The following is a 57,671-nucleotide window of genomic DNA, read 5'->3' on the forward strand; positions in this document are numbered from 1 at the left end:
GCTGATTATTAGATGCCTTAAGTACAGGAAAATCGAAATGTTGATTAATAATTTGTGGATGAAAGAAGATTGCTGTGCACTGAAGAGATACTTCCGATTCCAATAAAAATGTATCTGTCTCATTCAGGCAGAGGGCAGACGGAGCTACGATGATTTGCTTACGATTATTAAGAGTAAGTATTCCAGTACCAGACACAACAAAAATCATTTTATAATGATCCCGCTTATTTGCACCATCTGAGAAGCAATTCTCATTTGTATGGCAGATAGGAAGCTGATAACCTGGATAATATTTTCTACCCTCTGTAAAGTATGTACTCATATGACACCCCCCTGAGCAATGATATCTATAATTATATCACTGCTCAGGAAAAAAACATAGAATTTCCTATTATTTACCAAGTATTTTTAACTCTTCACACAGCTTTAATCCAAAAGCTACTGATGCATCTGGATTTCTTCCTGTAATAATATTACCGGATACAACAACTTCTTTATCAACATATATAGCACCATTCTTGGTTAATTCCTTGATACCGTCACTCCAGGGGAACATGGTTGCTTTTTTATCCTTGAGAATACCGGCTCTTGCCAAAACTGGAGGTGCTGCACAGATTGCTGCTATGATCTTTTTTTCCTTATTTGCATCTTTTATTAGGTTCCTGAGATCTTTGTCATCCCACAGACTACTGATTACTCCTGTGCCACCAACGATAACAATCGCATCATAATCCTTTGCTTTTGCATTGGATATCATAATATCAGTGGTACAGGTTGAGCCATTTAACCCAAGCGCTTTTGATGTAGTGCTTGCTACAGTTATATTAGCTCCGTTTACCTCAAGCAACGTTTTAGGAAGGTAGAACTCTACATCCTCAAAATCCTTAGGAGCTACTACCATAAGCACGTTTTTAGGGAACTTTCTGATTTTCAAAGCATCACAGATAGCCAGTCCAAAGCTTTTGGATGCAGCTGGATTCTTACCTGTCACTATATTTCCATCGGTAACAGTCTCCTCATTAACATATATGGCACCTCTTGTGGTGAGTTCCTTTATTCCGTCCTCCCAAGGAAACATGGTAACTGTTTTACCCTTCAATATACCGGCCTTAGCGAGAGTTGGGGGAGCTGCACACATAGCTGCTACTATTTTGTTTTGAGAATTAAATTGCTGAAGCAGTGTTCTCAGTTCTTCGTTATCCCATAAACTACCTATAACGCCTGTTCCTCCTGGTAAAACGATGGCATCGTAGTCCTCAGCCTTTGCAGTACTGATTTTGATATCTGGTGTTATTTTAAATCCATTAAGACCAATTGCTGTATCAGTTGTTGTGCTGGCTATTGTTACCTTTGCACCGTTAGCCTTTAAGATAGCCATAGGTTCAACAACTTCACAGTCTTCAAAATCCTTTGGTGCAATCACCATGAGTACCTTTTTTTGTGCGGATGTTTCCTTTGCACTGACGGTATTGATTGGACCAGATACAAAAGCTCCAAGCACCATAGATAAACTCATTGCTAAACAAATCATTTTTTTTAATACTTTCATGATTTCAATTACCTCCTTTTGATATCCATAGTTTAGCAAATATGAATTTGATCTGTAATAGCGAATTGTCAGTGCTTTTCGGTGTATTAACAGGAAAAATAAACTTCATGAAGGATACATTAGAAGTTTCTATCATTGAGTGCCTGGATGCAATCTTTAAAAAACTGGAAGCACAAACAGATAAGATGAATTTTAAATTTATTGGAGGAGAAAAAAGTGTCTTAATAGATAAAATTGAATATATAGAGAGTCAAAAGCATAGGGTGGTTTCTATATACTTGAACCAGAAGTAACGGAATATAGCATTTATGCGAAATTAGATGATATTGAAGTGCTGTTAAAGGAAAATAAATTTCTGCGTATCCATAAAAGCTATCTTGTAAATATGAGGCATATTATAAAAGCAAATAACTATAAGGTGGCTTTGACTTCCGGACAAGAACTATCAATCCCTAAATTAAGATATCGGGCTGTTAAGGAAGCTCTTTCAAAAATAGGGGACTGACAGTTTGCTAATCTGCCTATCCCCTATTTTTTATATTACTACAACCATATTGAATATCGTACCTAATCAATTCTAGCTATTTTATAGCACATTTTGCTTTGTTTATTTTGGGGCCTGTATGATCAATATTATATTGTTCTTCTCCCCATGCATACAGCTCATTTAGCGTAGGTAGTAAGGCTTTCCCTCTTTCTGTTAATGAGTATTCTACTTTAGGCGGAACTGAATTATGCTGAAATCTATGAACCAGACGATGTTCTTCAAGCTCTCGCAATGATTTTGTCAACATTATATTGGTTATTCCAGTTACACTTCTTTTCAATTCGTTATATCTTGTTGTCTCTTTGCCGAAAAGATACCACATTATCGGAAGTTTCCATTTCTGCCCTATGATATCAAGGGCATAGATAATCGGACATTTAATTTCATATATATTTTCAGCAGGTAATCCTGGAGCATATTGAATCTGTTTATCTGACATAGCAAATCTCCCTAATAGTTTAAATTATATACTAAGGCAGAAAAAGTTGCGTACTACTATTTATTTTTCCATCTAGTATAATCATTATAGCAGTTTAATAAAAAAAAGGAAGGTACTATAATGAAAATTATTGCGATTAATGGTAGTCCACGAAAAAATTCTAATACGGCGGTACTTTTAGAGCATGCATTAGAAGGAGCATCATTACAAGGAGCGGAAACTGAACTTATCAATCTTTATGATTTAGATTATAAAGGCTGTATGAGTTGCTTTGCCTGTAAATTAAAGGGCGGTAAGAGCTATGGTAAATGTGCATACAAAGATGAACTATCTCCTGTTTTAGAAAAAGTTTTAGCAGCTGACGCCCTTTTGCTCGGTTCGCCTATATACTTTCATGCAGTAACTGGCGAAATGCGTTCCTTTTTGGAACGATTGATGTTTCCAATTTTAACTTATACAGAAGATTATAAAGGATTATTAAAGAAAAAAATTCCAGTTGGTTTTATCTATAATATGAATGTCACAAAAGAATACATGATAGAAGCAAACTATCTTCAAGTTTTAAGATTTGCAGAGAATAGTTTAGAAAGTCTTTTTGGTTCCTGTGAATCTTTGGCCGTAAATGATACGTTACAGTTTAAAGACTATTCTAAATATGTTGTTACTGTCTTTGATGAAAATAAAAAGAAAAAGGTAAAAGAAGAGCAATTTCCGATTGATTGTGAAAGTGCTTTTCAGCTCGGTTCACGATTAATTCAAAGGGTAATTTTCCATTAACAACTATAGGTAAAAATAGAGTCTTAGAATTTACTGATAGCGAGGGAAACGATATCGAAATTACTTGTCCGATATAACAATACTAATGAATAGAATTCTTTAAAAGTGAAATATGGGAACTTTAAACGAGTTCCCATAAAATATACCATATTATCAACACTGTTCTTTAACAAAGCCAAAATTTATAAAGCTGATGGATGGAGACGAGTAATAAATTACTCGGAGTAATTTATTACTCATCTCCATCTGTCAGCTTTTATTATAAGCTCAGAAAGATTGCATTTTAGAATCGGGGCAACATATTGACTTAGAATTGATAAAAGAGGAAATAAGTTTCTGCCTCCTTATCCGGAAAGAATTCAAGTCACTTTTTCTGACATATATCGGTATGGACGAATTATTATAGCATACGATTTCAGACGAATCTTTTAATACTTTTAAATTCATTGCATAACCTACTGGATACATAAATGCGCATGATTATTATTGAATCAGGTAAGATAATGGCTGAATTCGTATTGTTTATGTATTATAATTATAACATATTATCAAAAAAATTATGTAAGAAAAGAGGAGTGTTAGATGGGAAAGATAATCTTCATAGATGTAGATGGAACACTGGTAGATTATGAGGCAAACCTACCAGATTTAGCAGTTGAAGCAATTAGAAGAGCCAGAAAAAATGGTCATAAAGTTTATATCAGTACAGGAAGAAGCAAGGCTGAGGTCTATAAAAATATATGGGATATCGGTCTGGACGGAATGATAGGAGGTAATGGCAGTTTCGTAGAGGACAAAGGTAAGGTGATTATGCATCAGACAATAACCGAAGAGCAATGCAGACGAATCGTCGACTGGCTGCATGAAAAGAAGATTGAATTTTATTTAGAAAGCAACAATGGATTATTTGCCAGTGAAAAATTTGAACTGGCAGCAGATAAGACAATGAAAGAATATGCCAGACGAAAAGGAAATGATCAATCAGAAGTGGTAACGGTTCGCACAATTTACCCGGGAATGATCTTTGATGGAGAACTCTATAGGAAAGATCTGAATAAAGTCAGTTATATCCTTAATACTTATAAGGATTATTTGGATACGAAAGAGCAATTTCCAGATATGGAGAATGGAACCTGGGGTGGAAAAGGGGAAGAAGCGCTTTTTGGTGATCTGGGAGTCAAGGATATTACAAAAGCAAATGCCATAGAATATCTTTTGAAATATTTAGGCGCGGACAGGAAAGATACTATAGCATTTGGTGATGCAAAAGTTGACGTCCCGATGTTAGAGTACTGCGAAATTGGTGTTGCTATGGGAAGTGGTGGGGAAGAGATAAAAAAGATGGCAGATATGGTTACGGATGACGTGGATAAAGATGGGTTGTATAAAGCTTTTGTACGGTTGAATTTAATTTAGGAAGAAGGTCTAAAGTGATGAAAGAAGGGGGTGTTCTTATGAATTTTATTTTTGTATTGATTTTATTATCCTTAGCAGCAATTGCAATTACATTTATTTTAAATCTATTGTTCAAAAAAATAAGATATATAAAATATATACCCGCAATTGTATTGTTTCCTTTTATGTTATACAATTTCATTACCATGTATAGTGCAACAAACGAGGGCTTTGAATCATTAGGCAAATTTGTAATGGGAATCTTATTGCTGACTGCATTCGCAAGTTCTCTTATTACTTCGATTGTTATTGATATAATTAATAGAAATATCAGTCGAAAGAAATAATTGGTGATTTCACGATAGTGTAACGATAATAAAAATACAATGGAAGTGAAATATGACGATATTCGAAAAAATCAAACAAGAAATCATGACGGACCCAATGAACGAAGCCTATACAAAAATGGGAATCCCGCCATTATTTAAAGCTTCCGTAGATGCACGCATTGCCATAGTTGGACAAGCTCCGGGACGTAAAGCAGAAGCAACTCAATTGTTTTGGAATGATTTAAGTGGTGACCGATTAAGAGAGTGGATGGGGATATCCCGCGAGATATTTTATAATACGGATCGTATCGCTCATTTGCCGATGGATTTCTATTATCCGGGAAAAGCGAAATCCGGTGATGCCCCGCCTAGAAAGGGCTTTGCAGAAAAATGGCATCCACGTTTACTGAATGAGATGCCAAATATTGAAATCATAATTTTAATTGGCAGCTATGCGCAGAAATATTATCTGGATAAAAGACGCGAGAAAAGTTTAACTGAAACAGTGAGAAATTATCAGAAATATCTGCCGGAATATTTTCCATTGGTCCATCCATCACCTTTAAATCTTGGCTGGCTGAAGCAAAATCCATGGTTTGAACATGATGTTTTACCTGTTCTAAAAGAAATTGTGGATATGAACTTATAGGGAATGATAATTATTTTTACCAAGTAAGCTATACAAAATCCTCTGCATTCCAGATACGTCAGAAACAGACACTGATTCTTCAAACCCCCAAAAAGTCGTATTCAATCTTGTAAAGCGGCAGAAAAATTATATTAGAAAAAGTAACAGAAGCAAATGGCATAGATTTAGAGGCTAGACCTATGATAGCAGATTAAGCAAGGCACTTTACGTCAAAGTTTATATTGTAGAGTGTCTTGCTTATTTTTACATAGTTTCATCCACAGCTACCATTTACCGGACATCAAATCATATTCCAATTGATTTGCGTTTGGGACAAGAATTGTATAGATATTTAGCTGGATATTTTCTTTATGGACGAAACATCCTCTGTTATACAGCTTATTCTATGCTAATAGAAACGACTGAACATGGTGGTAACTTTACTATGATAACATTTCCAGAGAAACTCACTGTATAATCTGTTATCTTCACTCTATCTGGATTATCAAAGTCATTGTGTGCATGGATTTCATTTGTCAATATTCTCGCACTGGCATTATCCCCAGAAAAATGGCTGATAACACAAGATACCTCCGCTTCTTCATAAGGGGAGCAGTTAGCGAGCGTGATGGTCATCACTCCATTTTTTATGGAGGCAGAGCTGGAAATCAAAGGTGCGTTTTTCCTGTCACTCATGGTTTCATTGTCTGTATAACAGTATACCGCCTCACCACCTTGATGCTCCTTGTAGAGGTCAAAAACGTGATAGGTTGGTGTTTTTATCATCTTTTCACCATCTGTAAGGATTAGTGATTGCAGTACATTTACCACCTGTGCGAGATTTGCCATAACAACTCGCTTACTGTGTCGGTTAAATATATTCAATGAAATTGCTGCAACCATGGCATCACGCATTGTGTTCTGCTGATAAAGGAAGCCCGGATTGGTACCTGGTTCCACCTCATGCCAGCATCCCCACTCATCTACAACCAGGCCGATATGATTATCGGGATCATATCGGTTCATGATCTCTGTATGTCTGGTTAAGAGGATATACAGAAATGCAGCACTGGAGATGGTCTCGTAATAAGCCTCATCATCAAATTTAGTTGCGGATTCCATTGCTGGCCAGAATGGCATTGTATAATAATGGAGAGCTATGCCGCTGGTCATATTTGAATCCAGATTTTTCATCATCGCCTCCATCCAGTTATAATCTGCCGAACTCGGACCACATGCAATTTTAAATAATTCGTTTCCTGAATAGTTTTTACAAAAGCTCTGATACCTACGGTATACATCGGCATAATACTCAGGACGCATATTGCCGCCACAACCCCAGTTCTCATTTCCGATGCCAAGATACTTGAGCTTCCATGGTTTTTCCCTATTATTAGCTTTTCGCAATTCAGCCAAGGGTGAGAGGCCATCGAAGGTCATATATTCTATCCATTCAGCAAGTTCCTGTACAGTACCACTTCCCACGTTTCCAGCGATATAGGGCTCACAGCCTACCTGCTCACATAACTCCATGAATTCATGTGTTCCAAAAGAATTATCTTCTGTTACACCACCCCAGTTTGTATTTACCATCTTTTTACGTGATTTTTTTTCGCCGATTCCATCCCTCCAATGATATTCTTCTGCAAAGCATCCTCCCGGCCAGCGGAGAACTGGTAATTTTATGTTTCGGAATGCGTCTACAACATCAGTTCGGATCCCATTTACATTTGGAATAGCAGAAGCTTCCCCTACATAGATTCCATTATAAATGCAGCGCCCAAGATGTTCCGAGAAGTGTCCGTAAATTTCCGGGTGGATAAATGCTATTTTGTCTTTGGCGTTAATTAACATAGAAATATTTTTCATGCTGCCAACTCCTTTCAAAATGATAGTTATATTTTTGCATATTGACATACCGGTTTCAATAACATATCATATGTTTGAACTGACAAATCCTACGATTTGAAATGGAGCAGAAATACTATGGAATTACATACAATTGGGATTAATATCAGACATGGTGGGAATTTCTGCATTGACAGACCCCATGGGTCAGGAGATTACCTTTTGATTGTTTTGAAAACAAATGCCTTTCTGACGATAAACGGACAGGAAATCATGGTTTCCCCAGACAGCTGTATTCTATATAAGAAAGATTCCAAACAGCTTTATCGTACATGTGGTAAAACCTATGTCAATCACTATATTCATTTTGATTGTTTTGAGGAAGATTTCATTACTCAAAAAGGAATTCCTTTTGACACACCGTTCTTTCTTCCGAATCCAATAGAAATTGAAGATTTATTAAAAATGATCAGTCGTGAAAAGATATCCTCCTCTATAAGCAAGGCGGAAAACATCGATCTGCTCCTTAAATTATTGCTGCTAAAAATCAGTGACAGTGTTTCAGATTCAAATGTGCAATCCGATAATACCCAGCATCGTGAGGAATTGACGGCCTTGCGAGCTGAAATATATAGTAATGCTGGCCAATATACTTCCATCAAAGAATTGGCAAAAAAAATGAATCAGAGTATATCTCACTTTCAAATGATCTATCATACACAGTTTGGTATTAGCTGCTACGACGATTTACTCACAGCGAAGGTCATGAGTGCGCAACATTATTTAAGCAGCACAGCTCTTTCAATAAAGGAAATTGCACTCCTTTGTGGCTATGAACATGACACTTGTTTTATGCGCATTTTCAAGAAGCGAACTGGCCTTACCCCTACACAATTTAGAACTAAACTAAAGCATCACTAGATCTGATTCTCCAATAGTTTTGGTTATATTTTACACCTTATGGTTATAATATACAGGAGTACTAAAGGAGGAGAATCTAAAATGTTATATGAATCAAATAAGAAAGAAAAAATGAAGCATATTCTGATCTATTATATGATTCCCTTCACAGCAGGTTTTCTCTTACTTCAGTTTATTGTATATTATCCGTTTGTTTCAAATGGCAAATCATTTATATGGAACTTTGACGGCATAAACCAGCATTATCCTGCATTGGTATATTACGGCAGGTTTCTTAAAAATCTATTTGCCGGTAAGGAAGTGCCCCTGGTGGATTTTAATATAGGGATGGGGTTTGATACCCTGACAACACTTAATTATTATGCCATAGGTGATCCGCTGGCTTTGCTTTCGGTATTCGGCAAAGAAGGAAATTTCGAAGGATTATACCGTTTCTTAATTATACTCAGGCTTTATTTGTCTGGCATCAGTTATCTGTCGTATTGTATCTATAGAAAACAAAGCAGTTACCCTTCTGTACTGGGGGCTTTTATCTATGTATTTTGCGGTTATGTTTTTTATGCCGGGACAAGGCACCCCTATTTCACTAATCCGCTTATCTATCTGCCTCTGCTTTTTCTTGGAATTGAACTCATATTACAAAAGAAAAGACCATATTTGTTTATACTGATGACGTTCATTAGTGCTGTAAGTAATTTTTACTTCTTCTATATGATGACAATAATCATTTTTATATATGCAGTTTACAGGTTTTTTTGCACATATGATAAAAACAGTAACGATCCCATGTGGATATTATTTCTAAAAACCGCATTCCGAACCAGTTTATTTTATCTTATAGGGATTATTATGTCTGCTATGATTTTATTTCCCGTACTTGCGGCGTTTTTTAATAACGGCAGGTTTGACGCAGGATATGATGTTAATCTGCTTTATTATACTCCGGGATATTATGTTACGTTTGCGAATTCCTTTATAGCCCCTACTATAACGCCGGGCTTTTGGACTCTTTGTACCTTTGCTGCCATTGTTCCAGCCGCTGTCCTGGTAGCCTTTCGAAACAGTAAATACCGGCGGTTGAGGGTTGTTTTTCTGATTGGTACCGTTAGTCTGCTGATTCCTTTTATCGGATATCTTATGAACGGATTTTCCTATGTAAGTAACCGCTGGGAGTTTGGCTACAGCTTTATGATTGCATTTTTATTTACTTCGGTTTATGAAGATCTGTTCCGCTTAAATAAAACAGATAAGCTGCTGCTGGTGGCAGGAACCGTTTTATATGGTGTTTTGGGATTTTTTAACCCCAGTATATATATTTTATATGCTTTCCTTATGCTGGGTTTAACAATTGCCAGCATCCTTATTTTTAACCGGTTTACAAAGAATGTTTATCTGCAGAGAACAGTGATATTTACACTGGTATTCATTAATCTGGGGCTCAATGGTTATATGACCAATTCTGGGCGATTTGGTAACTATACAGGTGAATTTATTGATTTGGGAAAGGTTGACAAGACAATTGAGAACTCGGCAGTCAGTATGATAGACAATATATCGGACAGTTCCTTTTACCGGGTGGAGGTATACGGTGATAAACAGTATAATGAAGGTATGCATCTTGGCTTTCGGGATGTCAGTGGTTATTTCAGTATAATGGATAAGAGGCTTTCAGAATATATGGCGGGACTGGAATTAGTAAGCCAGAAAGCATCCTACCGTTTTGATAATTTGGACTACCGGTCTGGTCTTAGTACACTTGCAGGTGTTAAATATCTGGTTACTTCTGCTAAAGAGATGGTTCCCTATGGATATCAATTGATAAAAGAAGAAAGTACGGAAAGCAAGACCTACTATTTGTATGAAAACCAGTTTTCACTGCCTTTGGGTTATGGGTATCAGAGTTATGTAGCCAGGGAGGTTTATGAGACTTTGAATCCGCTGCAAAAGCAGGAGATTATGCTCAGAACAGCCGTTTTGGAAGAGCCGGAGGAATCAACTTTAATGCTCCAAAAGGATGCGTATGAAGGCGGTAATCCTTCCGCCGCCGGATTTAAGTCGGAAGTACTGCCTGTAACCATACGGTATGGCAAAGGAATCACTCGTAAGGGAGATTATATCAACGTATCAAAGGCCGGTACAAAAATTACTGTTTATTTTCAGGGAATGGAGAATTCCGAAACGTATCTCCGGCTTGAGAATTTTAATATAAATAATACAAAATATTATGCCATGAATCTTCGGGTAAAAGGCGAAAATGAAATTGTTAAAACTGTCTATTCCAGGTCTGACAGGAACAATGCGTATTTTGGGAAAGAGGATTATATTATAAATCTCGGCTATCAGAGTACCCCAATGAAATCGTGTGAAATTATCTTTACCAAACCCGGCATATTTCATTTAAGTGATATACAGGTTTATACAATGCCAATGGCTGAATATGAAGAACAGATAAAAGCGAGAGATAAAACTGTACTGGAGAATATACAGGTCACCAACAACCGGATTACCGGAGTGTATAACAGTAGTGAGGATAGTTTATTGTGTCTGTCGATACCCTACAGCAAAGGTTGGAAGGCATATGTAAACGGAGAAAAGACCGAGCTGGTTCCGGCAAACGTGATGTACATGGCTTTACCGGTAAAAGCCGGAGAACATGAAATTGACTTATACTATGAAACTCCTTTTCTTAAAACCGGAATCGCGGTGTCGGCTGCGGGAGTATTTCTGTTTCTTTGCTTCGTGCTCTATTACAGGATTAAAAAAACAAATAAGGGATAACATTGTTATTAGGATAAATTATTTTGGTTCTCATTTCTTGATTTAAGGAGAGGAAGAGTTTGGACAGAATATCAGTTATTGTACCTTGTTTTAATGAAGAGAAAGTAATGCACTTGTTTTATACGGAATTGAAACTTGTCATGAAAAGGATGATTACAACTGAATTTGAAATTATATTTATTGATGACGGTTCAAAGGATAAAACCTTACAGCTTATAAAAGCTCTAAAAGAGAAAGATAACAGAATAAGGTATATATCATTTTCTAAGAATTTTGGAAAAGAAGCTGCTATTTTTGCCGGTTTGGAAAACAGTACCGGTAATTATGCAGTGATTATGGATGCGGATCTTCAGGACCCGCCTCATCTGCTTGCCAAAATGTATGAGTGTCTGCAAAAAGAGGATTACGACTCGGTAGCTGCCAGAAGAGTAACAAGGAAGGGGGAGCCGAAGCTGCGCTCCTTTTTTGCCAGGCGGTTTTATCATCTTATGAGTCATATCTCCAAGGCAGATGTTGTTGACGGTGCCAGAGATTTCAGGCTTATGAAAAGGCAGATGGTGGACGCCATTGTTAATATGAGGGAGTACAATCGATTCTCCAAAGGAATCTTCGGATGGGTGGGTTTTAAAACCAAATGGCTGGATTATGAGAATGTAGAGCGTGCGGCAGGTGAAACCAAATGGTCCTTTCGAAAACTGCTGTTTTATTCTTTTGACGGAATTGTCGCGTTTTCTACCATACCCCTGGGAATTGCATCCTTTTCCGGACTTTTTCTGTGTATCGTTGCTTTTATCGGTATAATAGTCGTGCTAATCCGGCATTTTGCAGGTGTAAAATCCGCCTACGGCTGGTCATCCACAGCTTGTATCATACTGTTTCTCAGCGGATTTCAACTATTCTGCATGGGGGTATTAGGTCAATACGTAGCCAAAACCTACCTGGAGGTTAAGAATCGTCCAATCTACATTGTGAAAGAACAGGGGTAGATTACCGCTTCATATAAAATTTCGGCTACGGTCCTGTCAAATCAGGGCTTACAAAGAATGATTATTTATGAAAAAATCAGGGCTTACCTCTAAATTTAGGCAGTCCCTGATTTTTTAATAAAGATAACTCATTTCATTCTTATATTATTTTAAATATGTCCCACTATTACCGACTTTTCCCGGTGCCGGATTACCTGGCAGATCCAGGACATAAATTCTCATATTGCCTTTTCCTGATCTGGGTATGGTTAATTTGCCATCTGTTATAACCTTTACATCTCCTGTAATTGCATCCTTATAGGTACCATTAGGGATTCCCGAGAACGCTGCACCGTCTGTAATGGATACCAGAACAAAGCTATCCACCCCGGTGCTCGTATCAGTATAACGTCTCTTAAAAGCCATCTCTCCCGAAACACCTTCCGTCGAATACTGCCCTTTTCTAAGTGCTGGGATGTTACGCCTGATTTTATTCAATCTCTGGATATGCAGGGAAAGGGGATGATTTAAGGTTGCTGCCATTGTCCCTGTTGCATTTGTATATTCGCCATAATCCGTCACAGTTACGGAGCCTTCGATATTGTCCCCGAAATAAGCCCTGCCTGTCTCACTTAAAGGCTTTGTTGGACCGGCATCTATCACTGCGCCTTTCATGAATTCTATTTCACTTCCGTAATAAATACTAGGAATTCCCCGGAAAGTATACATAAGGTTCAGATTTTCTGCCCAGGTATCCTGGGAGCCTGCAAACCTTTGGTTTTCCGGCGCACCATCCGGTGCATAATCATGGGAATCCACATAGGTTACATTCCAGGTAGCATCACTGTAATATTGGTCCCCATCTACACCCACACGGAATGCATCCCTGGCATTGTTAAAGTTCCAATGCATGGGAAAATCTATTACACCCAGTCCGGAAGATATACTTTTATCCGGTGTGTGATAAGTATTGCCGTTCAACAAATGATTTCTGCTGACAGGCTGGGTACTCACATTCTGGTTATCATTCCAGTGCTGAAAAACACTATTCATATTTGTAACAGTATCGCCCCAAGGGTAAGCTGAGGTTTCTGCCCAGGTGTAAAAGGGTGTGGAAATTGCAGGAATATTGCTATTCCATACCTGCCGGTACCTGGTGGCTACTTCTCCGAACACAAAGAAATCTTCGCCTCCTGCCGCTTTAAAAGCCGGGATAAAGTCTTTATTGAAGGTTAGTCTGGATATGTGTTTAACCGTATCCACCCGGAAGGCATCGACTCCCATAGTTATGTAGCGGTTGTAGGCATTTATTAAATAATCCGATACGGCTGGATTCTCTGTGTTTAAATCCACACAATCCCCTGCTATCTGGCCGGTTTGGACCGTATAACCCTCCCAGCTTAAGCTTTTTTCATGATGATAGATATTTTCTGTATCCAGGGAATCTTCTTTCATAGCGTTTATTCTGGCCTGATATTGCTGCGCCGGAGTTAAGGTCTCATAATTAGCGGGAAGTTTTCCTTCATCAATTCTGATAATTGCATCAGCAGTATCTTCCTGTGTTTCATCTTTTGTAAACAGCGGATACAGATTTTCCTCCCCAAAATTTCCTGTGTGATTCAATACCATATCCTGAATAATTTTTAACCCCTTCTCATGTGCCGCATTAATTAAATCCTGATAGGTTACACCGTCTGATTCATATCTTGGGTCGATCTCATTGAAATTAACGGCATGGTAACCGTGATAATCATAGCCGCTCATATTTTTCACGACCGGAGTAATCCAGATTGCTGAAAATCCAAGAGCCTTTATGTAGTCAAGTTTTTCAATAAGGCCTTTAAAATCACCTCTCCAGGCTGCATCGTTACTGTTCTTCATGGCTGCCACTTCATCCCAGCAATGCACATTATTACTGGAATCCCCATCATAGAACCGGGTTATCATAACAAAATAAATAGTTTCATCCCTGAAATCAATTCCTTTTTCCGGTGTTGGTGTAATGGTTGGGGTTATTGTCGGCGTAACTGTTGGTGTTGGCGTAATGGTTGGAGTTATTGTCGGCGTAACGGTAGGTGTTGGCGTATTGGTCGGGGTTGGCGTAACGGTCGCTTCCGGGTTCTTCTCGTACCATTGATTATCCTTATACCACCATTCACCGGCTGTCCGGGATAAATCGGCTGTCTGCTTCCCGTTATAATTAAATATCAGATGAACCAGTGAAGCATTGGAAAAAGTATATTTGTACCAACCATTCCCCTCCGGCGCCATATCCGTCCCCGGCCAGGTTATCGTATTGCCGGAGGGCTGGATATTCCAATAATATATCTTTGCTCCGTCCCAGGGACTTTTAAAATGTACCGTAACGGACTCTGATGTACTATCCGGATTATACTGGTACCACTGGTTGTTCTTATACCACCATTCTCCGGAAGTCCTGTATAAGTTTGCTGTCTGTGAGCCATTCTGGTTGATGATCAGATTAACGCTTTGCGTATTGCTGAAGGTGTAACCAAACCAATTATCGCTTTCAGACTTCATTTGTACTCCCGGCCATGTAACCGGCATGTTGTTTTCCCCGTTCAAATTCCAATAATAGATATTTGGTGCGGTATAAGTTCCTTTATAATGCACCGTAACCGAGGATACTGTTTCTGCCTGCATCTTTTGTAATGTGCCAGGTGTTATCATTCCTGTTACCAAGATTACAATCAGCAGCACATAGCCAGTCAGCTTTTTCCAGAAACCTTTCTTCATTCTTTTTATACCTCCTGCCTTTTTAGAGGCTGTATCTTCTGGCATAGATTGACCCTGACCTGAATATATGCCTTGTGAATCAGCCCTTTTATTTATTGACAGCCTGTTGATGCTTAACATTTTACCGACTATATCCCACAGGCCATTCAACCGATAGAATAAAACAGTGAAAAAGTTTGTCTTATTAATTATTTTGTTAATATTGACTGGTTTTGATATATAGATTAATATAATTATATCATTTTATACTGAAAATTCTTGCAATATCCTATGAATTATTTGTACAATACTATCATTTGGAAGAATAGAAACAGCTACGAAAATTTTAGCTTCGAAGGAACTTTTACTGCATAGATGGGGGGATCTTATGGAGATTAATAATTATGCTTTTTACAAAGAGAAAAAAAGCCATGGCAACAGCACATATCCTTTCACTATCTATAAGGTACGGATGCCGGAAACTTTTTCTCAATTTCCACTGCATTACCATGGGGAGGTAGAACTGATTCATGTAAGTGAAGGCAAAGGGGTGATTACCGTCAATTTAAAACCATATGTCGTAACAGCGGGGACCATAGCTTTCATATCACCAGGAATTCTGCATTCCATGGAGCAATTACAAGGGCAACCCTTTGTATACAGGAATATCATATTTGATTTAAAAATGGTGCTTTCCTATATCTCTGATGAAAGCACTCTAAATACCCTGCTTCCCCTTATGGCAAATAAAATATATTTCCCGGTAATTATTGATATGCAGAATTCCCTGAATACTCTTCTTACAGCTTACATCAATACGATGCAGCAAATCCATGATGCCAGGCTTCCGGGATATGAGCTGGCTATAAAAGCTCAGATTATGCTTATGATATACCTGCTAACATCGAACAACCTGCTCCTTACGGATAAATATTATTTAAAATCCTCTGTCGGTAAGTTAAAAAAGGTTCTGACTTACATTAGCGGACATTATGAGGAATCCATATCCATACAGGATGCTGCAACAGTTTACGGAAGCAGTGCCTCAAATTTTATGCGTTTTTTTAAAAATACAACAGGTTCTTCTTTTATACAATATTTAAATGACTACCGCTTGAATATAGCGCAAGAAAAACTTCTGACAACTTCCTGTTCCATCTTAGATATAGCAGTTAATACTGGTTTCAACAATCTCTCTTATTTCAACCGTATGTTTAAAAGTAAATTTAAAGAATCCCCCTCAAGCTATCGAAAAAAACACCGGATAATACAATAAGCAATGTGCCGGGCATTTTGCCTGTGGACAGGTATGACAATCAGTTGAATATAAAAGAAATATGCGGGATGCTTTAAATTCAAGCACAGTCAAAAATTAAGATTTACCTTGTCGGATAGCCACCGCAAGAATTGCCGCAAGAATCACCGCAAGAACCATCACAAGAACCACCGCAAGAACCACAAAAATAAAGCGCCAATACGTGTGATATATCACTCCGTTTATTGGCTCAGTATCTTTGTGCAATTGCAGTCTTGATTACTATGATAAACAGGAGAGAACCATTTTGTTTTCATCCATTTATGTCAGCACTATGATTTCACAACTCATACTTTCTAAAAGCAGTGATACCAAATAAGGTAGCAATAAGTGTAATAACAACAGAATTGATTACAATGCTTATGGCCATGTCTGTTGAAAATGATGATGAAGATATGATTGCAGACATACCATAAATGGAGTGCCTCATGCCTAACTCAACTATTTTTACAACCCTGGAAGAGAAACCACTTAGATTTGTAATGGCAGACCATATTGTTTCACTAAAGAGTACATAGCATAAACAAAGAATGGTAGAAGCGGTATTGTTTTTTATCAACATAGAAAGCAGGCAAAGGACTGCTCCCAAAGAGGCATACAAAGCAATTCCGGAAATAACCGTTGCAATATATCTACTTGTAATAATATTACTTACCTGGCCGGAACTAAACAAAGCAATCAACTCGAACAGTAAGAAAACAGCAGCAGATATAGACGATGAAACAATAGCCTTTGATAAATAAATACCGGTACGGCTCTTACTGATAATCCATTTGTGCTGCCATGTCTTCCATTGATACTCCTGACCAATCCATACGGAGATTAGGATAGCAACCAATATACCCAGTCCCTTTTGATATTCTGTGCCTATCCGAATAATATCTTCAATCTCCTTAAATGCGGTAAGGTTTCCAAAAACAGATATTCCCACTCGAATTTCTTTAAGCATAATCATCATAAGCAAAAAGGATAAGACACCTGCAAACCCTATAACACCATACAAAAGCTTGCTTTTTCCAAGTCTGTAAAGGTCACTTCTCAATAGTTTAATCATTTGCCTTTCCTCCTCTTGTGTACTGCATATACAGTTTCTCTAATGAAGTTCCATTTTGCAATGCATCATGTACAGCTGCTTCTTTTACTATACTACCCTCATACAGTATACCGAAACTGGTAGCTACCTGCTCCAACTCGCTTAAAATATGGCTGGAAATTAGAATTGTCATCCCATTTTCATGTAAGCGTAGCAATAATTCACGCAAGTCTGCAATTCCATCGGGGTCAAGACCGTTCATCGGTTCGTCCAAAATGAGAATATCCGGCTTTTGCAGTAATGCCATTGCAAGCTTCAAGCGTTGTGTCATGCCAAGGGAGAAGTTCTTTACAGGCTTGTGATTACTATCTGCCAAACCAACAGTTTTCAGCACCTCCTCAATCTGGCTGTCCTCAAGCAGACCAAGCAGATACGTCTGCTCTTTCAGGTTTTCAAAAGCGCTCATATTAAGGAAAAGCGACGGATCATTGATAACAGCAGCAAACCTGCTATCCTGTCCGTTTGTTTTTGTTATGGAAACTGTTCCCGTAAAATCTTTAATTAAACCCGTAAGAATACGTAACAAGGTTGTTTTTCCTGACCCGTTTTTGCCCACCAGTGCATAAATATCCCCTTGTCCAATATGGACAGAAACGTCCTTTAAAATGGTGCTTACTCCATATTGCATTTTAATATTTTCTGCTGTTATAGCATATTTGTTCAATTTATAATCCTCCAATCAATAAGGGTTGTAAAGCTCTTATATCCATAAACAGATAAAGCTTGAGTATTTGTCTGAAACTCTGCCTTTTCAGCAATCATACGCAAGAAGAGGTTCGAAATTCTCCGGAACCTGCCGCTTCCTCCTTCCTTACTCATAAGACTTACATTGTTTAAAAGTGTTTCAAACTTTTGTTTGATTTTGCAACACCTAATATTTCATATAGATCTAATTCATGTTCTTTAAGGGGATAGTGGCAGTTATCTCACTGATTAGAGAAAATAATACGTATTAATATAAATAGAATCATTTCAGCAGATACATTTGCTGTTGATAAATGGATAAATGCTTTGAAACTTTCGGGATATTGGTATATAATGGATATAAATGTAAGCGTAAAGGTTATTGGTTCACACGACTTGAAAGAGCTAAAGTATTTAAAGGTAATTAAGAAGGGTTAAAAAAACTATTAACCCTGACAGATATAGCGAATATCAAATTTAAAGGAATAGAAGTGATTTAGAATAATCTGAATATCCCATAAAATAAGGATTAGAAATTACGATTATAATATTACTAGGAGGAAATAAAAATGAACAGGTATGAAGAAGGGCTAAAAATGATAGAAGAAAGATGTGGCAATGGAAAAGATAATATTATCTCTCTCTCGACTATCGCAATAGATCCAAACGCTGCTGGTAACCCCCGTCCTTACATCCGTGATGTGGATGCTTATTATGAAGATGGTGTATTTTATGTTACTACTTGGGCAAAATCAACTAAAATGCAGCAGATAGCTCAAAACCAGGAAGTTGCATTTGCAGTTTGCTTTGAGTGGTTTTCCGGAAATGGAATCGGTGAAAATCTCGGATGGGTCTTGGATCCGAAAAATACTGAGTTAAGGTCTAAACTTCGTAAAGCATTTGCCAATTGGTACGACGATGCAAATAATGAAAAGGATGAAAGCTGTATTATTTTAGCTATCCGCATCACAAGAGCCACGGTAATTAAAGACCATGGTGCTGTTCGTTACAATATGGATTTTGTGAATAAAGTAGAAACGGAAGAAGGAAAAATTAAATAATCTATTTCAGGATAAGAATTAACGAAACCTCCCAGCCGGGCATACGAATTGCACCTCTGATAATTTGACATGATGACAAATTATCAGAGGTGCAATTCATTACAGCATAGGGAGGTTTAAATTATTATCTGTTGTAACCATAGTGTCAGATTCGCCTCTTAAAACGATTATACTATAGGCGCTTGACTGAGGGGGAATACTACTTGTTACAGCAGCTGAGAATTCAGCATTTACACGCATTCCAACATCCAAATTGAAAAGGCTTAGGGATTCTCCATATTGACTTATGATTATAGTATATTGACTTACATTTAATCTTATGATTTGACTGGTACCCATTACCGCAAGCTCTTCAATAACCCGGCGGAACTGGGTGTAATTATGGGGCCAGTTATATCTTTGCAGAAGAGACAGTGCTTCCGGATCGGCACCTAAAATCTGTCTCGGCATATAGTATTTTTTTTCTATTCTCATACAGTTTTCTTTTCCATTTCCAATACATTATTCTCGTTTAGCTATATATACAGCAGGCACATAGTTCTTAACAGCAGCATAAAGTTAAATTGGAGTAGTTGAATCTTTACATTTTCCTTATCCGATATTTAGAATATTCTGGATTCAGCTCTGCAAATCCGTAACAGCGCTTGTGGTGTATATAGAGAGAAAAGGAGTGTATGCTTCTATGTTAACAAAAAAAAGCCGTATTAAAGATATTTATGCGAATCCAATTGGCCGCGACATTATAGATCGAGTAGCTTTACAACTGAATATCAACAAGAAGGTAATTACTAATCCAATCATAGGAAATATGAGGCTAAAGACTTTGCCTAAGCTCTTGAAAGGAAAATTGAAGGAGGGATTTGTTGATGTTATGCTAACCCTATTAAATACCGAACAGGAAACAGCACTGTCCGATGTTGGGGAAATTCAAAAAGCATGGTGGAAAGAGGCAGTATTTTATCAGATTTACCCCAGAAGTTTTAAAGACAGCAATGGAGATGGTATTGGGGATCTGCAGGGGATAATAAGTAAATTGGATTATATAAAAGACCTGGGTATCGATGCTATCTGGCTTTCACCGATTTATGATTCTCCCAATGATGATAATGGATATGACATCAGAGATTATCAGAAGGTCATGGCTGAGTTTGGAACAATGGAGGACTTTGAGGAATTATTATTGGAAGTTCATAAACGTGACATGAAACTTATTATGGATCTGGTGGTTAATCATACCTCTGATGAACATGAATGGTATCAGAAGGCTGTACAGGAACCGGATTCCAAATACAGAGATTATTATATTTTTAAGGATCAGCCAAACAACTGGACATCATTTTTCAGCGGTAGTGCCTGGAATTATGTAGAAGAACGTAAGCAGTATGCACTGCATTTATTCTCAAAGAAGCAAATGGATTTAAACTGGGAAAATGAAAACCTGCGGCATGAGATTCATGAGATGGTAAAAATGTGGCTGGAGAAAGGTGTAGACGGATTCCGCCTGGATGTGATTAATTATATTTCTAAGCGGGATGGTCTGCCTGATGGAAATGAAGACATTGGTAAGATTATGGGGTATTACGGTGCGGAACATTATTTCTACGGGCCTCACCTTCATGAGTATTTACATGAGTTGAAAGAAAAAGTGTTTGGCCCATATAATGCTTTTTCAATTGGTGAAACTCCCGGAACAGGGATGGAAATGAGCAAGCTGCTGACTGCGGATTACCGAAATGAGCTTGACATGGTATTCTCCTTTGACCATCTGGAAACTCCCGGACATACCCGCTTTGATGATTATCAATATGACCTGGGGTATTTGAAGAGTTATATGATTTATTGGATGCAGAACTATGGGAACCATTGTCAGCCATCTCTGTTCTTTGAGAATCATGATAATCCCCGTATGATTTCCAAGATAAATCCAGACCCGCAGTACCGGAAGGTCCTGGGTAAACTTTTGGCAGTAATCCAGCTTACCTTGCGGGGCACACCGTTTATTTATCAGGGGCAGGAGCTTGGAATGGTCAATCAGGACTTTCAGACAATTGAGGAGCTTCGAGATGTAGAATCCTTGAATCTTTATGATAAGTTAAGTAAGACCCTGGGAAAAGAAGAGGCGTTTGCCAAGATACTTGCCGGTACAAGAGATCATGCCAGAACACCGATGCAATGGAACGATCAGAAATATGCAGGTTTTTCCACCGGGGAGCCCTGGATTATGATGGATGAGGATTATAAACAATGTAATGCTGAGGCTCAGCTTCAGGATGAGGACTCCATCCTTCGTTTTTATCAGAAGTTACTTGCATTCAGAAAGGAGCATGGTGTCATTTATTATGGAGAGGTATTATTTACGGAACAAAAGGTAAATGATTTATTCACCTATTATCGTAAGGATGAGACAGAAACGCTGTATATTGAAATGAATTTAAGTTCCTGCAGCAGGAAACGAACAAAGTATCCGGAGGGGCTTCGTATCTTATCGAATTATGCAGAGGTTTCGTCTTCATTCTTAAGGCCTTATGAGGCAGGTATATGGAAAAATAATTAGTGCAAACCATATGAACAGTTTTCAGCTTTCTGCCTTACTTATGAAATCGGCTTAAAGAACAGCTATTTAAAAGAGTTAGGAAAAGAACTTAAAGAAAGCAGTAAGTGCACCACAAATGCAGGATATATACTCTTACATTTGGAGGTGCATTTTTATATTGAAAACAGTTAGTCTCAAAATTTCATTTTTATTTTAGGCTATGGTTAAAACAGTGTTGATAATATGCAATTATTAAGGAACTTGTTAAAAGTTCCCTTAATGCACATTTTAAGAATATATCTATTAAGTTTACTGTAGATTATGTTTATTTTGAACGCAAAAAATAGTGCTCTCCTTCATATACATTGCCTTCACAGAAGTCAATTTTTAATAATGTATTCCGCCTTACAACAGCTTGAGGTATTGCCTTAGTTGCAATCACATCAACCTCAAACAAATCAAAAAAGTTCTCGTTACAAACACTAAATATTTCGTTTAAGTAATCTGTATTTTCGTATTCAGAAGAAACATCAACTCGGAGTATTCCCGTTTTAATTTTATATTTACCAACATAACCAAACATTTCTACTGTTCCAATAGCTTTAGATATTGATTTATCTATAATTGCAAAGCGTATAAATTCTTGTTGAGAATATGCACAAAGCCAAGCTTTAATACATTGTAACATATCCTCAATTTTGTAAATACAAAAATCACCTGTACACCTATCAGAGTTAAAAAATTTTTGTGCCTTACTATCAGAATAACATTTAAGTAGACCTTCGGAATCTTCTTCTGAAACGAGTCTTAAAATAAAACTTTCTGTTTCAAAAGTGGGGCATATTTCATATGGGTTCTTCATAAAAATCCTCCTCATCATGTATATTATATAATCTTTCTTCGCTCCACATTTCTTACCATTGTGCCACAAAAATCTACAATTCTCTATTTACTTTATTATATAACATGTAGAGGTATAATTTCAAATATTTTACACGCATTATACATAGACTGCTTCTAAAATCCTAAAATCCTTTAATTTTGTGTCAGTATGAGAGGTATGGGATTGAACTGACTCTACAGCTGGCATAATAAGACCTCCGTTATCATTCGTATATTCTTATTATAGCCAATTCTATAGACTGCAAAATAGGAGTAAATAATAATCCCTCCAAACTTATGGCGATGCATTAGTTCGGAGGTTCATGAATTTGCCGGTATTCTTTTTTAATAGCGACGATGACGGTGTCTGTCAAATAGGTTTCTGAAAAACAAAAGTCTAAATATATCCCTTAAATTAAAATCACGGAAATTTCTGCGTCGTCTGCGGCGGCCTCTGCCATCTCTTCCGAATCCATCTATCTGTTGAGTATCGATAGTAGCAAAGCCGTAATAATTATTTTCTTCATATTGATTCAGTAGGTTATCGATCATGTCATCTAAATTCGTGAGGGTCTCATCACCGCTTATATTGTTGTTATCGATGAGATAGACAACGTTGTCGTTAAGCATTGCATAAATTTCAGGATATTCTTCAGCAAAATCAAGTAAATCCATAATAAATACCTTTTAGTCTTTTTTTTATTATATGCTTTAATGAGAGAATTGTTAAACTTTTTGCATTTTTCGGTTATGACTGCCGTTTCTTTTCAATGAATACTTCCATCTTACTTGGAAACAATACCCTTGGAGGTGTTTACAACATGATATCACGCAAATCAGTTATAACTTTTGGTATGGTCGCAATTCCCATCGGGATGTCCACGACTACTCAGGACAATGACATTCATTTTAATCAACTCCATAAAGGAGACAACAGCCGTATCCGGTATAAGAAGACCTGTGCCCACTGCGGCAAAGAAGTAAAAGCAGAAGAGATCGTTAAAGGCTTTGAGTATGATGATGACAAATATGTGGTTATCACAGACGAAGAGATTGAAAAAATCAAAACAGAAAAAGAGAAATCCATCCAGATTCTTCATTTTGCACAGCTAAACCAGATTTCACCAGTCTATTATGAGAAGACTTATCAGGCGACGCCAGAAGCCGGTGGTGAAAAAGCTTTCGAGCTTCTCCGCTCCGCATTAATGGGAGAACAGAAGATAGCCATAGGAAAGACCGTCATAGGTACAAAGGACACACTAATGGCAATCATACCCAGAGAGGATGGCATCCTTATATCCACTATGTTCTATGCAGATGAAATCAAGGCTCTTCAAAAACAATACACGAAACCAGAAGTATCCGAGCAGGAACTGGGCATGGCAAAAATGCTGATTAATTCCATGGATACGCCTTTTGATCCTTCCAAATATAAAGACGAATACCAGGGGAGACTGCGTTCTCTTATTGAGACTAAGATTTCCGGTAAGGAGGTTGTGGCTCCCGAGTCAGAAGGTGAAGGAAAAGTCATCGATCTTATGGAAGCTCTCAAAGCCAGCGTAGAAAAAGCAAAGAAAGATAAGGAAACAGCGTGAGCTTATGACAGTGAGTTTAAACGAATACAATGAAAAAAGGGATTTTGATAAAACCTTTGAACCCCAGGGAAGGGCGGAAGATTCCGGAGATAGCCTGCGATTTGTGGTACAGCACCATATGGCCCGCCGAGAGCACTATGACTTCCGTCTGGAATGGAACCAGGTTCTTTTAAGCTGGGCGGTACCAAAAGGACCTTCCTTCGATACACACGATAAAAGACTTGCGGTACAGGTAGAAGACCACCCTCTTGAGTACAGAAATTTTGAGGGGACTATTCCGAAGGGGGAATACGGCGGCGGAGTAGTCCTTCTCTGGGATGAAGGGTTTTGGGAACCTCAGGGGAACGTGGAGGAAGGGCTGAGAGAAGGCGTTCTTAAATTTGTTCTGACAGGAAAGCGGCTAAAGGGTAAGTGGGCTTTGATCCGGCTAAAAGCAAAGGCAGGAGAGAAGAAGGACAACTGGCTCTTACTGAAGGAAAAAGATGAGTATGTTAATACGGAGGGCATATCCGGATTTACTACCAGTATCAGAACAGGACGTACCATAGAGGAGATTGAAGCCGGAGAAGCAGAAAAATTCATTCGGAATCCTTTTAACAAGGTTGAGGTAATGTTGGCCAGATTAGCTCATAGCATACCGGAGGAAGAGGACTGGCTCTATGAATTAAAATATGATGGTTATCGGATTGTTGCTTTTGTGGAAGGCAATCAGGTACGGCTGATGACCAGAAACGGAAATGATTATACAAGAAGGTTCCAGCCGGTTGCCAGCTCCCTCATAGACCTTGCTGCCGGGAGGGCAATGGTACTGGACGGAGAAGTTGCCATTACGGACTCAGAGGGTAAGACGGATTTTCAAGCTTTACAGCATTATATGAAAAATCCAAAACCACAGAAGCTCACCTATATTATCTTCGATTTGCTTGCTCTGGATGGCGTTGATCTTCGGGGATACCCCTTGACGGAAAGAAAAGAAAGGCTGGAGACCCTGCTCACGGGTGCTCCCAAAAGACTCTTCTACAGCCGTTATATCAGAGGAATGGGAAAGGAAAGCTTCGCTGCAGCCGAAGAGGCCGGTATGGAGGGTATTGTAGGGAAAAAAGCGGATTCTGTCTACAGCGGAACCAGAAATGGCGACTGGATTAAGTTAAAATGTGAAAAGCGGCAGGAATTTGTTATTTGCGGATATTCACTTTCTGACAAGAAAGCAAGGGGAATTAGTTCCCTTCTCTTAGGCATCTATGAAGGTGAAGATCTGGTTTATGCCGGACGTGTTGGTACCGGCTTTGGTGAGTCTGACATAAAACACCTATTGGAGAAGTTTGAGAACATAAAAAGGATGAATACAGCGTTTAAAGCAGAACCTGAATCCAAACCATCAGAAGTGATTACCTGGCTTGAGCCGGAGCTGATTGCAGAAGTCAAATTTACCGAATGGACCGCAGAAAATCTGCTAAGACATGCAAGCTTTCAAGGTTTGAGGACAGACAAGGACGCCAGGGAGGTTCAAAGAGAAATGACAGTAGAGGAAACATTATTTCAAGCCTCAGGAAATGAATACGGGGAAAGCATGAATGTAAATACCGACAGCATCTTAGTGGGAGAAATTAAAATTACAAGTCCCGAAAAGATAATATACGGAGAGCCTGAAATTACAAAAGCAGATATTGTACGGTATTATGAAAAGGTTTCGGAGCGGATGCTGCCCTTTTTAAGCTATAGGGTTTTAAGTGTTGTCCGCTGTCCGAAGGGTATATCACAGGCCAGTTTTTTTAAGAAACATCCCGGTCCTGACAGCAAGGGCATTATTACAATACCGGTAACCAATGGCAGCGGTGAAACAGAGGAATATTTCTATCTTGAAAATCTGACAGGGATTTTATATGAAGCACAGATGTGCACTTTGGAATTTCATACCTGGGGAAGCCGTGTAGATGCTATCGAAAAACCGGATATGATGGTTTTTGATCTGGACCCGGATGAAGGGATGGAACTGAGCAGAGTCCGTCAGGGGGTGAGAGATATCAGAAGCATCCTTAGCGAACTCTCCTTGAATTCCTATCTTAAAACCAGCGGCGGTAAAGGATATCATGTTGTTGTTCCTCTAAAACCGGTAGTTACCTGGGAGGTATTCCATGAGTTTGCAAGGACTGTTGCCAAAGTAATGGAACAGAAATGGCCTGACCGCTACACCAGTAATGTAAGAAAGTCAAAGCGTACCGACAGGATTTTTATTGACTGGATCAGAAACGGCAGAGGTGCCACAAGTATTGCACCTTATTCCTTAAGGGCGAGAAAAGGAGCAAAAGTGTCAATGCCCATTACATGGGAGGAACTTGATACCGTGGCGCCGGATGGTGTAAATATGGCGGAAGCCCTTGCAAGAATCAATGCCAGTGATCCCTGGAAAGATTTTTACAATAATAATCAAAGTCTAAGACCGAATATGTAAAGCTTGTTTAATCTTTTAAGCTCAATCTTTCACTATCCATATTGGATATGAACATGTCTTCTTTGTGGACTTACTTAAAATGAAGGTAAGTCCACCTGGGTTTGATGGTATACAGGAGGATTTATCTGTAACCCCATCAAGCCGCAGAAATTCCATAAAAAACATATATACAAACATATGTTCTGAGAGTATAATAAAATTTGATTTAAAGAAATAAGGCTATGAAATATATCAAACAAGGGAGGTGTTTCCGGGATGGAAGAGCACATTTATTTATGTATTGATCTTAAGTCATTTTATGCTTCTGTAGAATGTGTGGAGCGTGGGCTTGATCCTCTCACTACGAATCTTGCGGTGGCTGACCCTGAGAGAAGTGAGAAAACAATATGCCTTGCCATTTCCCCATCCATGAAAGCCTTGGGAATAAAGAACCGGTGCCGGGTGTTTCAGATACCCAAAGATGTGCAGTACATCATGGCAACGCCAAGAATGAAGCTCTATATTGATTATTCCGCAGAAATTTATGGTATTTATCTAAAATATATTTCCAAAGAGGATATCCATGTTTATTCCATAGATGAGGCCTTCCTTGACGTAACCCATTATCTTTCCCTGTATCATATGAGTCCAAGGGAACTGGCCTTACGGATTATGGAGGATATCAAGATTTCCACAGGCATTACGGCAACTGCAGGAATTGGAACGAATTTGTATCTGGCTAAAGTAGCACTGGATATTATGGCAAAGCATGCAAAAGACAATATTGGATATCTGACAGAGGAACTTTACCAGAAAGCCTTATGGAGGCATCAGCCTCTGACTGACTTCTGGAGAATTGGGAAAGGAATTGCAAACAGACTGAATAGTGTAGGGATTGTGGATATGGGTGATATTACCCGCGCAAATGAGGAGCTGCTGTACCGGCTGTTTGGCATCGATGCGGAGCTTATGATAGACCATGCCTGGGGAAGGGAGACCACTACCATGGCAGACATTAAGGCATACAGCTCCAAAAGCAATTCCATGTCCAGCGGACAGGTACTATCAAGAGATTACAGCTTTGAGGAGTGTAAGTTAATTGTAAAGGAGATGGCGGATGCCTTATGTCTGGATATGGTAGAGAAGAGCGTAGTTACCGGTTCTATGTCCTTAATGATTGGATATTCTAATGAGCTGGGGTTAAAGCCTGCCATAGGAACTGCTTCTATGACAGTTACCACGAATTCCTACCGAACAATCATACCCTATGTGATAAATCTGTATGAGCGTATAGTTGATAAGAATAAGCCAATAAGGCGGCTGAGCCTCTCCTGTAACAATGTTTCCGACGAAACCTACGAACAGTATGACCTGTTTTCAGATCCCATAGAAATAGAGAAGGACAGGAGAATACAGAAAGCGGCATTGGAAATCAAAAAGAGGTTTGGTAAAAATGCTCTAGTACGGGGAATGGATCTGCAGGAGGCGGGAACAACCATGGAGCGTAACAGACAGATCGGAGGGCATAAAAGTGGAGAATAACAGGAGTAAAATGGACAGGGGGACCCGTGCAAAGCAGTTTATGCCCTTCGATGCATTAAAAGGATTTCGTGAAGCTATTACAGAAAAGGAACGGATTATCGTTCCTAAACGCGATTTATCGGAAGGACAGAAAGAAGAACTGGAACGGAAGCTAAGGCAGCTTAAGAAAAAAGAGATCATTACAGTGGAATATTTCAACAACAGTGAATATGTTCAGGTAACCGGTGTGGTAACACGAATAGATGAAGTAAGCAGAACCCTGGATGTTGTTAATACAAGGATAGCTTTTCGCGATATTTTTAGTTTAAGATGCGAGATATTTCAGGAGTAGATTCGAAAATAATACACTATTTTCAAAATTTGCCATCTTCTTTTCCCCAGGATGCAATGCTACTATTTATGTGTAGTAAATAAACATTTTAAAGGGAGAGAAGAGGTATGAGAAAAATATGGGCGTTTATGCTTGTAACAGCAATGGTACTTTCCATGCTGGCAGGCTGTGGCAGCAAAAAAGAGGAAACAGCAGTCACAGACAAAGGGGTAACAGATACCGAGAAGACAGGTACAGAGAAAACCGAGGCAACCAAAGCTCCGGAGAAAGTAACACTTAAGTTGTTTTCTAACCTGCCTGACAGAAAGAACGGACAGGGTTTGGTGGAGCAGATGATTATTGATGAATATATGGAGGCGAATCCGAATGTAACAATTCAGGTTGAAGCTTTGGACGAAGAAGCCTATAAGACTAAATTCAAAGCCTATGCCATGGACGGTATGCCGGATGTAGTCAGTATTTGGGGACAGCCTTCTTTTTTAGGGGAGGTATTGGATGCAGGAGTTCTGGCAGAACTGAAGGAAGCGGATTATGCCAATTATGGATTTGTTTCAGGTTCTCTGGAAGGGTTTAAGAAAGACGGCAAGCTTTACGGTCTTCCAAGAAATACGGATATTATGGCATTTTACTATAACAAAAAGATGTTTGAGGATAATGGATGGAAAGTTCCTGCTACATACGAAGAGCTCTTGACCCTTAGTGCTGCAATCAAAGAAAAGGACATTATTCCGGTGGCAATGGATGGCGGTGACGGATGGCCAATGGCAATTTATTTAACAGACCTGTTAGTCCGTATAGAAGGAAAGGATGCAGCAGCACTAATTAACGAGGCAGTTGCAGCAGGAGATTTCTCTGATTCCAGGTTTACACAGGCAGTTGATTTGTTGGTTCAGTCAGCCCGGGCAGGAATGTTTCAGACCGGATATGATTCCCAGGATTACGGTACCGCAATGAACTTATTCACCAATGGCCAGGCAGCAATGTTTTATATGGGAAGCTGGGAGTCCTCCATGGCTTTGAATAATGATATAACTGAAGACATCAGAAATAACGTAAGAGCCTTTACCATGCCTGCAATCAATGGCGGAAAAGGCTCACAGAACGATATCGCAGCCTGGAACGGCGGCGGTTATGCTGTAGCAGCAGACTCTAAGGTAAAAGATGAAGCAATCAAATTCTTAAACTTCATGTATCAGCCTGATAAATTATCCAAATATGGCTGGGAGAAGGGGGTTGGTATGTCAGCCCAGGATCAGTCCGCGTATATGACAGGAAATGAGACTGAATTACAAAAGACCTTTACCGATATCTTAAAGAATGCAACAAGTGTATCAGGAACACCAATTAATGACTGCGGTCCCTCCGCCTTCAAAGCAGCAATTGAGAGTGAGATTCAAAGTGTTTCCAATGGAACCTCTTCCGTTGATGATTTCCTTGCAAAAATCGGCGAGGCTTGTAAGTAAACACTTATAACCTGTGCATCTGCTTGGTGCACTGGGAGTATGGCTGCCTTTCTAAGGAGGGCAGCCATTTCACACTTCTTATTTAGGCAATATGACAAGCCATTTTCTCAATGTTTAGGGTACACCCAGGCGTAAATGGAATTCGTGTGCACTGAATCCACAGTATAAACTGATTGCGGGTTGAGGGAGGTTTGGCTGTCAATGCATTATGGAGGATAGGATGAACAAACTATACAGTAATAAATTGGTTATTTTTAGTCTGATATTACCAGGTTTACTGCTCTTTCTGCTTGCGATTTTGGCACCGATCTGTCTGAGTATATATTATGGCTTTACGGATTATTCAGGAATGGGCCAGGCAAAATTTATCGGAATGGATAACTACATGGAATTAATGTCAGACAGAACCTTTCACAGAGCGCTTACCAACTCACTTCTTTTAGCGATTGGATTTATCGTAATTCAACACCCCATTGCAATAATTGTGGCAGCAGTGCTGGACAAATTACAGGGAAAGGCTGAGGGATTCTTTCGCTGCATTTATTTTATTCCTAATGTGATTTCTGTTGCTGTAATCGCATATTTGTGGAAATTCATCTATAATCCGGATTTTGGTTTATTAAATAATATACTGAAAAGCCTGGGATATCAGGGAAAGATCAACTGGTTCAGTGCGGATACGGCAATATGGTCAGTTTTGATTGTGTTGATCTGGCATGGTTTCGGCTGGGGTATGTTAATCTATTATGCCGGGATCAAGAATATCGATCCGGTGTTGTATGAGGCGTCCGCCATAGACGGAGCAGGTCCCAAGCAAACCTTCATGAGAATTACATTACCTCTGATGAAACCGGTGATACAAATCAATATCACCATGGCTGTGATATCTGCTTTGAAACAGATGGAAACGGTATATTTATTAACAAAGGGAGGGCCGGGAGACAGTACCCAGTTTACAGCAAACTATTTATACCTGCAGGCCTTCAAAGCTTTCAGGTACGGATACGGCAATGCCATTGGTGTAGTATTTATCCTTATCTGCCTGGTCGTAACCGTTATGTTAAACAGGATTTTCCGTGACAAACAGGGACAGGAGGGATAGAGGGATGACAGGCAAAGGTATAGGAATAAAGAAAGGAATTTTAGGGGTTATCCTATTGGCGGTTGCACTGGTTCAGATATTTCCACTGGTCTGGCTCATTGATTTTTCTCTTGGAACCAGTAATGAGATGTTCACCAGCGGACTTTTGATTATCCCTGAGAAAGTTCAATGGGGGAACTATGGAAAGGCATTTGTGGACGGACATTTCCTGCTTTATTTAAAGAACAGTGTTCTAATTAACAGTCTTGCGGTATTATTAGTTTCCCTGTTTTCCATTATGGCTGGTTATGCCTGCAGAAGAATGCAGTGGAAGCTTAGTGGTTTTGTAAAAACTCTTCTGCTGTTAGGTATGATGATTCCCATCCATGCTACCCTTTTACCAAACTATAAGATTTATACGATGATTCATGCTACGGATACCATATGGGCACTTTTAATTCCTTATATTGCATTTTCACTGCCCCAGGCTTTGTTTCTGATGACAGGCTTTATCGAAGCACTGCCCATGGAACTTGAGGAGGCAGCGGTAATGGACGGATGCGGTATTTACCGGATCGTATTCCGAATTGTAACGCCGTTACTAAAGCCCTCCATTGCCACTGTAGCTATTATGACCTTTCTGAATAACTGGAACGAATTCATGATGGCAAGTACATACTTAAGTTCACCTAAGTGGAAGACCCTTCCCTTCTCGGTTTTGGAATTTACCGGACAGTATTCCTCTAACTATGCGGTGCAATTTGCAGTGATGGCATTGACGGCTGCTCCGGCGGTTATTGTATATATTTCATTGAACAGGCATATCACAAAAGGTGTTGCAATGGGGGCGGTAAAAGGATAAAATTTAATATAATTATTTTCGGAGGGGTTATGCAGCATATAAAATACCGGATCAGAAGGCTGAGTATCAGAAAGAAACTGATATTTTACAGTTACATAATCATAACCCCGATACTGCTCTTCATCAGTGCTGTTTTATTTGTAAGGAATTATAATACTACAATAAAAGCAGAGAATGATAGCTATCTCCAAAGTACCCAGAATTTGACCAGTGGTATTGATGTACTCCAAAAAAGTATTATTGAGTTTGCAACTTATATCTGTATTAACAATGATATTAGCAGAATACTTACCTCGGATAATCCGGAGGAACTGAATAAGGACTCCCTGCTCTGGCTTCATAATGCTCCCATGAGAATTATCCAGGATATGATGGCTCTGAACGGACAGATAAAAACAATTGCAATTTATCCCGAAAACGGTGTGAAACCTTATCTCAGGTGTATGGATGCATCAGCTTACCTCCCTTCCATACAACAGGTGAGTACTACTGAGATCTATAAGAAAGCGGTGGAACAAAAGGGCAGGATTATATGGAAAAGGGTTTCAAAGAATAAATCAGATACCTATGAAGCAAACAGAACTGATAAAATTGTCCTCTATCGTGAAATCTATGATCTTGCAAAGAAGGAAAAACGCGGATATCTGGTGATTGGAGCCTCTATGAATAAATTTACCGAGCTTTGTGAGAACTCCTTATCCTCTGACAGGGAAGGTATCCTGGTGGTTAGTGAGGAGGGGGCAGAACTTATAAGAAGCGGCCTGGTGAAGGAAGACCTTCTGTCAAAGATAGTAGAGGAGAGATCCGCTGAAGCATTAAGTGATAAAGCCTCCGGCTTTATGGAGTATGAGAAGTTTAAGGTCTTTTATAGCAAAAATGAGGATACAGGGACGACCATTTATCGTCTGGTTCCCCGGGAAGGACTTAGAACGCAATTAGCTTCCATTGCTTTTGCACCGACTGTTTTATTACTGGGGTTTCTGGTGGGACTTTTTCCGATTCTGATTTTTGTATCCAATATCATTTCGAAACCTTTGCATGAATTATGCAATGCTATGGAATTATTTAAAAAAGGTGATTTTAATCAGAAGGTCGAAGTGAATACACTGGACGAAGTGGGGGAAGCCGCCGCTTGTTTTAATCAGATGGTGGATGATATAAAAAAACTCATCGATAATAATTACGTTATGGCCCTTAGGGAAAAGGAGAGTGAACTGAATGCTCTTCAAGCCCAGATCAATCCTCATTTTTTATACAATACACTGGATTCTTTATATTGGCAGGCAACAGATGCACAGCATTATGAGATAGCGGAGGATATCTATGCGTTGTCCCAGCTTTTTCGATTGGTGTTGGGACAGGGAAAAGGAATTGTTACCGTAAAGAATGAGCAGGAGCTGATTGACCGCTATTTACATATTCAGAAGATGAGATTTGCAAAACGATTAGATTATGAGATAAAAATTGAGGAAGAAATTGAAGCTGCCATTATTCCAAAATTGATTCTTCAGCCCTTTATTGAGAATGCTATCGTTCACGGTTTTGAAAAAACGGGTGAGAAATGCTTTATTTCCCTGGTGGGTAAGAGGAGAGGAAAGCATATTATTTTTATGATTAAGGATAATGGCATTGGCATGAGCAGGGAACAGGTGAAGGCAATCCTGAAGGTGAATGATTCAGAACGTTATGCCAGTCAGCGGATTGGACGTTATGCAATAAAAAACATTAGAGAACGCCTGGAACTAAAATACCATGAGGATTTTAAATTGTTAATCTATAGTAAAGAAGGCAGCGGAACAACTGTCATTATTGAACTGCCATATGAGAACAAGGAGATGTAGGGGTTGGGGATAAAACTTTTGATTGCTGATGATGAGGATACCATAAGAAATGGAATGGCTAAGTATATCCAGCTGCATACGGATCTTTTTGACAAGATCTATCTGGCTGAAAACGGTCAGATAGCCATAGAAACCATATTCCGCCATGAACCGGAACTGATGCTTTTGGATGTACAGATGCCGGTAAAAAACGGAATCGATGTGATGCAGGAGACACAAAGGGCAGGAATTATGCCGATTACAATTATTCTAAGCGGCTATGATGAATTCAAATATGCACAGCAGGCCCTTAACTATGGTGCCAGGGGATATCTGCTAAAACCCAGCCGTTCTTCTGATATCCTTAAACTATTAAAGGATACAGCAAATGATATACTGGGGATACGAGAAAATAAGAACCTGCCAGAGAAAACAGGTAAAAACGGATTTGTGGATATAGCAAGTAATTATATCAGGGAGTATTATTATAAGGATCTGACCTTGAATGAGGTCGCGGAGCGCGTGGGGATTACTGCAGGCTACCTGTCAACCTTATTTTCACAGCAGAAAGACTGCAGCTTTATTGACTATCTGAATGTGGTAAGAATTGAGCATGCCTGCACTTATCTACAGCAGAATTATTTCAAGACCTATGAAATTGCCTTTAAAGTTGGATACAGGGATGATAAATATTTTTCGAAGGTATTTAAGAAAGTTACCGGAATGTCGCCTTCGGAATATAAACGGATATCTATATCGTAATTTATAATGGGAAAAGGCTTTTATTATTCAGCCTTTTCCCATGTTTGTTATAAATCCACTTGTTCAATGGATTTGTTCGATTGAATTAATAGAAAAACATCGTTTTACAGATTGACTGCATTATAGTAACATAAAAGTATACCAGATACAACGATAAATGCTTGTGTGTTACATAAATCAGTTAATTATGAAGATGAGAAGAGAAACAGTAAAATATAAAAGTGGAAAAATAGATGAAAGAGGAGAAAGAGTACAATATGAAAGAGGAGAAAGAGTGCAATATGAAAGAGGAGAAAGAGTGCAATATGAAAGAGGAGATAAGGGAGAAAGTTCTTGAGTTTGGAGCAGATATTTGTAGATTTACTGGAATTGATCGATTAGCCGGTGCACCCGATGGATTTCATCCACGTGATATTTTCCCCGCGTGCGAGAGTATAGTCACTTTTGCTGTAGCTCTTCCAAAAGGATTATATATGGTTGATTCCAGATTGATATATTCGCACTTCAATACCCTTGCCTGTTCACGTGTTGATCGTATTGCATATCGAACGGCAGCTTTCTTGGAAAAGATGAATTATGGCATAGGAGTACCGATACCCTGTGATGGACCCTACGATTATTGGGAAGAAGAGAAAATGGAAGGCCGTGGGTTACTTTCCATGAAGCACATCGCGTTCTATGCAGGAATTGGTACCTTTGGGAAGAATACACTGCTGCTCAACCGGGATTATGGTAACCGCCTGCTTATCGGATGTGTTTTAACTGACTTGAAAATAGAGTCCGATGAACTATCTGCTGAAGTATGTCTTGAGCATTGTGAGTTATGTATACAAAACTGTCCGGCAGGAGCAATCAGTGAAAGCGGAGTCATTCAAAAAAGTTGCCGGGTAAATAGTTATGGTCATACAAAGAGAGGTTTTGATACAGTAGAATGCAACCGATGCAGAACGGTATGTCCTATGCGGTTTGGAGCAAATACCTGTGATAAATAAAGCAAATAAAAATTGCAATTTTTGCTATTGCTATTTAATTGTTGTTCTTGCTAGTATTGATGTAATTTTTTATTTAAGACACTGAATTTTCAATAAAAAGAAATCAGTGTCTTTTTTTATGTCTGAGGATTCATATAGTAAGATGTTGTTGAATTTCAGCTATAAATACTGCGTTAGTTACAGAATCAGAGAAAAACATAAAAAAATTATGAGAGTAAAAAGTCTGCCTTGAATAAGAAGTAAAGAAACAGAACTATCATTAAAAACCTCTATGAGGTAGGTTAATTGGATACTGAGAAAATAACAATAAAGGTGCAAAAATATAGAATTAAATCAATAAATAGTATAAAAGCAAACCTATGAAAAATAAAAAATCTGGTCATTATAACCTAAATTGCGTCCTGAATTCAGTTAAAATATAAAAAAATGTTAAGATTGGGTACATAACCTTTTAATCGGGGTGTATTTTTCCCTGCCACCAATATTATATAATCAGTTTAGAATATTAATTAGATAATTAAACAAGGTGGATGGGAGCATGACAAATGACTAAGAATTCAAAAAAAATCATGACAAAAAAACAAACGATCACCCGTAAAACCTGGAGACAGGAAGTACAGCATAACTGGCCCCTCTATGTAATGATACTTCCGAGCTTCGTTCTGGCAATTATTTTCTGCTATATCCCCATGGGTGGACTTATTATGGCTTTCCAGAACTATAAGCCATGGCTTGGAATCTTCGGCTCGGAATTCGTGGGAATGGATAATTTCCTGCAGATCTTCGAATTTCAGGAATCTTACCAGGCAATAATCAATACCCTGATTATCGCCGTCAGCAAGATTATTCTGGGACTTATCGTACCTGTGGTTATGGCACTGCTTCTGAATGAAGTCAAGAATATGGGACTGAAAAAGGGAATTCAGACCTTAGTATATCTGCCTCATTTCCTTTCCTGGATAACCGTAGCCGGTATGCTTCGTGATATTCTGGGGTTAGATGGTATTGTAAATAACTTTCTTCAAAAATTTGGAGTGGAGCCAATCTTTTTCCTGGGGGAGGCTGGTATGTTTCGGCAGATTGCAGTTATTTCCGACCTCTGGAAAGGCTTTGGATTCGGTATGATTGTGTATCTGGCAGCTATTTCAAATATTGACCAGGGACTTTATGAAGCGGCAGAGATGGACGGAGCCAACCGTTTACAGCAAACCTTATATATTACCCTGCCAAGTATCACGCCAATGATTATCGTCATGGCGACCCTAAGTCTTGGAAATGTGTTGAATGCCGGTTTTGACCAGATCTTTAACCTGTATTCACCTCTTACCTACAGCACCGGAGATATTATTGATACCTATGTATACCGGCAATCCCTGGTAAACGGACAGTATAGCTTTGGTACAGCAGTTGGGCTCTTTAAGTCTGCCATCGGATTGTTCCTGACGGTTGTGTCATATAAGATTGCATATAAATTTGCAGGTTACAGAATCTTTTAGGAGGAAAAATACACCATGAGACGTACATCTTTGAGCAGAAAAATATTTGTAGGCTGTAATACTGTATTCCTTGTAACGGTAGCGCTTCTGTGCCTGCTCCCATTAGTTAATCTGTTTGCAATCTCCCTTAGTGGAAAGAGTGCTGCAAACAGCGGAATTGTCACCTTCTGGCCGGTAGATTTTACCGGACTGGCCTACGTAAAGACTTTTAATAACAGTAACTTCATACGTTCCATTATGATATCCTTTCTCAGGACCTTTACTGGCACGTTCCTGAGCATGTTCGTTATAACGACAGCGGGATATGCCCTTTCCAAGGAGTTCAGGGGCAGGACGGCACTGATGTGGTTTTTCGTATTTACCATGCTTTTTGGAGGCGGTTTAATCCCTTCCTATATGGTAAATACCTCCATAGGATTAAAGAATAATTTTCTTGTATACATACTTCCCGGAGCTTTCGGATGCTACAATCTGATTCTGATTATGAACTTCTTCAAATCAATTCCGAAGGCACTGGAGGAAGCGGCACTTATTGACGGGGCAAGCTTCTTCACTGTCCTCTGGAAAATATTTCTTCCATTATCCAAAGCAGGTCTTGCCACTGTAGCACTCTTTATTATGGTAGGCAACTGGAACGAATGGTTCACGGGTATTCTATATATGTCTGATACCAAGAATTATCCCCTGGCCTCCTTTCTGCAAGTAATAGTAGTACAAGGCAACCAGCAGGATCTGGCACTGGACCCTACTTCTGCGGCAGCTATGTCGGAGCGTACCATTAAAGCAGCTCAGGTATTTATAGGTGCACTGCCCATCCTTATGGTATATCCCTTTTTGCAGAAGTATTTTGTAAAGGGTATTGTCATTGGGGCTGTGAAAGAATAAAAGTTGAATAAATGCAGTATGTAAATAATTCAAAAAAAATAAGGGGTAGCACAAAGGATAAAGTCAATTTCAAATAAATTAGGACAGCTACAAATCGAATCATAATAATATCAAAGGAGAATCATGGCAGTCCTAGAAGAAATCAGGACATTTCAAAAGGAATCAGAGCAGTCCCAGAAGAAATCAGGATATTTCCAAAAGGAATCAGTGCAGTTCCAGAAGAAATCAGAGCAGTTATAAAAGGAATCAAGATTATTCAAATATGAATCGGAGCAGGTACAAAGCTGAAATAAGGCAGTACCAAAAGGAATACGGATAGTTCCAAAAAATCAAGGCAGTTTCAAAGATGGAATCAGAGCACTTACCAAAAGAATCAACAACTTCGAATCAGAGGTTATGATTAAATAAATCAGATGAAATAAAGCAGATTAAATCAATCAGGAGGAAGGTATTATGAAAAACAAGAAAGCAATCCTTTCAATCTTACTGGTATCCGCACTGCTCCTTACAGGCTGCGGCGGTAAGAACAGCGGAGGCAGCAAGGAAGCTGCCGCTACCAGGAATGGGGACGGTAAGTATGAGCCGGCTATCACCATCACCATCGCAAAACAGCTGGACGAGAATACGGGAAGATACGGAGAGGGAGAAGACATCAATAAGAATCCCATGACAGTGCTCACAGAGGAAAAGCTGGGAATCAAGATGGAGACCACGCTTCTTGGCGGAGATGCGGGCAACTATGATACGAAGCTGCGCCTGGCACTGACAGGTTCAGAGGAACTGCCGGATGTATTTCCGGTATACGGAACCCAGATGATTGCAGATATGATAGAATCCGGACGTGTAAAAGCAATAGATGATGATATTGAAAAATATATGCCGGAGCGTTTGAAAGAGATCTATGATAAGTATCCCCAGTCCTTTTATCCGGTGACCAAGGATGGCAAGACCTATGGTATTGCCTGCGCTCCGTCTTTAACAGAAGGACAGGTTATGATTATCCGCCAGGATTGGCTGGACAAATTGGGACTTAAGGCTCCCACTAATATGGAGGAGTTCGAAGCAGTCATAAAGGCATTTACTGAGAATGATCCTGATGGAAACGGAAAGTCTGATACCTATGGTTTCACTTACCAGGGGGACAGCATCTACAACAGCGGCTGGGTAGCAGATCCCGTTACGCTTTTCTCTGCAAATACCGGAAAACATATTCCTGGAAGCTGGCAGGAAGACGAGTCGGGCAATCTGACCTACGGTTCTATTGATGAGGGCAACAAAAAGACCCTGGAGCGTATGGCAGGATGGCATAAAAATGGGTGGATTTTTCAGGAAGCTGCCGCAACCGGTGCCTGGGATGCCATGAATCAATTTACTGAAGGCAAAGCAGGTATCTTTATCGGAAGGCCCTGGGCAATCAATTCCGTAAGAGATGTTACATCTGTAGCGCCGGAGGCTGTAATTAAAGCATATCCGAATATCCTTCAGGACAATGGAGAGCCAACCTACCAGGCCGCCCAGATCAACGACGGGTGGCTGATGTTCAACAAAGATTTTAATAACATGGAAGCCTTTTTCACCTATTATGACTGGCTGTATGATGCGGCCTTTGGTACCGGTGATTTTCAATATGGATATCTGGAAAATTATGATTATGATGTGGTAGGTGATAAGGTGGTTTTTGATTCCAAACTGTTTGACCCAGCCGTAACGGATCCATTTATGCCGGGTAAATCAACAGTTATGAAGAATGCTCCGGCACTTGATTCAATGCAGGCTTACGCAGATGTCAAAGAAGGAAAAGAGGCACAATCCAGTGCACAGATCAGGGCAACAGCTGATTTTGAAACAGCACCGGATATGGCGGAAGGTTATGCGTTAGCCAATGCACACAGAGATGAACTGCTTCCAAATCTGTTCAACGGTGAACCTACCGCTACGATGAAGAAGAAGTGGGAACAGCTTCAGACCATGGAGAAGCAGGTATATACCAATATCATCTATGGCAAAGAAACCTTGGAGGCTTTCGACAAATTCGTCCAGGATTGGAAAGCCCAAGGCGGAGATGAGATCACCAAAGAAATTAATGAGTGGTATCAGTCTGTAAAATAAAACCTATCAATAAGGAACTGTTACAATATTGTAGCGGTTCCTTATACTCATATAGTAATGCAAAGATTAATTTGCTATAATGATACCGGAAATTTTGGAATTACATAAAGTTGGGGTGGAATATGAAGAAAATAAGGTCAATTTTCAATATATTTGCAGTATTTCTGGTTATGATTATAGCAGGTTTTGCCATCTTGTACATATACAGCACCTCCAGTCTGAAGGAGTCTCTGATGCAGGCTGCAAAGATTCAGATGGAATATTCAAAGATGCTGCTTGGACAGAAAATCAAAGAAATCGAAATTGAAGCGGATGGAATCCTTAATAGTGATGATCTCAAAACACTGCATCTTACCCTTATAGAGGAATATGATGCTTATCGGTATGTAACGGATGTCAATCAGATGAAAGAATATCTGAGACGACGGCAGAAGAGCAATGTGGGGATGGCACAGTTCATATTGTACTGGCCGAGGTCCCAGCGTATCATCACCACCACTGCTCTCAGTGCAGTAAAGGATGTTATGCTGGAGCCAGTGGAGGACAACCAGTGGTTTATCTATGAAAATGAAGTTTATTTTGCAAGGCAATACGTCACGGACTGGGACGATACCGATGATGAACCATACCTGATCATACGGATGGAGCGGGATTATCTTTATAAACTAAAGACCATGGCTTCCGGCATGGAAGGGGGAGGAACGATGCTCCTTTATTCACAGAATAAGAGTCTTTTCTCCGGTAGTGAGACAGAGAAAGAACTGCTCCGTTCCATGAGTGAGAGGGGAGGTGTAAACCCTGCTGACAGAAACCCTGCTGACAGAAACCTGGCTGGTGAAAGACTTGAAGGCGGATACAGGAGTAATGGTTTTACCAGTGGAGAATCTGCCAGTTATCAGTATATTGGAAAAGGGAAATATCAGATTGTAAGCTCCGGAGCTTTAAAGAATGGACTGGAGCTGGTCTCTTATTATCCTCTCAAGGAGATGATGCGGCCGGTTTCGAATATAAACCGTATCACAGGAAGCCTATTGGTTGTCCTTCTTATGATTGGTCTGATCTTCATGCTTTTGTATTACAACAATATTCTGCTTCAGCTAAGGATTTTAACCGGAAAGTTAAAGCAGGTCGAGGGAGGAAATTTTACAGCACAGATTATGGTACTGCCAAACAATGAGTTTGGTTATGTCTTTCGGCAGTTTAACCGCATGGTGACAAGAATCAGCCAGCTGATCGAATCTACCTTAAAAGAGCAGCAGCTAAGGAATCAGGCGGAACTTCGGCAGTTACAGCTTCAGATTCATCCTCATTTTCTTTACAACAGTCTTTCTTATATTGTAACGGTGGCAGATCAGCCGGAAGCGGTTACAGAGATGGCAGTCCATTTGTCAAGTTATTACAGGTATTGTACCAAGAACAAAACCATCACCACCATCGGCGAAGAAATATCCTATGCGAAAGCTTATCTTGCAATTACTGCAATGAGAAAAGACCTTGAATATACCATAGAGGCCTCCAAAGACCTTTATAATAAGAACATTATCCCGCTGATTCTCCAGCCAATCATTGAGAATGCCATAGAGCATGCCATTGAAGAACGGGAAAATGCAAGGCATATCTACGTCAAGGTATATGAACTGGGAAGTGGTGCTCTGCGTTTTGAGGTCTCTGACGACGGAGATGGGATGACGGAAGAGGAAATTGATGCACTGTTTAAACGGCTTTCCAAAAAAGAACGGGATGAAGAGGAGAGTGTCGGTCTGTGGAACGTAAACCAGCGGCTGGTCAATTATTATGATGAATCTGCGGGACTTCGGTTTGGAAAGAGCATCTGGGGAGGACTGATGGTATCCTTTACTATATATGTATTACCGGAGGAGATGGAGAATGATGGTATTAATCGTAGATGACGAACCCTATATGATCGAATATATCAAAAAGCTGGTAGACTGGAAAAGTTATGGCTTTACACAGGTGCTGACAGCAAAAGGCGGTTCCATGGCCAGGAATCTTCTTCAGGAACACCATCCGGAGCTTCTGATTACTGACATTAAGATGCCTAAGATTTCAGGGCTGGATCTGTCAAGAATTATTAAAGAAAATCACTATCCGACCAAGGTTATGATTATATCCGGATACAGTGAATTTGAGTATGCTCAGCAGGCTGTACGCTATGGGGTGTCAGAATATCTGGTGAAGCCAGTGATAAAGAAGGATTTTGAAGAATCTCTGGGAAGGGTACTGGGGAAAAGCTTTCACAAGGAGGGGGATAAACAGAGCAGGGCTAAGGGAATGCAATGTGATCAGAGAGATGTTATCACCTGTATAAAGAAGTATATAGAGGATAATTACGGGGAAAATCTGTCACTGGATGCCCTGGGAGAGATCGCACATCTTCATCCTGCCTATTTGTCAAAAATCTTTAAAGAAACTACAGACGAGAATCTGTCTAACTATATTACGGAGGTCAGGCTGCAGAAGGCAGCACAGCTTCTGGAACAGACGGAACTTCGAATTCACGAAATCATGGAACAGGTGGGCTATCAGAAAAGTCAGTATTTCTCTAAGCTTTTCAAAGGCAGATATGAGGTGACACCAAAGGAATACAGGAAAATGAAGCAGTAGTATGAAAATTTTATTTAGAAGGAGGGTATGTATTATGCAGAAAATTATGATTCAGAGTGGAGTAATTCAAAATGGAATTACCTTATTAAAAAGAGATGAGGGAACTACTACACTAAGGATAGCAGCAGAAGGTGCAGGGATAACCCTTTCTGAACTGATTAACTGTCAGGAAAGGTATCTGTCCTTCTATTTGGAAGCATGTGAAGAACATAGTGTGGTTCTGGCCCTGCGGGTCTATGTGAAGGGGGAAGGGAAATCTCTGGCCTTTGATGTGCAGTTTGGTATTCTTCCGGGAGTACGTACACCAATTTGCATTGACCGGAATTGGATGGATGGCCATGTACTGTTTCCCGAGTCCAATGCCGGGCAGCTTAAGCAAGTCTGCCATGGCAGAAGAGTGGCAGCGGAAGAAATTGAACGGATTGTTCTGGAGACACTTCCCGTCTTTCATGATATAACATTAAAGGTGTCTGATATGACTCTCACAGAGGCTTACCCCACCTTTCATTTACTTCCGGAGGCAAAGCTGGTTGATGAACTCGGTCAGAATAAGCAGAAATTCTGGAAGTCTAAAGTAAGGGGTCTTGATAAACTGAAAGAAATCCTTCAAAAGCAGAAAGCCGAAAGCCGTGGGGAGTATCCTGCCAGTGACTGGTCGGAGTTTGGAGGATGGAAGCAGAAAAAGCTGGGAGAAGCAACAGGATTCTTTACGAAATATAAGGCAGGTGGAAGATGGTTTCTGGCAGATCCGAGAGGATATGCATTTTTCAGCGTGGGGACAGACTGTGTAGGTCTTGGGGCGGACTGCCGGGTAGATGGCGTAGAGAAATGGCTGGATTGGCTCCCGGCAGCAGAAGATCCGGAATATCACAATATGTTCCGTAAGACAAGGGAAGAGAAAGTAAAGGAAAAGTCCAGAAGAGAGGGGCTTTTATTCTCCTATAGCCAGGCGAATCTGTACCGGGCTTTGGGGGAGAACTGGTATCCTGAATGGCAGAAGCTGATCACAGGTCAGCTGCGCCAATATGGCATGAATACCCTGGGCAACTGGAGTGATGAAGGTCTGTTTGGAACTACCGATATGCCTTATGTGACGTCTCTCCCTGAATTTCCTGGTACCAGCACTATGATCTTCAGAGATTTCCCGGATGTGCTAAGTGAAGAATACGCCAGAGAAGCCAAAAGATGCGCACAGGCTTTGAAGAAACGAAGAAATGACCCGCTTATGATTGGATATTTTCTAAGAAATGAACCGAATTGGGCCTTCGTGGACCATCTGGTGTTAGCGGATGAGGTACTCTATAATACTGAGAGGACAGTATGTAAGGAGGAGCTGATTCGTTTTCTCAAAGAAAAATATGGTGAAATCGCAGAGTTAAATAAGGCTTATCACTGTGAACTTAAGGATTTTAAGGATTTTTATCAGTCCATGGAGAAGGTTTCCCATTGGTCCGAGGACGCTGCAAAGGATATGAGAGAATTTTCTGCCAGAATGCTGCGGGCTTATGTAGAGATTCCCTGTCAGGAATGCAGGAAAGTTGATTCCAATCATATGATTCTCGGCATGCGCTGGGCTTGGGTGTCCGATCCGGAGCTGGTAACGGGCTGGGAAAATTTCGATGTTTTCTCCATCAACTGCTATGCCGTGGATCCTACTGAGAATATTCAAAATATCGTGAACCTTGGTGTGGATCTGCCTGTAATGATTGGAGAATTTCACTTTGGTGCGCTGGATGCAGGTCCAACCGCCACCGGTCTGGAAGGGGTTGCAAGCCAGAAGGACAGAGGGACAGCTTACCGGTACTATTGCGAGCGGGTAGCAGCACATCCCTATGGAGTGGGGTGCCATTATTTCCAGTGCTACGATCAGTTTGTGCTGGGGCGTTTCGACGGAGAAAACTATAATATCGGTCTCTTTGATATCTGTTCCCAACCCTACACAGAGATACTGGATAGTGTGAGGGAGTGCAGCAGTAGTATATATATGGTTAAAGACGGACAGCAGAGTCCAACAGAAGAAAAAGGAGTATCTATACCTATGATTGCCTTTTAACAGAATAAATCATAAGTACTGTAATGCATAAAATGTATTTCTGAATGAAGTAAAATTGTAGAAGCAATGCCAGGTAAGCTTTACAAGAGTATTTCTTGCATGGGAATCAAAAGTTGATTTGCCTGGGCAGAAGAAGCATGGCATATGATTGGATGCAAGAGAAAAAGTTATATCAACTATGATAATACTTAATAGTAAATAGTTAGCAAAAGGAGAAAACAGATGAGTGTATTAGAAAACGGAGCCCTGTGGAGGGACAGGGATGGCAACCCGATTCATGCCCACGGTGGTTGTATCATATTTTTTGGCGGTTATTATTACTGGTATGGCGAAGATCGGCGGGAAAAATACTATGTCAGCTGCTATCGTTCAAAAAATCTGGCAGACTGGGAGTTTCGTAACCATATCCTGACCACAGAATCCAGAACAGAAGCCTATCGTGTAAGAACGAAAATTCAGCTGCAGAATGAGGACGGCAAAAAGGTGAATCTGGAGCGTCCCAAGGTACTTTATAATGAAATGACCAAAAAATTTGTTCTTTGGGCTCATTTTGAAAACGGAAAGGATTATCAGGAGGCAGCGGTTGGGATTGCTACCTGCGACACTCCGGAGGGAGATTTTGTTTATCATGGTCATTTCAATCCATATGGATATATGTCCAGAGATTGCACCCTTTTTCAGGAGGATAACGGTAAGGCCTATTTTATCTCAGCAACCAGAGACAATGCAGATCTCCATGTATACCGGCTGACTGATGATTATATGAATGTGGAATGTCTGGTGCATAAATTGTGGCAGGGAGAGTACCGTGAAGCCCCGGCAGTTGTGAAGCTTCGGGAGAAATATTATATGATTTCTTCCTTTTGTACCGGCTGGGCACCGAATCAGGGAAAATATGCGGTGGCCGACTCTATGGAAGGTAACTGGGGCAGTCTGAAAGAGATTGGTGATGAAACTACCTATGGCAGCCAGGCAGCTTTTATCCTGAAGGTGAACGGCCAGGCCCTGTACTATGGAGACCGTTGGGGTGGAAATGGTGAAAAGTACTTTACCTCCGGTTATGTAATCTATCCGCTGGCAGAAGAAAATGGAAAGCTTGTGATGGAATATTGTGAAAGTATAGATACTGATAAGATTACACACTGATTTGCAGCAGAATCAGTAAATTTGTGAGTCTGACCTTAACTAGCCTCATCAGCTGTGTGGCTCTATTGATCCGACAGCAGGAAGAGTTTGAGAAGGAAGATTGGATAAGATACATGGGAACTCCTTAGAGATAAGGAGTTCTTACCGATTTTGCTGCTTCTCATTTTCTAAACACGCTAGAAAACAAGGTATAAGGATTTACAGATGGCAAGAAAATCACTTTTACTTTTTTCTTCTATAACTACTACATGACAAAATTCAATCCCTATCCTCCAGTATTTCTAAACAACTCCTATTTTCTGAAAGTTATTTGCATTCTTAGAATTTAAGGACAAAACTCTTCCAAAGAAGCCATTTTATATAATTTACTTTTCGTTGTGGTATACTTACTAAAAATTTATTGCATTAGTTGATGTTATATATATTATGCAATATAACCCAATGACCTAACTATCAGATGATACAGGGGGAGAGAAAATGAGCTGGTATGCGCTGTTTGTCAGAACAGGGAAAGAGGATGAAGTTTGTGAAAACCTGAAGAAACTTTATGAGTTATTCAGCCCGAAGGATACCTATGAAGTAGTTGTCCCAAAGAGAGGCATATATGAATATCATGAAGGTAAGAGAACGTATGTCCTAAGGACACTTTTCCCCAGTTATGTGTTGATCGGAACAGATCAAATCGTAAAACTTTATGAAATCATGAAGAATCATAAAAGCTCCCATATCATCAGGATGTTAAAAAACGATAACTATTTTCAGGAAATTGATATAAGGGAAATTGGTGTTATCATTGATCTGATTAATCAGGAAGGGGTTATCGGAATATCTGATGTTTTGGTGGAAGACGAAAAAGTAAATATCATAGACGGGCCCTTAATTCATTATAAAGGAATCATTAAGAAGATCAATAAAAGAAAGGGACGTGCTAAAATACAAGTCGATTTCCTGAATAAACAGTGTTTTGTTGATATTGCTATTCGCTGTCTTGAAAGATACGGAGAAGAGAGTATTAAAAATCAAATAAGCTTCAGTTAAGAGTATTATTAAATGGATGTGTAGTGTTGCTGTGTTCCTGATTTGCAGTGGTGAGTATCACAAGAAGGAGCATTAAATAATTGACAAAGAGGCATTATAAAGCGGAGGAATAACATGGAAAGCAGCTGCAAAGTGAATACCATCAGGTGTAAATGGGCCAATTATATAAATTATACCTATATCATAAGTAAAGCCGGAACAAAGGAGTGCCTTATTGTTGATCCGGCATGGGAGATAAAGAAGATTATTTCGTATTTGAATTTAAATGATCTTAAAGTTAAAGCAATCTTACTGACACATTCCCATTATGACCATACGAACCTGGTAGGAGCTTTGGTTAGTACCTTTGATGCAGAGGTTTATATATCAGGAATTGAAGCGAAGCATTATAGATACAGCTGTAAGAATCTCCACTATGCAGAGAATCTGGAACTATTGCCGCTATCCTCATTTAAGGTAAGACTTTTATTAACACCTGGGCATACACGGGGAAGTGCCTGCTATTTGATTTCTGATAATCTATTTACGGGGGATACCTTATTTTATGAAGGCTGCGGGCTTTGTGATACCAGTAAGGATGCATCTGATATGTATGATAGTTTACAGTTTTTAAGGAATACAATCAGCGAGAATACGATTATATTTCCGGGGCATTGTTACGGGGTCTATCCTGGGCAGCCTTTTGGGCTGATTTTAAAGGACAATATCTATTTTAATATAAATGACAGAAGCAAGTTTATTGATTTCCGGCTGAATGTGGCAAAAAAGAATTTATTTGCCTTTAAATAACCTGAGATAAACAAGGCGTTTTACATAAGAAGAAACTGACGAAGCTGCCACTGCAGGATAGTACGAGCATAAGAAACAATTAGCTTTGGGTAAAGATAAAATTAAATTATTAAGTTAAGTTAATAAAAATTAAGGGGGTATTGTTTTGGTCAATACGGAACAATCCAGAAACTACCTGGAAGCAATCAAACTAGCAGCAGGATGTTTGAAATATAAAGGAATCTCAATTAATAAAACATTCTTAATGAGCATCAAGCATTTACAGGGCTATTATTTAATAGGCAGGGATCTGAAATATCTGGAAGTAGCAGCCCTGCTTATTCAAGCATATTTGGAAATGGGCTTTACTTATGAATCCTGCCAGAAAGAATTTGACGATATCTTAAAAAGTTTGGGAACAGAACGAAGCTTAATGTTTCCAAATAAGTTCTATCATTCAAAGAAAATAAAATTGACCAGACCCCAGGTGAGAAGCATGATAGGAAAATGGTCCTCCTCTAAAAAGAATAAGATGCTCATTATTACAGTTGTAGATGATATCATTGAAAAGGTAAACAACAAAGAAATAGGGGTCTATTCCTATTGTAACCATAATATTTCAGGAAAGGAATTGTATGAATTAGTCATAAATAAAGACGAAGTTTATTTTCATGACATTAATAAATGTAAATATTACACATTTTTTATTGAAAATTAGTAAAATGTTGGTATAATACCTTGTATATTAATCTTCTGAGGGGAGGGTATTATATGATAAAAATTGCTATTGTTGATGACATGAGGGTGAATATTGACAGTATTGCACTGGAAGTGAATAAATTCTTCAGAAATAAAAGCATTCCTTTTCGTGTGAGCTGTTATGAAAACCCTAAGAACTTTATTTATGATATGGAAGAACATCAATATTTTGACATCTGTTTCCTGGATATTGAGATGCCGAATATAAATGGTTTGGAATTAGCCAAAGTAATTAACCGGACAATGAAAGAATGCTATGTGGTTTTTATAACTTCCCACATGGAGTATGCAATTGAAGGTTATGAGCTTAATATCAGCCGGTACATACCAAAATCCCTTATCAATAAAAAACTGCCCATTGCTCTGAAAGATTTAACTGCAGAGATTGTTAACAGGGAAAAAGAAAGCTATATCATTAGGACAAACTCCAGGTTTGAAAAAATATTCTATAAAGACATCTATTATATTTTTAAAGAAGGAAAAAATTCTATATTTGTTACTGCAGCCGGAGAAAGCAGAGAAAGAAAAAGCATATCCGATGTATATAATGACTTAAATTCTGAAGAATTTTTAATTATTGACCGGGGATTTATTGTGAATGCCCCTCATATTATGAAAATCCATAATAATCTTGTTATTTTGCGCAACGGTATTAATCTGTCTATTAGTAGATCCCATATGAATGAAGTGAAAAAGAAAATAATTCAATTTTGGAGGGTAAATGTTTAATGCTGATATTCCAGATTGTTGAATTTTTACATTGCTTTTTCCGAATTGATTTATGTCTCTGTCTTTTAAGCTGTTTGTTTGAGTGTAAAGGAAATCATAAAAGGCAGATGCTTTTAAGAATAGCTTTATCGCTGCCCCTGGCTATTATCAGTTTCCTGAACAGCCAGGTAGTGACCTATTCAAATATATTAATTTTTGTAATAATTCTTTACTTATCTGTCATGACATATTTTCTTTATTATGAAAAGTTCATGGTAAGATTTTTGGTAATTAATCTGTATATTATTTTGAGTGTGTTTGGTGAGCTCTTATTTACGTTTCTTATTAGCCTGCTGGAAGATAATATTGATCTGGGCTACCGGATATCAACACTGTACAGCAGGGAAAGATTTATCTACACATTAGTATTATTGGGGATTTGGGCCATTCTTTATCATATTTTAAAGAGGGCCTTCAAAGGAAAGATTACTTATATCTATAAATATAAAAGGCTATTGCTTGCTTTTGTAATTGGCGGAGGCAGTGCCACGGTTTACTTTCAGAGGATTTATCTGCAGAATATAACCGGAGATATGATGTTACAGTGGACATGTTTTCTGATATGGTGCATCTTGTGCGTAACGGTTGCAATTGTTTATATCATTTACAGGGATAATCTGGAACGGGCTAATCTTGCGGAAGTATATAAGCAGATGACCGCACAGAATTACAGTAATTTATCAACATTATATAAAAAGAATTCCAGTATATATCATGATCTAAAAAATCATATGAATATATTGCACCAATACTTAATGAACAATGATTCCAGTCAGGCTCTTGCCTACATAGAATCCATCGTGGAGCCAATACGGTTACTGGATAATACCGTTAATACGGAGAATCAGATACTGGATATCATACTTAATTATAAACTTACAGAAGCCACAAAATATGACATCCAGGTGGAAACTGACATTGAGAAAATAGGCAATGTCCAAATCAGAGATGATGATTTATGCTCAATTGTATCCAACATATTTGATAATGCCATAGAGGCCTGTTATCTAGTAAAGAAATCTCAGAAGTGGATCAATGTGGTTATGAAGAAGAAAAACAACATGTTAATTGTAAAAGTAAGTAATAGCCTGGCTCGTAAACCCAAGGTCTTAAATGATTTAATTGTTACCTCAAAGGAAGATAAAAATTTACATGGGTTAGGGCTCTGGAGTATTAAAACCATAGTAAATCAATATGAAGGTCTGCTGGATTATAATTATGATGACAATCTGTTTGAAATAATTGTAACGTTAAACTGCTGATTAGAGACATAATATTGTCATTGGCGTACAAGTTGGTGCCGGACAATCATGCAATGATATGATGGGATAAAAAAAATTTATTAAATGGAGGTAAAGGAAATGACAACAAAAGTAACAAGAGTAAAAACAGGGAACCAGTTCAATCATCCAGCCGGAGATATACCAGCAGAAATCAGTGAAATCGTTTCTTTAAGGGAGAGTAAAAATCCAGATGCGATTTATACAATTACAGTTGGGTGCAGCGGATTCTTAACTTTAATCTGCTGCTAATGGAATATCTCAAAGAAGAGAGGAGACAAGCAAGTGCTGTCTCCTCTTATTTATTTAATAAGGTGAAAATTGTAGCGTATATCAATACCAGAGTCTTACAAAACAGATGTTTTTACGAATTACAAGGAAGGTACATGACAGGGGACAGTATATGATAAATCTTGATAAAAGCAGTGTTATATATGAAAGAAATTATAAGGTAAGTAATTTATCCGTAAGCAATGAAAGTAAAATTTACTGGGAAAAGCTACTGGGAAAAGGAACCATGAATCATCTATATAAGAATCCAGGTATTGTTAATCATTTGAATAACGGTGAATTTGAGATTTCTGGTGATATATTCAACCGAATCAGGGAATTGGCTTTTATATTCGAGAGCAATTTATTCTCCGGTGAAATGCCTGCTTTTTATGAAGAACATGAGGATTTTGCTTATTTTTATCGATATTTTCTTAAATTAGCCCAGTATTATTTTAAAATGGATCTTCCAGCTGATATCAATTATAAGGATATTACCCGTGATTTTTTAAAGGTTATCCATAAAAAGATAAAAACTATAAGCATTAGAACCTTAATTAATGAGATTCATTTTTTGAAAGCAGAGGGATATTTAAAGGGCTGCAATTCACAGGAGGAATATGAATATTATCAGGAGAATTATTTAACGGATATTAATTATATATATGAAATCTGTGAAAACTATCCTGTAATGCTAAGAGGTATTCTGGAAACCATTGTTTCTTTTTCAGATTTTCTGACAGGAGTGCTTAACACACTTCAAGAGGATAAGGAAGAGATTGTCCGGAAGATTTTTTATGGAGAACCATTTGGTAAGATTATTTCTTTTGACGCAGACATAGCGGATAGTCACCAGGGTTCTAAAACGGTAATAAAGCTTACCTTTGATAATGGGAAAAGTGTAATCTACAAACCTCATTCACTGACAAACGAATTATTTTATCAAAATTTCTTGAATTGGATATCGGAAAAATGCAATATACCGGGATTTTCAAGAAGTATTTTGAACAGAGGGAATCACGGCTGGGAAGAAGTAATCCTACATAAAAGCTGCCTGAATATACAAGAAATGAAACATTACTATACCAGGATGGGGATTAATTTATTTGCAGCTTATCTTTTAAAGACCAGTGATCTCCACTACGAAAATTTAATAGCGCATGGTGAGTTTCCGGTTATTATTGACCTGGAAACCTTAACAGGAACAGAGCCGGAGGCAGAAAATACTGCAGAGGCGGAAGTGAAAAGAACCTTAAGTGAGTCTGTATTATACCTTGGCTTGTTGCCGGTGTTTCATTGGGAAACAAAGGGTAAGGGAGTAAATGTCAGCGGTATTAGCGGAGGTGCAGGTCAGAAATTACCCTTTAAAATACCTTATATTATAAATAACAGAACCTCTGATATATCCATAGAATATCGATACCCAAAAACTACTGGGGGAAAGAATCTTCCCTCATTAAATGGCAGAGATATCAATGAGAGCCAATTTACAGAAGATCTGCTGACAGGTTTTCATCTGGCATATACCTTTTCTATTGAGAAGAAAGGTGAGCTGAAAGAGCTCCTGAAAGAAGTAAAAAACACAAAAAGCAGATACTTAGTAAGAGATACCCAGCACTATTCCTCTCTCCTTACGGCATCCTATCATCCGGATTTTATGATGGATGGCAGCGACAGGAATATATTGTTCTACCAGCTCTATGAAAACTGTAATTGCCATGTTCAATATAGAAATAAAATAGTGGAAGCAGAAGTCAGAGAATTAATGAAAGGAGATATTCCCCAGTTTTATATGGAAGCTGACGGGAAAGCTTTAATATTCTCCGATGGAACCAGAGTGGAAGACTACTTTCATAAGACTGCTTACAGCAGTTTGTGTGAACGGATAGATAATTTAAGCTATTCGCATATGGAAAAACAAGAGGTATTTATCCGAATAACCATGGACCTGTATCCTGAAAATAGGAACGCCCGGATTGGTACAAGCAGTTTCCGGGCACAAGCTATTCGAAGAAAGGAATCTATGAAAGATACGATAATTGACAGAGAGCTTGTAGCTCAGGCAGCTGAAAAAATTGGCGACGGGTTGGTGGCGCAGGCAATTTTCAACAATAATTTAACGGAAGTGAACTGGACCGGAATTTTCAGTAATGGAACCAGGGAAAATAATAAGTTTTTCAAACCGCTGAATCCTTATCTTTATGACGGGATAGCAGGTGTTGCAATCTTTATAAATATATTAAATACAATCAGAAGAAAATCTTCGTATACCAGGTTGTGTGAAGTAATAGACCGAACCCTCTTTGCCTATACGGATTTAAGTTTGGATAATAAGGATACAAACCATAAAAAGGAAAAAGGGATAGGTGCCTTTACCGGGGAAGCCTCTCTTGTCTACACCTATCAGATCTTATATAAAGTCACAGGAAATTTAATCTATCTGAATTATGCAAAAAGACATGTTCAGATTCTTACAGGGTTAATCGAAAAGGACAAAGACTTTGATCTTCTAAATGGAAATGCAGGTGTAATAATTGTCCTATGTAATCTTTATGAATTGACCCGTGAAGAGGAATATCTGGTAACTGCAAGGAAAGCAGCCGATCTACTGATAAAGAATGCAGTTAATATGCCTTACGGAGCCGGTTTTCTGCTAAGTTCCTGTGAGGTTCCCTTAGGTGGGCTTTCCCATGGCAACAGCGGAATCAGCCTTGCTTTAGCCCTTCTGTCAAAAACAGCCAATACGAAAGAATATGATGAATTTATTAATGACCTGTTAACCTATGAAGAAAGTTTATATGATTCAGAGCGGAATAACTGGTCAGATTTGCGGGACGGAAAAAAGAAAGAAAGTTCTGTTTCCTGGTGCCATGGGTCAGGCGGAATTCTATTAAGCAGGATGGCACTCCTTGATACCCTTGGCAGTGAATTTTCAGAAAGACTTACCAGGGACATGGACAGGGCGTTAAAGAATATCTCAGTAAACCCGTTAAGAGACAGCTATTGCTTATGTCATGGCAATTGCGGAAATATCCATATTGTAAATTCCTATGCCAGATATAGTGGAGATAAAGATATCATGGAAGGTTATAACTCTTTTATGGCAAGCCTGGCAACAGGAATATTAAAGGACAGTTCTGACATTACCTTATCCGAATACTACCATCCGGGTTTTATGACTGGCATATCAGGTATTGGCTACAGCCTGCTTAGTTTTATAAGTGACAGGATTCCCAATATATTAACACTTTCCCAATAACTTCTTATGCCCATAATTTGAGCGTTTAAGGACAGAATGATTCATTGGTTTTCTTTTATGTTACCATACCATTAATTAAAATAAATATATTATCAGGTTGCCGTTAAGAAAAACAGATTGGAGGTAGAGAGAAGTGGAGGAAATTGCATTTCGAAAATGCAGCAGGTGCGGATATGTTCATGAAAATACCAGGTTTAAGAGGGAACATTACATATGCAATAAATGCGGTACATACAATACCATGACTTTTTCAGACAGACTTGATTCCATTGTTGATGCAGGAACCTTTGAAGAATTAAATGAAGAATTGTCTTTTCAGGATCCCATATTATTTCCAGGGTATGAAGAAAAATATGAAAAAGCAGCAGAATTAACCGGTTTAAAGGAAGCAATCGTAACCGGTTATGGTGAAATTAACGGAATAGGTATAATGCTGGGAATTATGGATTCCAGATTTATTATGGCCAGTATGGGAATTACTGTCGGCACGAAAATAGCCTGTTTGTTTGAAGAAGCACAAAAACGTAAGCTTCCGGTCATAATATTCTCAACTTCGGGAGGCGCCAGGATGCAGGAAGGGATCTATTCCCTTATGCAGATGGCAAAGACAGCAGCTGCGGTGCAGGAGTTCAGTGAAGCTGGCGGTTATTATATCAGCGTCCTAACCAATCCCACAACAGGGGGAGTAAGTGCCAGTTTTGCTTTTTTAGGAGATACTATTCTGGCAGAACCCAACGCTTTGATAGGTTTTGCAGGGAAGAGGGTAATTGAACAGACCATTAAGGAGCAATTACCGGAGGGTTTTCAAACTTCGGAATATCTGCTGGAGCATGGCTTTCTGGATGCAATTGTTCCCAGGGAAGATTTAAAAGCATTATTATTCCGGCTGTTAAAGTACCATGCAACACCAAAGGCGGATGCCTGTGCTTATTAATATGAGATTAAGGGGGGAACACGGTGAGTAATGAAATTCATAATCTGGACAGCGAAAAGACAGAAATGGACAGACAGGAAAACAGTACCTGGAATAATATCCTCAGTATAAGAAGCGAAAAACGGTTTAAGAGCATGGAACTTGCGAATAATGTATTCACGGATTTTATTGAACTGCACGGAGACAGATACTTTGGAGACGACAGGGCGATTGTTGGCGGTCTGGCATATTTAAGCAACATCCCGGTTACTGTTATTTTCCAGTACAAGGGAAAAGACCTGGCAGACAGTAAATTACGGCAATATGGCATGCCGCTGCCGGAAGGGTATCGAAAGGCACTAAGGCTTATGAAACAGGCGGAAAAATTTAATCGGCCCATCATTTGCTTTATCGATACACCGGGTGCATTTCCAGGAATAAACGCAGAAGAAAGAGGACAAGCAGAAGCAATCGCAAGAAACTTATTCGAAATGTCAGCGCTTGGGGTTCCGGTAATATCCGTAGTCATTAGTGAAGGAGGCAGCGGTGGTGCCCTGGCCCTTGGAGTGGCAAATAAAGTATTTATGCTGGAGAAGGCAATCTACTCGGTAGTATCACCGGAGGGCTGTGCAAGCATTTTATGGAGAGATTCCAAGAAGGCAAGTCTGGCCTCTGAACATCTGAAACTGACAGCCAGTGATATCTATGAGGCAGGAATAATTGACCGGGTAATCAGTGAGAAAGGAACCTTTGAGCAGTTGTGTGAAAGACTTAGAAGCATCTTACATAAAGAAATCATACAATTACAAAAACTCTCGGGAATGGAACTGAAGGAAGCCAGAAGAAATAAATTCCGTGAAATCGGCAATATAAGAAAACTGAAAGAGGATGTTCTAAGACGCTTTGATGCGTAACAGATAAAATAAAAGGAAGGGGAAAATAATATTAGCGTATTATGTATAATGTATGAATGGTGAAAATTTAATAAGTATCCTGGAAATCTGTGAAAAGTCAGAACTGAACTATTTTAAATACTCCCTGAATGGAGAAGAATTATCCTTTCAAAAAGGCATCTTAGCTGAAAGCGATGTTAAATATGAATATCAAAGTGTCGTAACCAAAGAAGGTGCTGACTTAGAAAAGCTGGTACAGGAAACCACAGAAATCCTTGCTCTGGATAAAAAGCCCGGTAATAATACAGCCGGTAAAACAGGCAGCGTGGAGGAAACAGAATACGTTATCGTTAAATCAAATTTTGTTGGGGCATTTTCTGTATCGGACAGCCTTAAAGGTGGAAAAATGGCAGTAAAGAAAGGCAGTGTCTTAGGGGTTATAGAGGCAATGAAAGTATATAACGATGTCGTGGCGCCGGTTGATGGTATCGTCGAGGAAATTTTAGCTGCTGATGGGAGCCTGGTTGAATGCGATCAGGAATTGCTTTCTATTAAGGTGAGTGGATGATGGGAAAATTTAATAAGGTGTTGGTTGCAAACAGAGGAGAAATTGCAGTAAGAATAATAAAGGCCCTCAGAGAACTTGGAATAAGCACGGTGGCTGTATATTCCAATGTTGATAAGGATTCCCTGCACTTAAGAATCGCAGATGAAAAGGTCTGTATCGGCGACGCCAGGGACTCTTATCTGAACGTATACAAAATTCTGTCTGTAGCAACAAAATATAATGTGGATGCAATACATCCGGGAATTGGATTTATGGCTGAATCCGGTGAATTTGCCAGACTGTGTGAACAGTACAATATTGGATTTATAGGACCTGCCAGTGAATTAATAGATGCCATTGGGAATAAGAGTAATGCAAAGCTTATTGCCAAAGAGTGCCAGGTTCCTGTTATAGAAGGTGCCACTGCACCTGTTAACAGTTATGATGAATGCGAAGAATTAGGAGAACTTATAGGCTTTCCGGTATTGTTAAAAGCAACTCACGGAGGCGGCGGAAAAGGTATCCGTATTGTTAAGGAGAAGGAAAAGCTAAAGGATAATTATAATCTTTGCCGGATAGAGGCAAAGGCTGCCTTTAATAACAATGAACTGCTCATAGAGAAAGCCGTACAGGGCTTCAAGCATTTTGAAGTTCAGATATTGGGTGATACCTTTGGAAATGTCATTCATTTAGGTGACAGGGAATGTACGGTTCAAAGGGCAAATCAGAAAGTAATTGAAGAAGCAAGGTGCGTAAACATTAAGGAAGAGGTACGGCAGAAAATCTATGAGGATGCGCTGAAAATTGCAAAACACATTAAGTATGCAGGCCCTGGTACAATAGAATTCTTAGTACTTTCCAACGGAGATTATTACTTTCTGGAGATGAATACCAGGCTTCAGGTAGAGCATACCATTACGGAAATGGTTACGGGAATTGATATCGTAAAAGAACAGATACGGATATTTGAAGGAGAAAGCTTAAGTGTAACCCAGGAGGATATAAAGTTTGACGGATATGCCCTGCAATGCAGAATCCTGGCTGAAGATACACTAAAAGGCGGAATGCCCTCCATCGGTAAGATTACGAAATGGAATATGCCCGGTGGTTTAAATGTCCGGGTGGAAAGCGGATATGGCAGCGGAAGTACAGTGTCACCTTATTATGATTCCCTGATTGCCAAATTATGCTGTAAAGCACCGGATAAAGAGCAGGCTGTCAAAAAAATGTACATATGTCTGGAGGAAATGAACATAGAAGGAATAAATACCAATGTGGATTTCTTAAAGTTCCTTCTTGGCAAACCTGAATTTATAGAAGGTAATTACACAGAAGTCTTTATGAGCAAAATACTGGAGGAATATCAGTATGCCCGTATGAATTCTGCAATTTAAGCCGGATTTCCTACCAATAAAGGCCATTTTTTATTTGAAGTTATAAAAGTGCTATTATATTTATTGAAACATAAACCGACCTTTAATCGGATTCACAGCAGCAAAAGAC

49 protein-coding genes and 1 pseudogene (1 of these 50 cut by a window edge) are annotated in these 57,671 nt (G+C 39.1%); 40 read left to right on the forward strand and 10 right to left on the reverse strand.

The genetic code is table 11. From position 1 onward, the window contains the following. On the reverse strand, positions 1 to 322 hold the start of the coding sequence (locus BR73_RS0110145; protein ID WP_051685104.1) for an AraC family transcriptional regulator. The gene continues 590 nt to the left of window position 1, outside the view; only the first 322 of its 912 coding nucleotides appear in the window; the start codon lies at positions 320 to 322; its stop codon lies beyond the left edge, outside the window. Between the two features lie 69 nt (positions 323 to 391). Then, on the reverse strand, positions 392 to 1,549 hold the full coding sequence (locus BR73_RS29110; protein ID WP_081848606.1) for a DJ-1/PfpI family protein: 1,158 nt from the start codon (positions 1,547 to 1,549) through the stop codon (positions 392 to 394). 107 nt (positions 1,550 to 1,656) lie between these two features. On the opposite strand from BR73_RS29110, the gene BR73_RS27315 reads away from it, so the two are divergent. After that, positions 1,657 to 1,842, forward strand: a complete 186-nt coding sequence (locus BR73_RS27315; RefSeq protein WP_051685105.1) for a hypothetical protein — start codon at positions 1,657 to 1,659, stop codon at positions 1,840 to 1,842. A gap of 288 nt (positions 1,843 to 2,130) precedes the next feature. Here the strand turns inward: BR73_RS27315 and BR73_RS0110160 are convergent, their stop codons facing one another. Continuing rightward, a complete protein-coding gene (locus BR73_RS0110160; RefSeq protein ID WP_051685106.1) occupies positions 2,131 to 2,535 on the reverse strand; it encodes a helix-turn-helix domain-containing protein in 405 nt (134 codons plus the stop codon). Between the two features lie 120 nt (positions 2,536 to 2,655). Between BR73_RS0110160 and BR73_RS0110165 the strand changes: the two genes are divergently transcribed. The 5 genes and pseudogenes from BR73_RS0110165 to BR73_RS0110180 all read left to right on the forward strand — a co-directional run bounded on the left by BR73_RS0110165 (position 2,656) and on the right by BR73_RS0110180 (position 5,685). Then, the gene (locus BR73_RS0110165) at positions 2,656 to 3,312 is read left to right on the forward strand and encodes a flavodoxin family protein (RefSeq protein ID WP_033165433.1); all 657 of its coding nucleotides are present in this window, start codon (positions 2,656 to 2,658) and stop codon (positions 3,310 to 3,312) included. Further along, positions 3,285 to 3,389: pseudogene (locus BR73_RS29360) on the forward strand (VOC family protein); the annotation flags it as partial. The gene BR73_RS0110165 and the pseudogene BR73_RS29360, both read left to right, overlap by 28 nt. 505 nt (positions 3,390 to 3,894) lie before the next feature. Further along, the gene (locus BR73_RS0110170; protein WP_033165434.1) at positions 3,895 to 4,728 is read left to right on the forward strand and encodes an HAD family hydrolase; all 834 of its coding nucleotides are present in this window, start codon (positions 3,895 to 3,897) and stop codon (positions 4,726 to 4,728) included. A gap of 38 nt (positions 4,729 to 4,766) precedes the next feature. Continuing rightward, positions 4,767 to 5,054 carry a hypothetical protein gene (locus BR73_RS0110175; protein WP_197032648.1) on the forward strand — a complete coding sequence of 96 codons (288 nt, stop codon included), beginning with the start codon at positions 4,767 to 4,769 and terminating at the stop codon, positions 5,052 to 5,054. A 52-nt stretch (positions 5,055 to 5,106) separates the two neighbouring features. After that, positions 5,107 to 5,685 carry a uracil-DNA glycosylase family protein gene (locus BR73_RS0110180; RefSeq protein WP_033165436.1) on the forward strand — a complete coding sequence of 193 codons (579 nt, stop codon included), beginning with the start codon at positions 5,107 to 5,109 and terminating at the stop codon, positions 5,683 to 5,685. Positions 5,686 to 6,063: 378 nt separating this feature from the next. Here the strand turns inward: BR73_RS0110180 and BR73_RS0110185 are convergent, their stop codons facing one another. After that, the gene (locus BR73_RS0110185) at positions 6,064 to 7,533 is read right to left on the reverse strand and encodes an alpha-L-arabinofuranosidase C-terminal domain-containing protein (protein ID WP_033165437.1); all 1,470 of its coding nucleotides are present in this window, start codon (positions 7,531 to 7,533) and stop codon (positions 6,064 to 6,066) included. Positions 7,534 to 7,734: 201 nt separating this feature from the next. Here BR73_RS0110185 and BR73_RS0110190 point away from each other — a divergent pair, with 201 nt between their 5' ends. The 3 genes from BR73_RS0110190 (at position 7,735) to BR73_RS0110200 (ending at position 12,197) form a co-directional block, all read left to right on the forward strand. After that, on the forward strand, positions 7,735 to 8,433 hold the full coding sequence (locus BR73_RS0110190) for an AraC family transcriptional regulator (protein WP_197032649.1): 699 nt from the start codon (positions 7,735 to 7,737) through the stop codon (positions 8,431 to 8,433). A gap of 81 nt (positions 8,434 to 8,514) precedes the next feature. Beyond that, positions 8,515 to 11,211 (forward strand): YfhO family protein, encoded by a 2,697-nt coding sequence (locus BR73_RS0110195; RefSeq protein ID WP_033165439.1) that lies wholly within the window; start codon positions 8,515 to 8,517, stop codon positions 11,209 to 11,211. A gap of 59 nt (positions 11,212 to 11,270) precedes the next feature. Then, the gene (locus BR73_RS0110200; protein ID WP_033165440.1) at positions 11,271 to 12,197 is read left to right on the forward strand and encodes a glycosyltransferase family 2 protein; all 927 of its coding nucleotides are present in this window, start codon (positions 11,271 to 11,273) and stop codon (positions 12,195 to 12,197) included. 144 nt (positions 12,198 to 12,341) lie between these two features. Here BR73_RS0110200 and BR73_RS0110205 read toward each other — a convergent pair whose 3' ends face one another. Next, positions 12,342 to 14,933 (reverse strand): alpha-amylase family glycosyl hydrolase, encoded by a 2,592-nt coding sequence (locus BR73_RS0110205; protein WP_197032650.1) that lies wholly within the window; start codon positions 14,931 to 14,933, stop codon positions 12,342 to 12,344. Between the two features lie 367 nt (positions 14,934 to 15,300). Here BR73_RS0110205 and BR73_RS0110210 point away from each other — a divergent pair, with 367 nt between their 5' ends. Then, the gene (locus BR73_RS0110210) at positions 15,301 to 16,188 is read left to right on the forward strand and encodes an AraC family transcriptional regulator (RefSeq protein ID WP_033165441.1); all 888 of its coding nucleotides are present in this window, start codon (positions 15,301 to 15,303) and stop codon (positions 16,186 to 16,188) included. 319 nt (positions 16,189 to 16,507) lie between these two features. Here BR73_RS0110210 and BR73_RS0110215 read toward each other — a convergent pair whose 3' ends face one another. Continuing rightward, positions 16,508 to 17,281: an ABC transporter permease gene (locus BR73_RS0110215; RefSeq protein ID WP_033165442.1), complete on the reverse strand. Its 774-nt coding sequence runs from the start codon at positions 17,279 to 17,281 to the stop codon at positions 16,508 to 16,510. Continuing rightward, the gene (locus BR73_RS0110220; RefSeq protein ID WP_051685108.1) at positions 17,274 to 17,984 is read right to left on the reverse strand and encodes an ATP-binding cassette domain-containing protein; all 711 of its coding nucleotides are present in this window, start codon (positions 17,982 to 17,984) and stop codon (positions 17,274 to 17,276) included. Before BR73_RS0110220 ends, BR73_RS0110215 begins: the two co-directional genes overlap by 8 nt. A 589-nt stretch (positions 17,985 to 18,573) precedes the next feature. Between BR73_RS0110220 and BR73_RS0110225 the strand changes: the two genes are divergently transcribed. Beyond that, positions 18,574 to 19,065 carry a hypothetical protein gene (locus BR73_RS0110225; RefSeq protein WP_033165443.1) on the forward strand — a complete coding sequence of 164 codons (492 nt, stop codon included), beginning with the start codon at positions 18,574 to 18,576 and terminating at the stop codon, positions 19,063 to 19,065. A gap of 99 nt (positions 19,066 to 19,164) precedes the next feature. Here the strand turns inward: BR73_RS0110225 and BR73_RS0110230 are convergent, their stop codons facing one another. Next, complete coding sequence (locus BR73_RS0110230) at positions 19,165 to 19,539, reverse strand: hypothetical protein (protein ID WP_033165444.1); 375 nt, start codon at positions 19,537 to 19,539, stop codon at positions 19,165 to 19,167. Between the two features lie 208 nt (positions 19,540 to 19,747). On the opposite strand from BR73_RS0110230, the gene BR73_RS0110235 reads away from it, so the two are divergent. Beyond that, on the forward strand, positions 19,748 to 21,619 hold the full coding sequence (locus BR73_RS0110235) for an alpha-glucosidase (RefSeq protein WP_051685109.1): 1,872 nt from the start codon (positions 19,748 to 19,750) through the stop codon (positions 21,617 to 21,619). A gap of 304 nt (positions 21,620 to 21,923) precedes the next feature. Here the strand turns inward: BR73_RS0110235 and BR73_RS0110240 are convergent, their stop codons facing one another. Together BR73_RS0110240 and BR73_RS0110245 are read right to left on the reverse strand one after the other, a co-directional pair. Continuing rightward, the gene (locus BR73_RS0110240; protein ID WP_033165445.1) at positions 21,924 to 22,460 is read right to left on the reverse strand and encodes a GNAT family protein; all 537 of its coding nucleotides are present in this window, start codon (positions 22,458 to 22,460) and stop codon (positions 21,924 to 21,926) included. Between the two features lie 365 nt (positions 22,461 to 22,825). Then, entirely contained in the window at positions 22,826 to 23,155 is a 330-nt protein-coding gene (locus BR73_RS0110245; RefSeq protein WP_033165446.1) for a hypothetical protein, read from the reverse strand. Between the two features lie 146 nt (positions 23,156 to 23,301). On the opposite strand from BR73_RS0110245, the gene BR73_RS0110250 reads away from it, so the two are divergent. The 28 genes from BR73_RS0110250 (at position 23,302) to BR73_RS0110380 (ending at position 57,562) form a co-directional block, all read left to right on the forward strand. Further along, positions 23,302 to 24,075 carry a Ku protein gene (locus BR73_RS0110250; RefSeq protein ID WP_033165447.1) on the forward strand — a complete coding sequence of 258 codons (774 nt, stop codon included), beginning with the start codon at positions 23,302 to 23,304 and terminating at the stop codon, positions 24,073 to 24,075. Positions 24,076 to 24,079: 4 nt separating this feature from the next. Beyond that, a complete protein-coding gene (ligD, locus tag BR73_RS0110255; RefSeq protein WP_033165448.1) occupies positions 24,080 to 26,527 on the forward strand; it encodes a DNA ligase D in 2,448 nt (815 codons plus the stop codon). A gap of 255 nt (positions 26,528 to 26,782) precedes the next feature. Beyond that, a complete protein-coding gene (locus BR73_RS0110260) occupies positions 26,783 to 28,048 on the forward strand; it encodes a DNA repair protein (protein WP_033165449.1) in 1,266 nt (421 codons plus the stop codon). Then, positions 28,038 to 28,379, forward strand: coding sequence for a YolD-like family protein (locus tag BR73_RS0110265; RefSeq protein ID WP_242860654.1), 342 nt, complete (start codon positions 28,038 to 28,040; stop codon positions 28,377 to 28,379). The genes BR73_RS0110260 and BR73_RS0110265 overlap by 11 nt, the downstream gene beginning before the upstream one ends. A 107-nt stretch (positions 28,380 to 28,486) precedes the next feature. Next, positions 28,487 to 29,842, forward strand: coding sequence for an extracellular solute-binding protein (locus BR73_RS0110270; protein ID WP_033165450.1), 1,356 nt, complete (start codon positions 28,487 to 28,489; stop codon positions 29,840 to 29,842). Positions 29,843 to 30,062: 220 nt separating this feature from the next. Further along, positions 30,063 to 30,944: a sugar ABC transporter permease gene (locus BR73_RS0110275; RefSeq protein WP_033165451.1), complete on the forward strand. Its 882-nt coding sequence runs from the start codon at positions 30,063 to 30,065 to the stop codon at positions 30,942 to 30,944. 4 nt (positions 30,945 to 30,948) lie between these two features. Continuing rightward, on the forward strand, positions 30,949 to 31,785 hold the full coding sequence (locus BR73_RS0110280) for a carbohydrate ABC transporter permease (RefSeq protein ID WP_033165452.1): 837 nt from the start codon (positions 30,949 to 30,951) through the stop codon (positions 31,783 to 31,785). Positions 31,786 to 31,814: 29 nt separating this feature from the next. Then, positions 31,815 to 33,626, forward strand: a complete 1,812-nt coding sequence (locus tag BR73_RS0110285; RefSeq protein WP_033165453.1) for a histidine kinase — start codon at positions 31,815 to 31,817, stop codon at positions 33,624 to 33,626. Between the two features lie 3 nt (positions 33,627 to 33,629). After that, positions 33,630 to 34,367 carry a response regulator gene (locus tag BR73_RS29615; protein WP_033165454.1) on the forward strand — a complete coding sequence of 246 codons (738 nt, stop codon included), beginning with the start codon at positions 33,630 to 33,632 and terminating at the stop codon, positions 34,365 to 34,367. Positions 34,368 to 34,600: 233 nt separating this feature from the next. Then, positions 34,601 to 35,359, forward strand: a complete 759-nt coding sequence (locus tag BR73_RS0110295; RefSeq protein WP_242860655.1) for an epoxyqueuosine reductase — start codon at positions 34,601 to 34,603, stop codon at positions 35,357 to 35,359. A gap of 569 nt (positions 35,360 to 35,928) precedes the next feature. Next, a complete protein-coding gene (locus tag BR73_RS0110300) occupies positions 35,929 to 36,855 on the forward strand; it encodes an ABC transporter permease subunit (protein ID WP_051685386.1) in 927 nt (308 codons plus the stop codon). 15 nt (positions 36,856 to 36,870) lie between these two features. After that, the gene (locus BR73_RS0110305; protein WP_033165455.1) at positions 36,871 to 37,740 is read left to right on the forward strand and encodes a carbohydrate ABC transporter permease; all 870 of its coding nucleotides are present in this window, start codon (positions 36,871 to 36,873) and stop codon (positions 37,738 to 37,740) included. A gap of 453 nt (positions 37,741 to 38,193) precedes the next feature. Next, positions 38,194 to 39,849 carry an extracellular solute-binding protein gene (locus tag BR73_RS0110310; protein ID WP_033165456.1) on the forward strand — a complete coding sequence of 552 codons (1,656 nt, stop codon included), beginning with the start codon at positions 38,194 to 38,196 and terminating at the stop codon, positions 39,847 to 39,849. Positions 39,850 to 39,971: 122 nt separating this feature from the next. Continuing rightward, positions 39,972 to 41,759 carry a histidine kinase gene (locus tag BR73_RS27320; RefSeq protein WP_051685110.1) on the forward strand — a complete coding sequence of 596 codons (1,788 nt, stop codon included), beginning with the start codon at positions 39,972 to 39,974 and terminating at the stop codon, positions 41,757 to 41,759. Further along, a complete protein-coding gene (locus tag BR73_RS0110320; protein WP_033165457.1) occupies positions 41,737 to 42,474 on the forward strand; it encodes a response regulator in 738 nt (245 codons plus the stop codon). Before BR73_RS27320 ends, BR73_RS0110320 begins: the two co-directional genes overlap by 23 nt. A 34-nt stretch (positions 42,475 to 42,508) precedes the next feature. Then, positions 42,509 to 44,527 carry a beta-galactosidase gene (locus BR73_RS0110325; RefSeq protein ID WP_033165458.1) on the forward strand — a complete coding sequence of 673 codons (2,019 nt, stop codon included), beginning with the start codon at positions 42,509 to 42,511 and terminating at the stop codon, positions 44,525 to 44,527. 222 nt (positions 44,528 to 44,749) lie between these two features. Continuing rightward, positions 44,750 to 45,673, forward strand: a complete 924-nt coding sequence (locus tag BR73_RS0110330) for a family 43 glycosylhydrolase (protein WP_051685111.1) — start codon at positions 44,750 to 44,752, stop codon at positions 45,671 to 45,673. 477 nt (positions 45,674 to 46,150) lie between these two features. Continuing rightward, positions 46,151 to 46,711 (forward strand): antiterminator LoaP, encoded by a 561-nt coding sequence (gene loaP / locus BR73_RS0110335; protein ID WP_033165459.1) that lies wholly within the window; start codon positions 46,151 to 46,153, stop codon positions 46,709 to 46,711. Positions 46,712 to 46,825: 114 nt separating this feature from the next. After that, a complete protein-coding gene (locus tag BR73_RS0110340; protein WP_033165460.1) occupies positions 46,826 to 47,500 on the forward strand; it encodes an MBL fold metallo-hydrolase in 675 nt (224 codons plus the stop codon). A 145-nt stretch (positions 47,501 to 47,645) separates the two neighbouring features. Then, on the forward strand, positions 47,646 to 48,197 hold the full coding sequence (locus tag BR73_RS0110345; protein ID WP_033165461.1) for a hypothetical protein: 552 nt from the start codon (positions 47,646 to 47,648) through the stop codon (positions 48,195 to 48,197). Positions 48,198 to 48,250: 53 nt separating this feature from the next. Next, positions 48,251 to 48,967, forward strand: a complete 717-nt coding sequence (locus tag BR73_RS0110350; RefSeq protein WP_033165462.1) for a LytTR family DNA-binding domain-containing protein — start codon at positions 48,251 to 48,253, stop codon at positions 48,965 to 48,967. A 107-nt stretch (positions 48,968 to 49,074) separates the two neighbouring features. Continuing rightward, positions 49,075 to 50,268, forward strand: a complete 1,194-nt coding sequence (locus tag BR73_RS0110355; RefSeq protein ID WP_156034680.1) for a sensor histidine kinase — start codon at positions 49,075 to 49,077, stop codon at positions 50,266 to 50,268. Between the two features lie 99 nt (positions 50,269 to 50,367). After that, positions 50,368 to 50,538 (forward strand): hypothetical protein, encoded by a 171-nt coding sequence (locus tag BR73_RS28725; RefSeq protein ID WP_156034682.1) that lies wholly within the window; start codon positions 50,368 to 50,370, stop codon positions 50,536 to 50,538. Positions 50,539 to 50,689: 151 nt separating this feature from the next. Beyond that, entirely contained in the window at positions 50,690 to 53,815 is a 3,126-nt protein-coding gene (locus BR73_RS0110360) for a type 2 lanthipeptide synthetase LanM family protein (RefSeq protein ID WP_033165464.1), read from the forward strand. A gap of 133 nt (positions 53,816 to 53,948) precedes the next feature. Continuing rightward, positions 53,949 to 54,749: an acetyl-CoA carboxylase, carboxyltransferase subunit beta gene (gene accD / locus BR73_RS0110365; protein ID WP_051685112.1), complete on the forward strand. Its 801-nt coding sequence runs from the start codon at positions 53,949 to 53,951 to the stop codon at positions 54,747 to 54,749. Between the two features lie 23 nt (positions 54,750 to 54,772). Further along, positions 54,773 to 55,642, forward strand: coding sequence for an acetyl-CoA carboxylase carboxyl transferase subunit alpha (accA, locus tag BR73_RS0110370; protein WP_051685113.1), 870 nt, complete (start codon positions 54,773 to 54,775; stop codon positions 55,640 to 55,642). Positions 55,643 to 55,694: 52 nt separating this feature from the next. Then, positions 55,695 to 56,189 carry a biotin/lipoyl-containing protein gene (locus BR73_RS27325; protein WP_051685114.1) on the forward strand — a complete coding sequence of 165 codons (495 nt, stop codon included), beginning with the start codon at positions 55,695 to 55,697 and terminating at the stop codon, positions 56,187 to 56,189. After that, complete coding sequence (locus tag BR73_RS0110380) at positions 56,186 to 57,562, forward strand: biotin carboxylase N-terminal domain-containing protein (protein WP_242860656.1); 1,377 nt, start codon at positions 56,186 to 56,188, stop codon at positions 57,560 to 57,562. The genes BR73_RS27325 and BR73_RS0110380 overlap by 4 nt, the downstream gene beginning before the upstream one ends. Positions 57,563 to 57,671: the final 109 nt, after the last annotated feature.

It is taken from the genome of Clostridium sp. KNHs205 (genome assembly GCF_000702945.1).
Taxonomy (GTDB): domain Bacteria; phylum Bacillota; class Clostridia; order Lachnospirales; family Lachnospiraceae; genus Anaerocolumna.

Excerpts from the sequence above, each read along its gene's own strand:
- BR73_RS29110 (WP_081848606.1), bottom strand. The coding sequence starts at position 1,549 with ATGAAAGTATTAAAAAAAATGATTTGTTTAGCAATGAGTTTATCTATG.
- BR73_RS27315 (WP_051685105.1), top strand. The coding sequence starts at position 1,657 with ATGAAGGATACATTAGAAGTTTCTATCATTGAGTGCCTGGATGCAATC.
- BR73_RS0110160 (WP_051685106.1), bottom strand. The coding sequence starts at position 2,535 with ATGTCAGATAAACAGATTCAATATGCTCCAGGATTACCTGCTGAAAAT.
- BR73_RS0110165 (WP_033165433.1), top strand. The coding sequence starts at position 2,656 with ATGAAAATTATTGCGATTAATGGTAGTCCACGAAAAAATTCTAATACG.
- BR73_RS0110170 (WP_033165434.1), top strand. The coding sequence starts at position 3,895 with ATGGGAAAGATAATCTTCATAGATGTAGATGGAACACTGGTAGATTAT.
- BR73_RS0110175 (WP_197032648.1), top strand. The coding sequence starts at position 4,767 with ATGAATTTTATTTTTGTATTGATTTTATTATCCTTAGCAGCAATTGCA.
- BR73_RS0110180 (WP_033165436.1), top strand. The coding sequence starts at position 5,107 with ATGACGATATTCGAAAAAATCAAACAAGAAATCATGACGGACCCAATG.
- BR73_RS0110185 (WP_033165437.1), bottom strand. The coding sequence starts at position 7,533 with ATGAAAAATATTTCTATGTTAATTAACGCCAAAGACAAAATAGCATTT.
- BR73_RS0110195 (WP_033165439.1), top strand. The coding sequence starts at position 8,515 with ATGTTATATGAATCAAATAAGAAAGAAAAAATGAAGCATATTCTGATC.
- BR73_RS0110205 (WP_197032650.1), bottom strand. The coding sequence starts at position 14,933 with ATGAAGAAAGGTTTCTGGAAAAAGCTGACTGGCTATGTGCTGCTGATT.
- BR73_RS0110210 (WP_033165441.1), top strand. The coding sequence starts at position 15,301 with ATGGAGATTAATAATTATGCTTTTTACAAAGAGAAAAAAAGCCATGGC.
- BR73_RS0110215 (WP_033165442.1), bottom strand. The coding sequence starts at position 17,281 with ATGATTAAACTATTGAGAAGTGACCTTTACAGACTTGGAAAAAGCAAG.
- BR73_RS0110225 (WP_033165443.1), top strand. The coding sequence starts at position 18,574 with ATGAACAGGTATGAAGAAGGGCTAAAAATGATAGAAGAAAGATGTGGC.
- BR73_RS0110230 (WP_033165444.1), bottom strand. The coding sequence starts at position 19,539 with ATGAGAATAGAAAAAAAATACTATATGCCGAGACAGATTTTAGGTGCC.
- BR73_RS0110235 (WP_051685109.1), top strand. The coding sequence starts at position 19,748 with ATGTTAACAAAAAAAAGCCGTATTAAAGATATTTATGCGAATCCAATT.
- BR73_RS0110240 (WP_033165445.1), bottom strand. The coding sequence starts at position 22,460 with ATGAAGAACCCATATGAAATATGCCCCACTTTTGAAACAGAAAGTTTT.
- BR73_RS0110245 (WP_033165446.1), bottom strand. The coding sequence starts at position 23,155 with ATGGATTTACTTGATTTTGCTGAAGAATATCCTGAAATTTATGCAATG.
- BR73_RS0110250 (WP_033165447.1), top strand. The coding sequence starts at position 23,302 with ATGATATCACGCAAATCAGTTATAACTTTTGGTATGGTCGCAATTCCC.
- ligD (WP_033165448.1), top strand. The coding sequence starts at position 24,080 with ATGACAGTGAGTTTAAACGAATACAATGAAAAAAGGGATTTTGATAAA.
- BR73_RS0110260 (WP_033165449.1), top strand. The coding sequence starts at position 26,783 with ATGGAAGAGCACATTTATTTATGTATTGATCTTAAGTCATTTTATGCT.
- BR73_RS0110270 (WP_033165450.1), top strand. The coding sequence starts at position 28,487 with ATGAGAAAAATATGGGCGTTTATGCTTGTAACAGCAATGGTACTTTCC.
- BR73_RS0110275 (WP_033165451.1), top strand. The coding sequence starts at position 30,063 with ATGAACAAACTATACAGTAATAAATTGGTTATTTTTAGTCTGATATTA.
- BR73_RS0110280 (WP_033165452.1), top strand. The coding sequence starts at position 30,949 with ATGACAGGCAAAGGTATAGGAATAAAGAAAGGAATTTTAGGGGTTATC.
- BR73_RS0110285 (WP_033165453.1), top strand. The coding sequence starts at position 31,815 with ATGCAGCATATAAAATACCGGATCAGAAGGCTGAGTATCAGAAAGAAA.
- BR73_RS0110295 (WP_242860655.1), top strand. The coding sequence starts at position 34,601 with ATGAAAGAGGAGAAAGAGTACAATATGAAAGAGGAGAAAGAGTGCAAT.
- BR73_RS0110300 (WP_051685386.1), top strand. The coding sequence starts at position 35,929 with ATGACAAAAAAACAAACGATCACCCGTAAAACCTGGAGACAGGAAGTA.
- BR73_RS0110305 (WP_033165455.1), top strand. The coding sequence starts at position 36,871 with ATGAGACGTACATCTTTGAGCAGAAAAATATTTGTAGGCTGTAATACT.
- BR73_RS0110310 (WP_033165456.1), top strand. The coding sequence starts at position 38,194 with ATGAAAAACAAGAAAGCAATCCTTTCAATCTTACTGGTATCCGCACTG.
- BR73_RS27320 (WP_051685110.1), top strand. The coding sequence starts at position 39,972 with ATGAAGAAAATAAGGTCAATTTTCAATATATTTGCAGTATTTCTGGTT.
- BR73_RS0110320 (WP_033165457.1), top strand. The coding sequence starts at position 41,737 with ATGATGGTATTAATCGTAGATGACGAACCCTATATGATCGAATATATC.
- BR73_RS0110325 (WP_033165458.1), top strand. The coding sequence starts at position 42,509 with ATGCAGAAAATTATGATTCAGAGTGGAGTAATTCAAAATGGAATTACC.
- BR73_RS0110330 (WP_051685111.1), top strand. The coding sequence starts at position 44,750 with ATGAGTGTATTAGAAAACGGAGCCCTGTGGAGGGACAGGGATGGCAAC.
- loaP (WP_033165459.1), top strand. The coding sequence starts at position 46,151 with ATGAGCTGGTATGCGCTGTTTGTCAGAACAGGGAAAGAGGATGAAGTT.
- BR73_RS0110340 (WP_033165460.1), top strand. The coding sequence starts at position 46,826 with ATGGAAAGCAGCTGCAAAGTGAATACCATCAGGTGTAAATGGGCCAAT.
- BR73_RS0110350 (WP_033165462.1), top strand. The coding sequence starts at position 48,251 with ATGATAAAAATTGCTATTGTTGATGACATGAGGGTGAATATTGACAGT.
- BR73_RS0110355 (WP_156034680.1), top strand. The coding sequence starts at position 49,075 with ATGCTTTTAAGAATAGCTTTATCGCTGCCCCTGGCTATTATCAGTTTC.
- BR73_RS28725 (WP_156034682.1), top strand. The coding sequence starts at position 50,368 with ATGACAACAAAAGTAACAAGAGTAAAAACAGGGAACCAGTTCAATCAT.
- BR73_RS0110360 (WP_033165464.1), top strand. The coding sequence starts at position 50,690 with ATGATAAATCTTGATAAAAGCAGTGTTATATATGAAAGAAATTATAAG.
- BR73_RS27325 (WP_051685114.1), top strand. The coding sequence starts at position 55,695 with ATGAATGGTGAAAATTTAATAAGTATCCTGGAAATCTGTGAAAAGTCA.
- BR73_RS0110380 (WP_242860656.1), top strand. The coding sequence starts at position 56,186 with ATGATGGGAAAATTTAATAAGGTGTTGGTTGCAAACAGAGGAGAAATT.